Source organism: Paenibacillus lentus, assembly GCF_042714055.1.
Classification (GTDB): domain Bacteria; phylum Bacillota; class Bacilli; order Paenibacillales; family Paenibacillaceae; genus Fontibacillus; species Fontibacillus lentus_A.
In genome coordinates this window covers 748,721-806,391 of sequence record NZ_JBHGVC010000001.1, presented here as the reverse complement: position 1 = coordinate 806,391, position 57,671 = coordinate 748,721, and the positions used below count along the sequence as shown (strand labels likewise).

The 57,671-nt window shown below is 48.2% G+C and carries 42 protein-coding genes (1 of these 42 cut by a window edge); 34 read left to right on the top strand and 8 right to left on the bottom strand.

Going from position 1 to position 57,671, the window contains the following annotated elements; translation table 11 throughout:
* From ACE3MQ_RS03485 to ACE3MQ_RS03465, 5 genes are all read left to right on the top strand, one after another.
* Positions 1-1,071, top strand: the 3' portion of a protein-coding gene (locus tag ACE3MQ_RS03485; RefSeq protein WP_379390626.1) for an ABC transporter substrate-binding protein. The gene continues 294 nt to the left of window position 1, outside the view; the window shows 1,071 of its 1,365 coding nt (coding positions 295-1,365); its start codon lies beyond the left edge, outside the window; it ends in the stop codon at positions 1,069-1,071.
* Between the two features lie 117 nt (positions 1,072-1,188).
* Positions 1,189-2,964, top strand: coding sequence for a sensor histidine kinase (locus ACE3MQ_RS03480; RefSeq protein WP_379390624.1), 1,776 nt, complete (start codon positions 1,189-1,191; stop codon positions 2,962-2,964).
* On the top strand, positions 2,939-4,564 hold the full coding sequence (locus ACE3MQ_RS03475; RefSeq protein ID WP_379390622.1) for a response regulator transcription factor: 1,626 nt from the start codon (positions 2,939-2,941) through the stop codon (positions 4,562-4,564). The genes ACE3MQ_RS03480 and ACE3MQ_RS03475 overlap by 26 nt, the downstream gene beginning before the upstream one ends.
* The gene (locus tag ACE3MQ_RS03470) at positions 4,561-6,168 is read left to right on the top strand and encodes a glycoside hydrolase family 43 protein (protein WP_379390620.1); all 1,608 of its coding nucleotides are present in this window, start codon (positions 4,561-4,563) and stop codon (positions 6,166-6,168) included. The genes ACE3MQ_RS03475 and ACE3MQ_RS03470 overlap by 4 nt, the downstream gene beginning before the upstream one ends.
* A 35-nt stretch (positions 6,169-6,203) precedes the next feature.
* The gene (locus ACE3MQ_RS03465; protein WP_379390618.1) at positions 6,204-8,498 is read left to right on the top strand and encodes a glycoside hydrolase family 95 protein; all 2,295 of its coding nucleotides are present in this window, start codon (positions 6,204-6,206) and stop codon (positions 8,496-8,498) included.
* 147 nt (positions 8,499-8,645) lie between these two features.
* Here ACE3MQ_RS03465 and ACE3MQ_RS03460 read toward each other — a convergent pair whose 3' ends face one another.
* Complete coding sequence (locus ACE3MQ_RS03460) at positions 8,646-9,047, bottom strand: RidA family protein (protein ID WP_379390733.1); 402 nt, start codon at positions 9,045-9,047, stop codon at positions 8,646-8,648.
* A gap of 515 nt (positions 9,048-9,562) precedes the next feature.
* Between ACE3MQ_RS03460 and ACE3MQ_RS03455 the strand changes: the two genes are divergently transcribed.
* From ACE3MQ_RS03455 to ACE3MQ_RS03410, 10 genes are all read left to right on the top strand, one after another.
* Positions 9,563-10,951, top strand: coding sequence for an ABC transporter substrate-binding protein (locus tag ACE3MQ_RS03455; protein ID WP_379390616.1), 1,389 nt, complete (start codon positions 9,563-9,565; stop codon positions 10,949-10,951).
* A gap of 108 nt (positions 10,952-11,059) precedes the next feature.
* Positions 11,060-12,838: a sensor histidine kinase gene (locus tag ACE3MQ_RS03450; protein ID WP_379390614.1), complete on the top strand. Its 1,779-nt coding sequence runs from the start codon at positions 11,060-11,062 to the stop codon at positions 12,836-12,838.
* 100 nt (positions 12,839-12,938) lie between these two features.
* Positions 12,939-13,862 (top strand): carbohydrate ABC transporter permease, encoded by a 924-nt coding sequence (locus tag ACE3MQ_RS03445; RefSeq protein WP_379390731.1) that lies wholly within the window; start codon positions 12,939-12,941, stop codon positions 13,860-13,862.
* Between the two features lie 16 nt (positions 13,863-13,878).
* Entirely contained in the window at positions 13,879-14,709 is an 831-nt protein-coding gene (locus ACE3MQ_RS03440) for a carbohydrate ABC transporter permease (RefSeq protein ID WP_379390612.1), read from the top strand.
* 28 nt (positions 14,710-14,737) lie between these two features.
* Positions 14,738-16,318 (top strand): response regulator transcription factor, encoded by a 1,581-nt coding sequence (locus ACE3MQ_RS03435; RefSeq protein ID WP_379390610.1) that lies wholly within the window; start codon positions 14,738-14,740, stop codon positions 16,316-16,318.
* A gap of 18 nt (positions 16,319-16,336) precedes the next feature.
* Positions 16,337-18,490, top strand: a complete 2,154-nt coding sequence (locus ACE3MQ_RS03430) for an alginate lyase family protein (RefSeq protein ID WP_379390608.1) — start codon at positions 16,337-16,339, stop codon at positions 18,488-18,490.
* A gap of 25 nt (positions 18,491-18,515) precedes the next feature.
* On the top strand, positions 18,516-19,649 hold the full coding sequence (locus ACE3MQ_RS03425) for a glycoside hydrolase family 88 protein (protein ID WP_379390606.1): 1,134 nt from the start codon (positions 18,516-18,518) through the stop codon (positions 19,647-19,649).
* A 16-nt stretch (positions 19,650-19,665) separates the two neighbouring features.
* On the top strand, positions 19,666-20,994 hold the full coding sequence (locus tag ACE3MQ_RS03420) for an alpha-L-fucosidase (RefSeq protein WP_379390604.1): 1,329 nt from the start codon (positions 19,666-19,668) through the stop codon (positions 20,992-20,994).
* 210 nt (positions 20,995-21,204) lie between these two features.
* On the top strand, positions 21,205-22,167 hold the full coding sequence (locus ACE3MQ_RS03415) for a hypothetical protein (protein WP_379390602.1): 963 nt from the start codon (positions 21,205-21,207) through the stop codon (positions 22,165-22,167).
* Positions 22,168-22,319: 152 nt separating this feature from the next.
* Positions 22,320-26,309 (top strand): X2-like carbohydrate binding domain-containing protein, encoded by a 3,990-nt coding sequence (locus ACE3MQ_RS03410; protein ID WP_379390600.1) that lies wholly within the window; start codon positions 22,320-22,322, stop codon positions 26,307-26,309.
* Positions 26,310-26,653: 344 nt separating this feature from the next.
* Here ACE3MQ_RS03410 and ACE3MQ_RS03405 read toward each other — a convergent pair whose 3' ends face one another.
* Together ACE3MQ_RS03405 and ACE3MQ_RS03400 are read right to left on the bottom strand one after the other, a co-directional pair.
* Positions 26,654-27,406: an RluA family pseudouridine synthase gene (locus ACE3MQ_RS03405; RefSeq protein WP_379390598.1), complete on the bottom strand. Its 753-nt coding sequence runs from the start codon at positions 27,404-27,406 to the stop codon at positions 26,654-26,656.
* 3 nt (positions 27,407-27,409) lie between these two features.
* Positions 27,410-28,273 (bottom strand): class I SAM-dependent methyltransferase, encoded by an 864-nt coding sequence (locus tag ACE3MQ_RS03400; RefSeq protein WP_379390596.1) that lies wholly within the window; start codon positions 28,271-28,273, stop codon positions 27,410-27,412.
* Between the two features lie 548 nt (positions 28,274-28,821).
* Between ACE3MQ_RS03400 and ACE3MQ_RS03395 the strand changes: the two genes are divergently transcribed.
* From ACE3MQ_RS03395 to ACE3MQ_RS03355, 9 genes are all read left to right on the top strand, one after another.
* The gene (locus ACE3MQ_RS03395) at positions 28,822-29,835 is read left to right on the top strand and encodes a LacI family DNA-binding transcriptional regulator (RefSeq protein ID WP_379390594.1); all 1,014 of its coding nucleotides are present in this window, start codon (positions 28,822-28,824) and stop codon (positions 29,833-29,835) included.
* Between the two features lie 217 nt (positions 29,836-30,052).
* Entirely contained in the window at positions 30,053-31,381 is a 1,329-nt protein-coding gene (locus ACE3MQ_RS03390) for an ABC transporter substrate-binding protein (RefSeq protein WP_379390592.1), read from the top strand.
* 147 nt (positions 31,382-31,528) lie between these two features.
* Complete coding sequence (locus tag ACE3MQ_RS03385; protein ID WP_379390589.1) at positions 31,529-32,386, top strand: carbohydrate ABC transporter permease; 858 nt, start codon at positions 31,529-31,531, stop codon at positions 32,384-32,386.
* Positions 32,387-32,400: 14 nt separating this feature from the next.
* On the top strand, positions 32,401-33,225 hold the full coding sequence (locus ACE3MQ_RS03380; RefSeq protein WP_379390587.1) for a carbohydrate ABC transporter permease: 825 nt from the start codon (positions 32,401-32,403) through the stop codon (positions 33,223-33,225).
* Between the two features lie 51 nt (positions 33,226-33,276).
* Positions 33,277-34,290 (top strand): sialidase family protein, encoded by a 1,014-nt coding sequence (locus ACE3MQ_RS03375; protein WP_379390585.1) that lies wholly within the window; start codon positions 33,277-33,279, stop codon positions 34,288-34,290.
* 107 nt (positions 34,291-34,397) lie between these two features.
* Positions 34,398-35,333 carry a dihydrodipicolinate synthase family protein gene (locus ACE3MQ_RS03370; RefSeq protein ID WP_379390583.1) on the top strand — a complete coding sequence of 312 codons (936 nt, stop codon included), beginning with the start codon at positions 34,398-34,400 and terminating at the stop codon, positions 35,331-35,333.
* Between the two features lie 23 nt (positions 35,334-35,356).
* Positions 35,357-37,150, top strand: a complete 1,794-nt coding sequence (locus tag ACE3MQ_RS03365) for an L-fucose isomerase (RefSeq protein WP_379390581.1) — start codon at positions 35,357-35,359, stop codon at positions 37,148-37,150.
* A 43-nt stretch (positions 37,151-37,193) separates the two neighbouring features.
* Complete coding sequence (locus ACE3MQ_RS03360) at positions 37,194-38,873, top strand: ribulokinase (RefSeq protein ID WP_379390579.1); 1,680 nt, start codon at positions 37,194-37,196, stop codon at positions 38,871-38,873.
* A gap of 68 nt (positions 38,874-38,941) precedes the next feature.
* A complete protein-coding gene (locus ACE3MQ_RS03355) occupies positions 38,942-39,442 on the top strand; it encodes a NanQ anomerase/TabA/YiaL family protein (protein WP_379390577.1) in 501 nt (166 codons plus the stop codon).
* A gap of 102 nt (positions 39,443-39,544) precedes the next feature.
* On the opposite strand, the gene ACE3MQ_RS03350 is transcribed toward ACE3MQ_RS03355, so the two are convergent.
* A complete protein-coding gene (locus ACE3MQ_RS03350) occupies positions 39,545-40,417 on the bottom strand; it encodes a GNAT family N-acetyltransferase (protein ID WP_379390575.1) in 873 nt (290 codons plus the stop codon).
* 133 nt (positions 40,418-40,550) lie between these two features.
* Between ACE3MQ_RS03350 and ACE3MQ_RS03345 the strand changes: the two genes are divergently transcribed.
* From ACE3MQ_RS03345 to ACE3MQ_RS03335, 3 genes are all read left to right on the top strand, one after another.
* Positions 40,551-41,357 carry an ABC transporter ATP-binding protein gene (locus tag ACE3MQ_RS03345; RefSeq protein WP_379390573.1) on the top strand — a complete coding sequence of 269 codons (807 nt, stop codon included), beginning with the start codon at positions 40,551-40,553 and terminating at the stop codon, positions 41,355-41,357.
* A gap of 114 nt (positions 41,358-41,471) precedes the next feature.
* On the top strand, positions 41,472-42,314 hold the full coding sequence (locus ACE3MQ_RS03340; protein ID WP_379390571.1) for a prohibitin family protein: 843 nt from the start codon (positions 41,472-41,474) through the stop codon (positions 42,312-42,314).
* Positions 42,315-42,528: 214 nt separating this feature from the next.
* Positions 42,529-43,959 (top strand): M14 family zinc carboxypeptidase, encoded by a 1,431-nt coding sequence (locus ACE3MQ_RS03335; protein WP_379390569.1) that lies wholly within the window; start codon positions 42,529-42,531, stop codon positions 43,957-43,959.
* A 31-nt stretch (positions 43,960-43,990) separates the two neighbouring features.
* Here ACE3MQ_RS03335 and ACE3MQ_RS03330 read toward each other — a convergent pair whose 3' ends face one another.
* Genes ACE3MQ_RS03330 through ACE3MQ_RS03315 form a run of 4 tightly spaced genes read right to left on the bottom strand, consistent with a single transcriptional unit; the run spans position 43,991 to position 48,141 of the window.
* Entirely contained in the window at positions 43,991-45,088 is a 1,098-nt protein-coding gene (locus ACE3MQ_RS03330; protein ID WP_379390567.1) for a GerAB/ArcD/ProY family transporter, read from the bottom strand.
* A 31-nt stretch (positions 45,089-45,119) separates the two neighbouring features.
* A complete protein-coding gene (locus ACE3MQ_RS03325) occupies positions 45,120-45,335 on the bottom strand; it encodes a hypothetical protein (RefSeq protein WP_379390565.1) in 216 nt (71 codons plus the stop codon).
* Positions 45,332-46,534 carry a Ger(x)C family spore germination protein gene (locus ACE3MQ_RS03320; protein ID WP_379390563.1) on the bottom strand — a complete coding sequence of 401 codons (1,203 nt, stop codon included), beginning with the start codon at positions 46,532-46,534 and terminating at the stop codon, positions 45,332-45,334. The genes ACE3MQ_RS03325 and ACE3MQ_RS03320 overlap by 4 nt, the downstream gene beginning before the upstream one ends.
* A gap of 2 nt (positions 46,535-46,536) precedes the next feature.
* Entirely contained in the window at positions 46,537-48,141 is a 1,605-nt protein-coding gene (locus ACE3MQ_RS03315) for a spore germination protein (RefSeq protein WP_379390561.1), read from the bottom strand.
* 163 nt (positions 48,142-48,304) lie between these two features.
* Here ACE3MQ_RS03315 and ACE3MQ_RS03310 point away from each other — a divergent pair, with 163 nt between their 5' ends.
* The 7 genes from ACE3MQ_RS03310 to ACE3MQ_RS03280 all read left to right on the top strand — a co-directional run bounded on the left by ACE3MQ_RS03310 (position 48,305) and on the right by ACE3MQ_RS03280 (position 57,621).
* Positions 48,305-48,706: a VOC family protein gene (locus ACE3MQ_RS03310; protein ID WP_379390559.1), complete on the top strand. Its 402-nt coding sequence runs from the start codon at positions 48,305-48,307 to the stop codon at positions 48,704-48,706.
* Between the two features lie 168 nt (positions 48,707-48,874).
* Positions 48,875-49,702 carry a sensor histidine kinase gene (locus ACE3MQ_RS03305; RefSeq protein ID WP_379390557.1) on the top strand — a complete coding sequence of 276 codons (828 nt, stop codon included), beginning with the start codon at positions 48,875-48,877 and terminating at the stop codon, positions 49,700-49,702.
* Positions 49,703-50,115: 413 nt separating this feature from the next.
* Positions 50,116-51,636 carry an ABC transporter substrate-binding protein gene (locus ACE3MQ_RS03300; RefSeq protein ID WP_379390555.1) on the top strand — a complete coding sequence of 507 codons (1,521 nt, stop codon included), beginning with the start codon at positions 50,116-50,118 and terminating at the stop codon, positions 51,634-51,636.
* Between the two features lie 96 nt (positions 51,637-51,732).
* Positions 51,733-52,710 (top strand): iron-hydroxamate ABC transporter substrate-binding protein, encoded by a 978-nt coding sequence (locus ACE3MQ_RS03295; protein WP_379390553.1) that lies wholly within the window; start codon positions 51,733-51,735, stop codon positions 52,708-52,710.
* Between the two features lie 30 nt (positions 52,711-52,740).
* Positions 52,741-54,732 (top strand): AraC family transcriptional regulator, encoded by a 1,992-nt coding sequence (locus ACE3MQ_RS03290; RefSeq protein ID WP_379390551.1) that lies wholly within the window; start codon positions 52,741-52,743, stop codon positions 54,730-54,732.
* Between the two features lie 74 nt (positions 54,733-54,806).
* On the top strand, positions 54,807-56,522 hold the full coding sequence (locus ACE3MQ_RS03285; RefSeq protein ID WP_379390549.1) for an ABC transporter ATP-binding protein: 1,716 nt from the start codon (positions 54,807-54,809) through the stop codon (positions 56,520-56,522).
* Positions 56,523-56,580: 58 nt separating this feature from the next.
* Complete coding sequence (locus tag ACE3MQ_RS03280) at positions 56,581-57,621, top strand: NAD(P)/FAD-dependent oxidoreductase (RefSeq protein ID WP_379390546.1); 1,041 nt, start codon at positions 56,581-56,583, stop codon at positions 57,619-57,621.
* Positions 57,622-57,671 lie beyond the last annotated feature (50 nt).

The window sequence follows — 57,671 nt, the reverse complement described above, 5'->3', positions numbered from 1 at the left end:
CTGGATGTTCTGTCGGCAGCTGGCGAAGAGGTGGATCTGGTTCTGATGAATAATGAAGGATACGTCCTGGAGCGCGCTGGCAATGGCATGCTGTATCCGCTGGATGAATTCTATCAAGCAAACCATATTGATCCGGAGAAGGAGTTTTACCGCAACCCTACATATAAAGGGGAGTACTTCGGTACGATGACAGATGCGAGCTTCTGGTATGTGGCCATCAACGAGAATCATTTGAAGGAAGCAGGCCTGGATCTGCCTAACTATGACTGGACGTGGGACGAATTCCGCGATTACGCTAAAAAGCTGGCAGACAGCAAGGAAGGACGATACGGCGCTTATTTCCACACCTTTGGTGAATATGCCAACATTATTGCCTATACGGATTTTAAGAATCCGCAGTTGAAAGAGGATGGCACCCTGCTGTTTGATGATCCAAGCTTTAATTATTGGTTTAACCTGCGCCGAGCTATGGAAGTAGAGGATAAATCGGTTAGACCGCTGGCCGATGTACTGGCATCCAAGCAAAGCTGGGCCACTGACTTTATGAACGGCACGACAAGCATGATGCCGATCGCGAGCTATTCGTTGGATGAAGCCTTCTTGAATACGGAGAGCTATCCGCGCGATTTCAAAATTACGTTTGCTCCGCTTCCTCGTTCTTCGGCCGAGGTCGAGCAGGGACTCACGAGCATTGGCGGCAGCTTTCTGACCATTCAAAAGAATTCGAAGCATAAGGAAGCCGCGTTTGAGTTCATCCGTTTTGCTACCATGGAGCAAGCCGAAGTGTCAGGCCGAATTCCCGGTTGGAAAAATGCAGACGGCAAAGGCGTACTGGAGAAGCTGGTTGGCGACAAGTCCGATATCATTGATTTGACGGCGTTGTCCAATACGCTGTTTAACGAGTACGTCCGGACGGCGGGAACTTCGGAGGTCAGCGTATCCTATCAGCAGCAATTGAAGAAGGTAGCGGAGGCCGGAATCAACAAGTTTTTACTCGATAACAGCACATTTGATGAAGCTTTGGCTTATATGATGAGCGAAGGCCAGAAAATTATCGACGCGAACAAATAGAACGCGAATAAATAGAAATAAAACGATAGGGAGATCGGGTTGTATACGGTTTCCCTGTTTCTTTTCCCTGATGTGGTGTACGATCAAGTAAAAGCTAGACTGCTGGGGGAATGACATTTGAAGTGGATATACAGAGGTTCATTTTATCGAAGAATACAGGCGGCGCTGCTGCTGTTTCTCGTTATTCCATTGCTGTGCATATCGGGTTTTTCGTATATAGCCAACAGGCAGGCCAATGAAACGAACGTCCGTACCGGAATGAGGGGCATCATCGGCATATTGGCAAATGATATTTCGAAAACGGCGAATGATGTGATGTTTACTGCAAATCAGTTCACGCAATCGCAAAATAACGGCATATTGGACAATCTCAGAAAGCTGGAGCATTTGCAGAGCTTTGATAATTTTCAGCACTACCAGGCTTATACCTTCCTGAACGACAGTGCGGCGCTCCATATCGGCAAATTATCGCTGGTTCATGTTAGTGCATTCTATATCAATCAAGAGAATTATCCGATTATCGGTTCCATTAAAAGAGAGGAAATCGCTAGGCTGCAGACGGATGAGCGGTTTCGGCATATGACGGAGACGGAAGCTGCCTCCGGTATTGCGCAGTGGTTCAGAGCAGATAAAGCTGACGGGTACGCAGGGGTGTTCGGTGAACCCTACTATTATTTCAGCAAGAAATCTATTTACGATCCGTTACGCCATGAAGTGCTTGGCACACTGTTTATCGGCATTCCCGAGTCCTACTTCAGCCAGTTGTTCGAGCAATCCGGCGGAGGCATTATTTCGTTGTATAACGAGGATTCCCAGTTGATTGCCGGGGTAGAAGAGAGCCCGCCACGGTTCGATGCGGTCGTTGCTAAAGATTGGATTCGGGAGACGGTGGATGTCCCTGGAACACCATGGAAGCTGACCTATGATTTGCCGAAAAATATGATCAGCGGGGAGCTGACCCAGCGTTACTCCTATTTACTGATGGCTGTGCTCATCGTCATGTTTGTATTTTTGTTTATGTCGATCGTGTTTGCCAAAGGGCTGAATCGTCCCATCCGCAAATTAATGGGGATCGTTAAGCAGTATGGGGAAGGTAACACTCTAATCCGCTATGCCGTGAATGGCCAGGATGAAATTTCTGTGCTTGGACGTTCCATTAACAATATGCTTGATAACATCAACTCATTGATTAAAAAGGTGGAAACCGAACAGGAAGAAAAGCGGACAATTGAGCTGTATGCGCTGTATTCCCAAATTCAACCGCATTTTCTGTTCAATACGCTGAACTCGATAAAATGCAATTTAGCATTGGAGGGCGACCGTCTGCACAGCCAAACAATCGATTCCCTCATGAGCTTGCTCCGTGCGCATCTTCGGGTCAACGAGCCTTTGCCGCTGGAGGACGAGTGCAAGCTGTTGGCCCAATACGTATCGATTATGCGAATGAGGAATCGTCTTGATATTGGATTTACGGTCGATTTGCCGGAGCAATTTCGTGAGATCAAGGTTCCCAGGCTGCTTCTTCAACCACTGGTGGAGAACAGCATCGTTCATGGAATGAAGCGTGTTATCACCAATCCGCAGATTTGCATTAAAGTGCATGAAAGTGAGGAAGGAATAACGATTCACGTTATGGACAATGGCAAAGGAATCGGCGAGGAGGAAGCAGCGGCGCTGAATGAGCAGTTGAATAGCAAAACTGAGGTGCAGGGAGATAAAGGGGTTGGGCTGTTCAACGTGATGCGGCGTCTCAAGCTGAGCTATGGACAGCAAGCGAGGTTTGCCGTTGGCCCGAACGTGCCCGAAGGCTTTGTGTGCACGCTGGTTATCCCTGCGGCAGCCGAATACTCAGGAAAGGAAATGCAATATGCCGAGAATAATGCTTGTGGATGACGATGTGCCGGTAGTGGAATATTTGCGAAAGCTTGTCCCTTGGGAAGAGCTGCATTTGGACGTATGTGCTGCGGCTTATTCCGCCGAGGAAGCCCGGGAGTTATTTCAAACGTCCAAGCCGGATATCCTGCTGACGGATATCGGCCTGCCGGACGGCAGCGGGATTGAGCTTGCCCGCCAATTTCGGGTATGGAGCCCGGGGCTTCGGGTCATTTTCCTCACCTGCCACGAGGAATTTCAATACATCAAGGAGGCGCTGCGGATTGACGCGGACGATTATATCGTCAAGGATGAGCTCAGCCTGGATAATATTCGAGAGAGCATCGGCAAGGCGATGGCGCGCATGAAATCCTCGCAGCAGGAATTGGAGAGCATGGCCTATAAAAGCGAGATTGAGCGAAACAAGGATATTTTGGTGCAGCGTTTTTTCCACGACCTGCTTCACGCCTGTGATCCCGAAGCTGTGCTGCTTCAAGGTAACGGGCTCGGGATTGAGTGGAGCAAGCCGTGCTTCTCGGCAGCGCTATGCCATCTTGACCGCGGCTCCTTATTCGAAGCCTACAACAGGGAGCATCTTGAGCTTGTTCAGTATGCGGCCTACAATATCGCAACCGAGCTTGCTGGGAGAAACGGCATAACACCGATTCTTGCTAACGATTCAAGGCTGTGGGTTGTTGCGAATACGGAGGATCGTCGTACGGCTCAGGCTGTTTTGGGCGATTATTTGCCGCGCTTGCGGAGCAAGCTGAATGAATTTCTGCGAACCGATTGTTATTTTATTATGGATGACGGGGCGGTTTCGCTGAAGCAGCTTAGATCCTTGGTGGATCGAATTAAGCAGCATATTTCGGAGCAATATTATGCAGCTTGCTCGCTGGTTCGCATGCAAGGCGGCTCGCTGCCGGAAGGTACGGGTTCAATTGGCGATTGGGAGACTGCAGCTCAAGAGGATGCGGAGACACATATCAAGAAATGGGCAGCCGCCTTATGCGATTCCAATCGATCCCAAGCTCAGATTTACTTAGGGGCGCTGGAAAAGCTGCTGGAGCAGCATAGGCCAAATCCTTGCAAAGCACAGGAGCTGTTCATACGGATGCTGCAGAAGGCGGTGTACAGGTTGAACAAGCAGCTCGAGGAACCGCTTCAACAGGATATGAAGCTGACTTTCCGATTGAGTGAAGCCATTCGAATGATTCGCTGGTTTACGGACAAGCTGCTCGAGCAGTCGAAAATGACAGATGAGGACAGCCACGCCTATAACCCGGATATGAAGATCATTAATGCGTATATTCATCAGCATATTCATAAAATCATTACGTCGATCGACATTGCCAGGCATTTGCATTTAAATCCAAGCTACTTTTCACGTTATTTCAAAAAGATATCCGGCATCAATTTTACCGATCATGTGCATCTGATCAAAATGGAGGAGGCCAAGCGGCTTCTGGCCCAAAATAACGAAACGGCAGAGAACACGGCTTTTATGCTGGGATATTCGGATCGTGCTTATTTCTCTAAAGTATTCAAAAAATATACAAGCATGAGTCCGAGCGAATTCAAGCAGCAACATAAACTATTGGAAACGGGGCGAATCAGATGAAGAACATTCAAGGCAACCAACTATGGGGCCCATGGACGGCTGACCAAGGGGACGGTTACTACCGTAATCCGGTGCTGCATGCCGATTATTCCGATCCGGACGTCATTCGTGTGGGCGAGGATTTTTATTTGACGGCGTCGAGCTTTGGTCATATCCCCGGCTTGCCGATTTTGCATTCCAGGGATCTCGTCAACTGGCGGCTGATTAATCATGCTCTGCCAAGAATGCCATTGCCCAATTATGATATTCCTCAGCATGGCAATGGCGTGTGGGCGCCCAGCTTGCGCTACCATAGCGGAAAGTATTGGATATTTTATGGCGATCCCGATGTAGGGATATTCATGACGACAGCAGCAGATCCGGCGGGAGGATGGTCAGAGCTGCATTTAGTGCAGGAAGGGAAAGGGCTGATCGATGCTTGCCCGTTCTGGGATGACGATGGACAAGCATATCTGGTTCATGCTTATGCGAGAAGCCGCAGCGGAATCAAGCACCGGCTAAGGGTTTGCCGCATGGCTCCTGATGGCAGCCGGCTGCTGGATGACGGGGTCATCATCATTGATGATCCAGAGCGTCAGCCGACGATTGAAGGGCCGAAAATGTATAAGCGGGGCGGCTATTACTATATTTTCGCCCCAGCTGGCGGCGTGGAGGAAGGCTGGCAGACGGTGCTGCGCTCCAGGAGCCCGCTCGGGCCGTACGAGGTGAAGATTGTCATGCAGCAGGGAACGACGCCGATTAACGGCCCGCATCAGGGCGGATGGGTCGAATTAGCCTCCGGAGAGTCGTGGTTTATGCATTTTCAGCATAAGGATGCTTATGGCAGGATCGTTCACTTGCAGCCGATGATATGGCAGGATGGTTGGCCCTTGATCGGTGAAGATATCGATGGTGACGGCATCGGTGAGCCGGTGCTGAAATGGCCGAAGCCGAATGTCGGAGCCGAACATCCTATTGAAGCGCCCGCTGCTTCGGACGATTTCGACGGAGAGCGGCTTGGATTGCAATGGCAGTGGCAGGCGAACCCGCAGGCGGATTGGTATTCGCTTAAGGATCGCCCGGGTTATCTGCGGCTGTTCGCGCAGTCCGCAGCTTCTCCGAAGAGTACATTGTTCCAAGCGCCGCATTTACTGCTGCAAAAATTTCCGGCCTATGCTTTTTCGGCAGCAACGCTGCTGGATGCCGGGAATCTTCAACCGGGAAGCCGCGCCGGTCTACTTATATTCGGTTATCATTATGCTGGTCTGGTTGTTCATCGAAGTACTGACGGAGAAACTTACTGGTTGCAAGTCATAGAGGGAGATGCTGAAGGTGAACGGGTAGTTTGCCAGAGAACCTTCACCGGGAGGGAGGTCACTCTGCGAGTCGATGTGGCTCCCGAAGCGTGGTGCAGATTTAGATATAGCTTGGATGGGGCCAGCATTGATGGCAATGCCATTGAGGGTGTCGTCAATAGCATGGAGCATGAGCCTTTTCAAGCGACGGTTAGCCAATGGGTCGGCGCCAAGCTAGGTTTGTTTGCTCAAGCAGCGCAGGGCTCGCAGGGGGGATACGCAGATTTCGAAAGCTTCTATGTGGAGGAAGGCTCCTATCCGAATATGTAATGCAATATAGATGAGGCGAAATGGAGTGAGTGATATTGGCGCAGGAGATGCAGGATAAGCTGTGGTACCGCCAGTCTGCCAGCAGCTGGAATGAGGCGCTGCCGCTGGGAAATGGGAGATTAGGCGCGATGGTGTTCGGGAGGGTCGAATCGGAGCTCATCCAATTGAATGAAGATTCATTGTGGTATGGCGGGCCGAGAGATCGGCATAATCCAGCTGCGGCGGCTTATTTGCCGGAGATTCGAAAATTAGTGTTCTCAGGCAAGGCCCGGGAGGCTGAGCAGCTGGCGAAACTGGCGATGACGGCAATTCCGGAAACCCAGCGCCACTATTTGCCGCTAGGGGACTTGTTATTAAACTTTTCGGGTCAGCAGGAGGGACAGCAGGAGGGATACCGGCGTGAGCTTGATCTAGCGAAGGCCGAGGTGAATGTGGATTACGCCTATAAGGGCATTCATTACCGACGCGAGCTGCTGATAAGTCATCCGGATCAAGTGCTCGTCGTCAGGCTGCTGGCGGATTGCCCTGGTTCCTTATCCTTGACGACCAGGTTCAACAGGGCCAAAGGGCGTTATGTGGAAGGGGTCAGGAGCAGCGGCCCGGATCTGCTCGTGATGGGAGGCAGCGCAGGCGGAGAAAATGGCGTGACTTACTGCACGGTATTGAAATGCACGGCGGAAGGCGGTCAAGTCCGGGCGATCGGCGATCATCTCGTAATCGAGCAGGCCGATGAGGTCGTATTTTATCTTTCAGCTGCGACCAGCTTTAGATACGTCGAGCCGGAGGCGTACTGTCTCCAGACGGTGGAAGCTGCCGCGAAGAAAGGATATGCCGCCATTAAGCATAGCCATGAAACCGATTATGCCCGGTTGTATGATCGAGTCCGCTTTAGGCTTGGCCCCAAGGATCATGAAGCGGAGGAGTTGGATACCTCGACGCGGCTGGAGAGGCTGCGAAAAGGAACAGGGGATCATGAACTGTATCGGCTGTACTTTAATTTTGGCCGCTATTTGCTCATTTCATCAAGCCGTCCGGGCTCCTTGCCGGCCAATTTGCAGGGGATATGGAATGATCAATTCTTGCCGAGGTGGGACAGCAAATATACGATCAATATCAATCTGCAAATGAACTATTGGCCTGCCGAGATATGCAACCTGTCCGAGCTGCACGAGCCTTTGTTCGAATTGATCGAGCGCGTTAAGGTGAATGGCCGTCACACCGCGCAAATCATGTATGGCTGCCGGGGAGCCTGCGCTCATCATAACACGGATATCTGGGCGGATACGGCTCCGCAGGACGTCTGGCTGCCGGCAACGTATTGGCCATTGGGCTTGGCCTGGTTATCCCTACATTTATGGGAGCATTTCGAGTTTACTGGCGACATGGCATTTCTTGAGGCGCATTACGAAACGATGAAGGAAGCGGCGCTCTTCGTTCAGGATTATCTCGTGGAAAGTCCAGAGGGCGCTTTAGTGACTTGTCCGTCAATCTCTCCAGAAAATACTTACGTGCAGCAAAATGGAGAGACGGGTGTGTTCACCTACGGCCCGGCGATGGATAATCAGATTATCCGCGCCTTGTTCAGCGCATGCATAGAGGCAGCTGGCATTTTACGCCTCGATGCAATGTGGCGCGAAGAGCTGTCCCTGGTCTTGGAGCGCTTGCCTGGGATGCAGATCTCTAAACACGGCGGAATTCAAGAATGGATTCATGATTTCGAGGAGGCTGAACCGGGCCATCGACATATTTCCCATCTGTTCGCGCTTCATCCGGGCCGCGAAATAACCCCGGACGCAACGCCGGAGTTAGCGGCCGCAGCGCGGAAGACGCTTGAGCGGCGACTCTCTCATGGAGGCGGACACACCGGCTGGAGCAGAGCTTGGATCATCAACTTCTGGGCAAGGCTCTGGGACGGCGAGCAGGCCGAGAAGCATCTGCATGCCTTGCTGGCGCATTCAACGCTGCCTAATTTATTTGATACGCACCCGCCGTTCCAGATCGACGGCAATTTTGGCGGTATTGCGGGCATTGCCGAAATGCTGTTGCAAAGCCATAATGACGAGCTGCATTTGCTGCCGGCGCTGCCGCCATCCTGGAAGGAAGGGGAGATCACCGGACTGCGGGCACGCGGCGGTTACACGGTGGATATCCGCTGGTCAAATCAGTGCTTGAATGAGGCGGTCATCCGCGCGAATCACAGCGGGGTGTGCCGCTTGACCGTGCAGGCTTCCCATGCAGGAGCTGCGCTGCGCTGCAAATGGCCGATAGAGCCAGGAGGGACTTATCGTATTACTTGCGATACGGGAAGGCTTGAAGTTCATTCTTTGTAAATACTTGATCACAGTAAAGAACCTGAGATGCTACACTCAGGTTCTTTTTTGGGGACGATCAGCATGAGCGTTATCAGAAGCGAAAGGGCTGAAGAGTGTTTGCTTTCACGTTATTTGGAGCTTAGTTCACCTTTTTGGATACACCGATCAACCGGCAGCCCAAACATCTAATTCTATTTTTAACTCAGGTAAACCTAATCCGTTAATATATGCAATTGTCATTGAAGGGGGTGTAGTACCGAATACTCTATTCCATATTTCATCGAAATGATCCCAATCAATTTCTTCCGTAGCCCAAATATTGATTTTAATAACATGATCCGGAGTTAACTTCTGAGAAGCAAGGATTTCAACAATATTATTCATTGTATTTGTCACTTGTTCATTGAAATCTGCAGGAATATGATTATCTTGATCGATACCAATTTGACCAGAGAATACATAGAGTTCGGCATCCCTGCTTATTTTTGTTACATGACTATAGTTTCCAACAGGTTTCGTAACATTTTCTGGGTTATATCTTTTAACTATGTTTTTATTTGAGTTCATCATTTGTAAATTCTCCTTTTAAATATTTTCTCGCTGTTTTTGAAATTCCTTCTAATTTTGGACAGACTTATCCTATCAAAAATCAATTCTAGAAGAAAACAGCAGTAGAATACCCGATGCCGGTAGATAAATGTTTAATCGATCTTTTCTTCATCCGGTATTCCCTCCTTCATATTTAAAAGTGAAATAATATACAAGCAATACAATAGAAGTATAGCATGAAACTAAATCAACAAGGAAATATTTACGATTTCAGCTTCATTTGACTATTGTTGAAGGTCTTTGAGCTTTTGAAATCCGACTTATTATGTTTTAACAATATTGAATGATAGCGATATTTATTATTCTATAACTTACTTATGGATAGAAGCTTAAATGGGGGGAGGGAATGGATGGGCAGATAGCAGACATATCAAAATAATGCACGAACATATCGAAATATTGCACGCAATGTAAGCGCTTTTCCTACTAGAATCTTAGTCGAAGGTACTTAATGATAGGTAGGGGGATGCGAAATGAAAAGATTCAAAATGTTATTGATCAGCTTCCTTGCGCTTGCATTGGTTGCGGGATGCGGCTCAAGCGGGGGAAATGCGCCGGCGAACGATCAGGCATCAGGCAATACGGATGGCAATCAGGCCGCAACTCAGCCGAAAGAGGAAGACAAGAAGCAGGATAAGGTTACGATCAAATACTACACTTGGTACAATGGTTCGCAATTTGAGGATATACAGAAGATTGTCGATAACTTTGAGAAGGAGAACCCCAATATCCATGTAGAACCGATACAGCTTGTAGATAACGCAAACAGCACCGACTTCTACAAGAAATTGGATATTATGAGCGCTGCGGACGATCCGATCGACGTCATTCAATTCTCTCATGTCGACTTTATTATTGAGCGGGCGGCACGAGGCGTCCTGGCTCCGATCGACGATTATATGAAGAACAATAACCTTGATCCTGCTAACGACTTCTACGTTAATCCGGTCTATCAGGGTAAAGTCTACGGTCTTCAGGATATGGCCAGCCCTTGGTTGGTTATTATCAACAAACAGGCGCTGGATGAAGCGAATCTTCCGATTCCAGAATGGGGCTGGACCTGGGATGATTTCCGCGATTATGCGAAAAAATTGAATAAGGGCGAGGGAGCGGACAAACAATTCGGAGCTTATTTCCATACTTGGGGAGAGTATGTGGGCTTCCCGGCATATTCCGAAAAACCGCATCCGTATCTGTCCCAAGATCAGCAGCCGATTTTCGACGACGAATCCTACAAGCAATTTTTCGAGCTGCGCCGCGCTATGGAGAAGGAAGACAAATCGGTCAAGCCGTTCTCTGAGATCGTTGGTGCCAAGCTTCATTACGCGTCAGAATTTTTCAGCGGAAAAGCAGCTATGGTGCCTACAGCAACATTTATTGTAGGAATGATCAAGGATCAAGAGAAATATCCACATGATTTCCAGACTGTCTTTGCGCCTCTGCCTCGTTCGTCCGACAGCGCGGAAATCGGATCTTCTTATATCGGCGGGGACTACCTATCCGTGGGCACTTCTTCCAAGCACAAAGAAGAAGCCTATAAATTCATTGAATATGTAGCTCTACAGACCGATGTCATTCGAGATTTCCCAGGCTACAAGAAAACGGATGCCAGCAAAGTAATCCAAGCTCTGGTCGGCCCGGACGCTGCGTTGATCGAGGAGGAATCCTTGAAAGCGACAGTCTTTGACAGCAGAGCGAAAACGGTCTACGACGCGAACTGGACAACCGATTATGCAGGGCAGATGAAGAAGGTTATCGAGGACGGTTTCAGCGCTTATATGCTGGATAACCTCACGTTTGAAGCCGCACAGAAGCAAATGATGGAAGATGCCAATAAAATCATCAGCCAAGCGAAAAAATGAATAGATTGACCGATTGATAGATTGGTATAGTGAGAAGGCGGCCGCCAAGGCGGCCTTTTCAGGCTTTCGGTTGAATCGGAACTGAGATCGGAGTGAGGCGAAAGGCGCATGTACAAACTTTTTAAACGATCATTCTATATGCGGAATCAGCTAACTTTGTTAATATTTATCCTGCTTCCGCTGTCCATTGTTTCATTCATGGCCTTTTTCCTGATTAAGGATGTTGTCATCGACAAGGTACAAAGCTCGCGTCAGAATGTAGTCAATGTGATGGCCGGAGACATGGAAAAGAGTGTGGAGGACATCATATACGCTTCGAATTTATTCAGATATAACGCGCTGTATGATGATTTGCAGGCGTTCAAGAATGTGAACCAGATTGCTTCTTCGGAGGATTATAAGAGATACGGACGGATTTCCGAAATGCTGGACCTGGCCTTCTCCAAGACTTCCGGTTTGAAAGCGTTTGTATTCTATGTAAACAAAGCCCAGTTCCAGATCGGAACTGCTGGTGCTGATTATGATGCCAATAACAGGATCGAAGCGATATCATCGAAATGGATTACCGAACAATGGAAGAAAGAAACGAATCCGGAGCGGATTTATTGGTTTAACGTGCCTGCTGGGCAAGGAGAATTGTACGATATTGATGAATCTAATTATCTTTTTGTGAAGGTGATCAAAGAACATAATGGCAATGATTACTTGGGGGTGCTGTATGTAGCGGTTTCCCACAGGTACTTTCATCAACTGTTCGAAGGTATTGGAGCGGGGCAGATCGGCTTGTATGAAGCGGACGGGAACCCGATTCTCTTATACCCGCAGCAATCAGAGCTTGAATCCGTCTCTGAAGTTATCGAATTGCAGTCATTTGTTTCGAGGACAGGCTGGAAAGTGGAGCATCGGTTTTCACCTAAGGAAATTACGGACGAGATAGCGAATATATTTTTTCTGTACGGGCTAGTGCTGAGCGTGGCGATTCTTATTTTTATCGCTCTTTCCATTGTCTTGGCGAAACGGATTCATCGACCGTTATTCAAGCTGCAGAGGATTGCGGAGCAATTTGGAGGCGGGAATCGGCTCGTTCGATTTCCTGTAACAAGCGCCGACGAGTTCGGGGTCCTGGGTAACGCCTTTAACAAAATGCTGGATCAGATCAATCAGTTGATCTCCGATGTCGAGCAGGAGCAGGAGGAGAAGCGGATTATTGAACTGCAGGCTCTGTTCTCCCAAATCCGGCCTCATTTCTTGATAAACACGTTGAATTCTATCAAGTGCGAATTGCTGCTTGCGGGAGATTCTATCCGCGGCCGACAGATTGAGGCTTTAATGAGTCTCTTGAGAGCATATATGCGGGTCAACGATATGAGTACATTAAGGCAGGAGTGTAAGCTGCTCCAGGATTATATCGATATCATGAAGGTCAGAAGCCGTTTGCGGCTTTACCTCATCGTAGAGCTTCCGGAAAATCTGGAGTCATTCGAAGTTCCCCGCCTTGTTCTGCAGCCTCTAGTGGAGAACGCGATCGTACATGGTTTTGCAAATCCGCCCGATTATGCAGAGATTGAGGTTCAAATCAGCGAGACGGAGTCAGGGGTGGTCATACAGGTGAAAGATAACGGGATCGGCATGGAAGAAGCACAGATCGACCGGCTGAGGACAATGCTTAGGGAGGAAACGTATGCCCAGGAAAATCGCGGAGTCGGGTTGTTAAATACTCTCAGGCGCTTGCGTTTAACTTACGGACCTAATGCAACAATAGACATGCTGCGAAATGAGGATGCCGTAACCACTTTTATCATGTTTATTCCCACACCGGAAGAGAGCAGCCGACAACGGGCGCAGGCCGAATATATTGATGCCAATGATGATAAATGTTCAAGGTAACAATCTTTCACATACTAGTATAAATCGTTTCCGCCGGTTTTCCCGTAATCCATTATCATACTCTCATAGATACATATAGATTGAGGTGAGTGAGATGGCAATGGTTTCGACGAAAACAGATGTTGAGAAAGGCAGGAAGGTTTTTTGGACAAACTCCCGCAAGGAATCGTTAGTCGGATTTTTGTTTGTTGTCCCGGAGATTACGGGCATCCTGTTGTTCGGCGTTTTTTCGTTACTTTTTTCGCTTTATTTAAGCTTTACAGAGTGGAACCTGGTTGGAGGATTCGATGCGATTCATTGGATCGGTCTCGATAACTACAAAGCGATTCTCTCTGATGCGAAGTTTCTCAAAGCATTGAAGAACAATCTGCTTTATTCGGTCATTCTCGTTCCGGTAAGCATGCTGCTTGGATTGGTTCTGGCTGCAGTAATCAATTCGAGGGTATATCTGAAGGAACTGTTCAAGGTGGTCTTCTTTATCCCGTATATTGCTACAACCGTAGCAGTTGCAACCGTGTTCAGCATATTATTCCACCCTACACAAGGCGCAATCAACAACATCTTGATGACATTAGGGATGAGCGAGCCTCCGGGGTGGCTGGGCAGCACAAATTATGCTCTTTGGGCGATTATTATTATCGCGGTGTGGCAGGTTCTCGGCTACAATATGATCATTTATCTGGCTGGACTAACGAACATTCCGGATGAGTTGTACGAAGCGGCGGATATTGACGGTGCCGGATCTTTACAGAAATTTTTCAAGATAACCGTACCTTTGCTCGGACCGACAACCTTCTTCTTAAGTATTACCGGGATAGTCTCTTCCTTCAAGGTGTTCGATCTGATCGCTTTTCTGACTTCCGGGGGTCCGAATAACGCGACCAACGTATTGGTTTATTACCTCTACGAGGAAGGCTTCCAAAATTTCCGCATGGGCTACGCTTCTGCATTGTCAATGGTGCTGTTTATGATTATCGCTATTATTTCGATAATTACATCACGTATGCAGAAGAACGAGTTCTAGGGGGGGGGGACAACCGATGAAAAAATTGCGTTTAAGTAAATTAATAACTACTGTCATAGTCGGCTTTCTCTCCTTATTGTTCATTTCTCCATTGGTTTGGATGTTATCTGCAGCTGCCAAATATGAAGTAGATGTGATGAAATTTCCAATCGAATGGATTCCGACCAAGTGGAATCTGATCGAGAATTTTAAAACCGTTTGGCTCGGCAATGTGCCGTTCGGCTTGTACTATTTGAACTCGCTGAAACTCGCGATCCTAATGACATTGCTGACACTGCTTTTCTCATCCATGGCCGGATATTCGTTCGCCAAATTGAATTTTCCATTTAAAAATGGGCTGTTCGTACTCGTGCTCTCGTTCTTTCTCATTCCGCAGGAATCGACCTTAGTTCCAAGATATATCCTTATAAAGTGGTTCGGACTTTATGATACGCACTTCGCACTGATCCTGATGGGAGCATGTTCGATCCCGCTGACGTTTCTGGCTCGTCAATTTATTAAGGATATTCATACAGAGTATATCGAAGCGGCGAAGATTGATGGTGCGGGGCATTTGCGAATTTATTGGCAGATCATTCTGCCGATGGCCAAACCGATCTTGGCTACTGTAGGCATTTTGAAGTTTCTCTGGACATGGAATGATTACCAGAACCCGTTGATCTTCCTGATCAGTAAAAGCAACTATACCGTTACGCTTGGAATACAGTCATTTGCTTCACAATACGGTACAAGCTATGCGGTGATTATGATGGCTGCCTTATCGACGATTTTGCCTATTCTTATCGTTTTCGTGCTTCTTCAGAAGCAAGTGATTAATGGAATTGCTATGGGAGGAGTCAAAGGATAGACTGACTGCAGATGTGGAGGGATGCTGCATGATATATCGGATGATGCTGGTTGACGATGACGTTCCTATGTTGAGTTACTTGGAACAACTGCTGCCATGGGATGAGCTCGGTTTGAGAATAACCTCTTCTGCCTGCTCTAGTGTTCAGGCTTTGCGTCTGTTTAAAGAGAAGGATCCGCAATTGGTTATTACGGATATAGGTCTCCCCCAGATGGATGGGGTTGAACTGGCTATGGAGATGAAGAAAATCAATCCGGATGTCCGGATTATCTTCCTCACTTGTCACGAGGATTTCTCTTACGCCCGCAAGGCGGTACAGATCAGCGCGGACGATTATTTGATCAAGGATGAACTCACTTCTGGCAAATTGAAAGAAAGCGTTCTCAAGGCGGTATCGCATCTGGACGAAATGACCAGCCGCCTGGAGCAATTATCGGATCGGATAGAGATTCAACGGCATAAGAACTTGCTTAAACAGTCATTCATGAAGCAGATTTTGTCTGGAGACGACTCCGATTCGGTGAAGCAATTGGGCTTAAGAATAGGGACGGTATGGAAAAAAAACGACTTTCTGATGGCGCTTGGCATATTCGATTACGCTTCATTCGCGGCGCGCTACAGCTTCAAGGATCTTCCGCTGATCCGGTTCGCTCTTTATAATATTGCGGAAAATTTGGCTTTGGGTATAGACGGAATGTCAGTGTTTCAAGACGAAGAAGGAACGATTCTGCTGATCTATAATTACGAGAAAAATCTTGCTGTAAATGCGTGTGAAAGATTCGGTCGATATATAGATCAAGTTCATAGAGCGGTTCAGCAGTATATCCAGGTTCGAATACGGGTTGTCGTCAGCAATCCGTTCCAAGGCGTTAAATCGATCGGTTCGATTCATTCCCGCCTGAAGCAGTATGATTCAGACCTGTATTACGATTCGGTCTCCTCAGCTGTCATGCAGGATTGGAAGCCGACCGAATGGCTGAGAACACCACATATGACGACAGGCGTAAGAGCGTCATTCGTAGCTGCTGCGAGAGAAGGGAACCCGCAGCTGATCCTGGAGTTATTCGATAAATCCTTGGTAGAAATGAAGGAAAGCCGGGTATCCCCCTCCAGGGGGCGTTCTGAATGCTCGCAAATGATTCGTATGATTGAATTTGAGCTCGGTTATCAGGGAGAATCAGAGTCCTTTCATTACTATTTCTTGCATACTGGGAGAATCGAAGAGACGCTGAAACTGATCCATATGCGGATAGAGCATGTCATGGGGCCGACGGCAAATTCTGCTATGATGTTCTCGAAAACGCCCAGACTGAAAGTCATTGAAGAATATGTGATAGAGCACATATCGGAGAATATTACAACCGTTACGATGGCTAGTCACCTGTTTCTGAATCCGAACTACTTCTCCCGGTACTTTAAGAAATTAAGCGGCATGAATTTCACGGATTATGTACATAGTCTGAAGATGGATATAGCAGCCCAGATGATCAAGAACGATGCAGGCAAGATCGAAGTGATCTCCATGAAATTGGGTTATTCCGATCGAACTTACTTCTCGAAGGTGTTCAAAAAGTATAACGGAGTGACTCCAAGCGAATATAGGCATTAAGACGGGAAGGGAACTTGAATGAATTTGTCGTGTTTGAATTGGGATTGGATAGATCTGGATTTTCCAGGAATGGAAAAGGTTAAAGAGTCGTTAGAAAATCAATCTTATGCTGAAACGGCGGAGGCTTTACGGGAGTATTTTCTCCGGCGGAATAAACCGGTCTGGTTTTTGGGCCTAGAAGAAAGGCTTTCAACGTTGAATGATGTCCGGCAGCATTATAGGGATGACATCGAGAGAGAGATTCGGATAGCGGACGAGATCGTTGACCGGACATTTCTGTTCCGCTACCCCTGGGATATGGAGCGTACTCAAGTCCCTGTTCGATTCAAGGATCGGATTGACTGGGAATTCATTCCGGATCACGATCCGGAGTGGGTATATATGCTCAATCGTCATCGTTACTGGATCGCTCTTGGCCAAGCTTATTGGTTCACAGGGAAGGACAAATACGCGAGGACGTTCGCGGAACAACTCGAGGATTGGATTGACCGGAATCCTCTTACGCCGCAATCCATGCAGACAACCTGGCGGACGATCGATGCAGGGATTCGCTTGGAAAATTGGCTAAAAGCGCTTTCATATCTGATGGACAGTCCTTATATTACTCCGCGCTTGTTCGCCAAGCTGCTTGCTTCCTTGCACCAGCATGGAGCATATATTTCTGCTCATATGGACGGCTGGCGGCGCATCAGCAATTGGGGCGTATTGGAGAATCACGGCCTATTCGAACTCGCTGTGTTTGCCCCAATGTTTAAGGAAGCGGCTCATTGGCGAGAGCTCAGTCTGAGCCGAATGAAGGAGATGGCGCTTATTCAAGTGGCGCCAGATGGCATGCACTGGGAGCAATCGCCCATGTATCATCATGAGGTGCTGCATAGCTTTATGGAGGTACTTGGCTTGGCTCGATGCAACGGAATTGAGCTTGATCCAGTTTTCGCCCGGACGGTTCGTCGTATGGCCTACGCCAGCCTCTATATGGCCAAACCGAATCATCATCAGCCGATGCAGGGAGACAGCGACGACAATGATGTTCGGGATATGCTGACGAAGGCCGCGTATCTTCTGGGGGATGGCGTTTTGAAGTTCGGAGCCTTCGAGCGGTTTGATTTTGATACCTTTATGCAGTTTGGTGTCGCCGGGGCAGAACATTATCGGCGCATCGAGCTGATTGAACCAACGTATCGCTCTTACCCGTTCGATCGATCCGGCAATTATGTTATGCGTTCGGGCTGGGGGGAGCAGGACCTATACTTGTTTTTCGACTGCGCTCCGATGGGGGGCGGTCATGGGCACGCAGATCTTCTGCATATTGATATACATGCCTATGGTCGGGATTTGCTGACCGATTCAGGCAGATACAATTACAGCGATTACTATCCGCTTCGCAATCAATTGAAATCATGTGAGAGCCATAATACAACGATCGTGGACGATATTCCTTTCACCGAATGCACAGCCAGCTGGACGTTCTCAAATATGGCCCGGCCAGTGCATCCGGTATGGATTACAGACGAGCAGTTCGACTATGTGGAGGGCAGCCATGACGGTTATGAGCAGCTGGAGGATCCTGTTCGTCCGGTTCGGCGGATTTTGTTTCTCAAGCCGCATTTCTGGCTTCTAGCTGACAGCTTTTATTGCCGTGAAGCTCATACGTTCTCCCAATATTTCCACTTCTCTCCGGGAGAGGTCTCTCTCAATCCGGCGACGCTGGAGTGCAGAACGGTTTCGAAGGACGAGGCGAATATTCGTATTATCCCTGTGACGGATACAACTGAAGAGCTCAAAGCCAGATTGAGGGACGGAATGATCTCATACGAGTATAACCTGGCTGAATCGAACCAGTATGTAGAATATCGCTTGGAGTCGAGTGGATTTGCATCGATGTTTCAGCTGCTTGTTCCGCAGAAGGCAGGGGATTTATTTAAAGCGATTGAAACAAGCCGGGTTCAGGTATTAACCTACAACGGAGACCTCGTTTCTGATCATGTGGCCGAAGCGGTTTCCATCGAATTCCTGCAGACGGGAGAGCGGCATATCATCGTTTTATGTCACAAGAAGCCGTCCATGCATATCGAGGCCTATATCGTGGATGGTGTTCAATGCTACGGTGAAGTGGTATGGATCCGCAGGCGCCAAGGAGAACTGCAAGCGGAAATTATGGTTGTCAAATAAATGATAAGAAGAGGGGATAGGACGGATGTGGAATAAAGCGATTGGGGATGCAGTAGAGAAAACTCGAGCCAATATTGCTCGATTCGGAGATCAGTTTCCTCATGTCGGGATCAATGGCGGTGGTTATACTCAAAATTTGAACCCGAACAATGAGTGGACGAATGGATTTTGGACGGGAATCAATTGGCTCTGCTATGAATACACGCATGACGAGGTTTTTCGCCATGCTGCGATCAAACAAATCGAAAGCTTCCGCCATCGTTTGCAGCAGCATATTTCTCTAGATCATCATGACATCGGCTTCCTATTTTCGCTGTCTACCAAGGCTCAATGGATTCTCGAGAAGGATGAAGAGGCGAAGAGGCTGACGCTCAGCGCTGCGGATAAATTGATGAAGCGTTGGCGTGAACCGTCGCAGCTGATCCAGGCTTGGGGGAAGGAAGGCGATGAGGTAGAAGGAGGCCGCATTATTATAGACTGTCTGCTGAATCTTCCCTTGCTCTATTGGGCTTCGGATGTAACCGGAGACGACCGCTATCGCGAGAGGGCAATGATCCATGCGGAGAAGAGCAGAAGGTATCTGATCCGAGGCGACGATTCCTCGTATCATACGTTCTCCTTCGATCAGTTTACGGGGGTTCCCGTCGGTGGTTCAACCCATCAAGGCTTTCACAACGGATCGACATGGACTCGCGGACAAGCATGGGGCGTGTATGGCTTTGCTTTATCGTACCGTTATACCGGAATTAAGCTGTTCTTGGAAACATCCAAACGGCTGGCTCGCTATTTTCTGGAGCACCTGCCGGAGGATCATGTCGCTTACTGGGACCTGAATGCGCCAGTCGATGCCGGTACGCCGCGCGATAGTTCCGCTTCCGCTATCGTCTGTGCGGGGTTGCATGAGCTGCTGAGTCATCTGGAAACGAACGACCCGGAACGGGACTATTTCCAGCAATGGATGGTGCGCTCTATGGAGTCTCTGGTAAAGCGGTATTCAACGATCGGCGATCCGGATGCGGAAGGGTTTCTCCGGCATGGCTCGTACAGCGTTCGTCATGGGCATTCGCCGGACGACTTCGTAATATGGGGAGATTATTATTACCTTGAGGCTTTGATGCGTCTTGAATGGGGAGTTTCTGGATACTGGTATGAAAGATAAATGAAGGGGTGCTCGTATGAATAGAAGTATTGTTGAGCAAAGAACGGAACGTACCCAATGGTTCTTACACGACCGATTTGGGATGTTCATTCATTGGGGACTGTATGCGATTCCGGCAAGAGACGAATGGGTAAGAAGCCAGGAAAAAATGTCGTTGGAAGATTATCAGGTTTTTTTCGATGAATTTAATCCAGATCGTTATGACCCGCGAGCTTGGGCGAGGCTGGCCAAGCAGGCCGGGATGAAATACGCGGTGATGACGGCGAAGCATCATGACGGCTTTTGTTTGTTTGACAGCCAGCTCACCGATTACAAGTCGACGAATACGCAAGCGAAGCGGGATCTTGTTCGAGAATTTCTGGATGCTTTTCGCGCTGAAGGATTGAAGGTAGGATTATATTACTCTTTGCTTGACTGGTATCATCCCGATTATCCGGCTTATGGGGATCTCCATCATCCTATGCGCGACAATCCCGAGTTCGAGCGGAATCCGGCCACTTTTGACCGATACCTGGATTATATGCATGGGCAAGTTCGGGAGCTTCTCACTGATTATGGCAAGCTGGATATTATGTGGTTCGATTTCTCTTACGAACACTTGCAAGGGGAAGCTTGGCGTGCTAATGAATTAATGGAGATGATTCGCTCACTGCAGCCGCAGATTATCGTGGACAATCGATTGGAAGCCAGCGGTTCGATCGGGGGAAGCATATACTCCAATGATCCCAGCTTCTACTCCGGGGATTTTGCTTCACCGGAACAGATCATTCCGCCCAAAGGGGTTGTGAATGAAGCAGGTGAGTCCATACCATGGGAAGCATGTATTACGTTGAACAATCATTGGAGTTATTCCTCAAGCGATCGCATGTATAAAACAGCAAGAATGATCATTCGCAAGCTGGTGGAGTGTGTCAGTAAAAACGGCAATCTGCTACTGAATGTGGGGCCGAATGCCAGAGGGGAAATTCCGGACGAGTCGATAGCTATACTGGAGGAAATCGGTTCATGGATGCGGCGCAATTCGGACAGTGTATACGGATGCGGCGAAGCAGGGATAGAAAAGCCGGAGTGGGGACGTTATACGAAGAGAGGCGATAAGTTGTACGCCCATTTGTTTGAAGAAAATGTAGGTGCGATCAATTTGCTAGGATTAGCCGGACGGATCAAAAAAGCTCGCCTGCTGGCGGACGGCTCCGAGGTGTTGATCGGGCGTCCATGGAACACGGCGTTGTATCCGGATGATGCGTTTCTTTCCTTATCCCGTCCTGAACACCATACATTTCCGCTTCCTGATGAAATAGATACGGTAATTGAATTGACCTTAGCGGAAGAGGAATTAGACTGATAGGAGAATGTTCGAAATCATAACGGCTCATCCGCCAGACGGCGGGTGGGCCGTTCGTCTGTTTGAAAACACAGCTGATCAGTGCGGTGATATATTCTCGTACAAAAATTGCACGGAATAGTAGATTTTGTACACGTCCCTGAAGAAACGATTCTCTATTATAGTATTAAAACAAAACGCCTGCATTAAGCCTTCTGGGGGTGCATTTTTTTGTCTAAACGCTTGTTTATCCATAGCAAAACTAAGAGAGTTGCATTGGTTTCTATTGTTGCAGTCGTTGCCATAAGCTTTATTTTCGTAGTTTTCTCACTAATAAAACCGGTTAGTGGATCGCCTCAAGGTAGTGACTTGATTGTCATTGATGGATTTGGGGTATCCGAACAGGAGTTTCTACTATTCTTATATGATGAACGAGCATTAACCGCCAACACTTTTTTTCAGAAATATGGAGCAGATGCGGACTCTGAATTTTGGGATCGCAAATATGATGGGCAAACTCCCTTGGAATATGCCCGCAGCAGCGCGCTCGAAAAGCTGCAGACAGCCAAAATGGAGGCTATCATTGCCGTGGAACATGGGCTGATCGACAAGGATATCCGCTTTTCCTCCATCATGAATGAACGGGAAATTACGAATGCCGAGCGTGAACGCATGCTGAAGGATGGCGAGGTGTTTCACGGTTTGTCTTCCTTTGATGAGTATCAATACTATAACTATATCAGAAACAATGTTTGGTCTGAGCTCGTTAAGTGGTATTTGGATAAAACGAAGGTGACGGATGAAGAGTTATATTCTGTTTATGAACAGAACAAAGATATGTTTACGCTGGGTATTGAACTTAAATATATGATGCTGCGGCAGGACGGCTCTACTGAAATGTTGACTCAGACGGAGAATGATATCCCAAAGGGAGATATGGAAGCGCTTAATATATGGTATGAATTGAACAAGCTGGAGGCGGGTCAGCAGCTGAGTAAAGTTGAATACAAAGGCGAGCTCGTCGATGTATTGCTGATGTCTAGAAAGGAAATGGGGTATAAGCCTTATTCGCAGGTTAAACAACTATTGCTGCAAATAAATGCGGAGAATCAGCTTCAGTTGATGGTGAAGGAACGCATTGAAAACGCAAATATACAGATCGACCGGCAGAAATTTAACTCTATCCGTTTTTAAGCCTCATCTATTTTTTAATCAGCCTAAAATCAAGTATCTACTCAGCAATTTTTGGAAGATTGAAAGGGGGGAGGTGAAAAGGGCATATTACGAATCTTAGGTCTTAAATTCATGAAGTTTCGGAGAAGCATTCTAGTTTGAGGAGGGAAAGTATGTATCTTTTTAGACAGTTCAAAAAGATTGTATCGCTTGTTCTAATCTTCTCACTTATAGGAGCAAACTTGGCCCAAGCTAATGTTCAACCTGGTAATTCGGAGGAGGGGCTGCTTACTCTGGAAGCTAGCTTGGACCAGCCTGAAGGTATCGGGGAGGAGGAAGGCGGACGGATCGTTGTAAATGCGAACGAGGAGAACTATTCCATTTATCCTGAAAGCGCTGTCTATAGTCATGGATCAGCACAGGGTCTGATTGTGAATGTGTCGCCGGATCTAGAGGATTTAACGGAGGTAAAGTTGAATGGCGAGTCTGTCAGCAGCGAAAATTACACCGTTAATACGTCCGAAAATACGGTTCTGATTTCAAATCACTATTTGGATAGTTTGTCGCCGGGAAGCTATATGCTTGAATTGAGCTTCGGGAATGCTGGACGTGAATTGAAGCTAACGATAGGCAGCGAGCTGAATGCGGTGACAGGCCTTGCATGGTCTGGCGCCAAGGCGATTTGGGAGGAGATGCCTGATGCTGCAAGCTATGTAGTTGAATTGTATAAAAACACAACATCATTGGGTTTGGAAGCCTCTTTGACTAACCAATATGATTGGGATAGCCTGATCAGCCAACATGGCCCTGGTGATTACGCATTCAAGGTTAAGGGCGTAACGGCTGATAATCGGCATACCCCGGATTCCGCATTAAGCGATTCCAAAGGCTTCGGTCAATCTATTGCGCAACAACTCTCCGTTAATGATCTGGCGCTGAGCTTTGATTCAACCGTGTTGAGCAAGGGATCCAGCGACAGGCTGTTCGTTGATGGCGGATTTGATTACGTTATTGATGATGTCGCCTTTAGTTTAAACGATGAAGATAAAGCTAAGGTTGATGTGGACCGGGACGGGAATATTCAAGTCAAGCCGTCCTATCATCCGGTTGAGTCAGAAGATGACCAGGTTACTGTATACGCGACGGTCTCTTATTATGAGGGCAGCGACATCCTCTTCATGGATAATTTTGAGGGCGACAAGAAGTTTACTGTAGGGGCTCCGGGTTCCTATAGTCATTCCGCTGTGAGGCCGCACTATGGGCGTAACGCCGCTACCGCTGTGTCCGGAACTACAGGGCCTGCCAGAGCGCTGGTGAATTCAAGAGCGGACAATCCGGTTCATGGAACGGTAACGGCTTGGTTCTATGATCATGGCGGTATGGATCAACAGATTAAACTGGCGTTCAGCGTCCAAAATGTCGCTAATAACAACAGTACTAGCAATTATTATGCGCTAGGCGTTGTACAGGATCTAAGCGATATAAACAGACAAGGTTTTTATATTTGGCGTGCGGGCAGCGCATGGAATCCTACAGACGGTTCGACCAGCAATAAAATTGAGCGTTCCGCGGGATGGCATAAATTCGAGTGGATCGTCAACAGTGACGGTATGACCGCTAAAATTGACGGGCAAACAGCGTATAAAACTACTGCGGTCAAGGACATCGGCGCCCTTGTGCTGATGACTAACTGGAATGCTAACGGCGCTAACGGCGGAAATATCGAAAATCGTTACTTTGTTGACGATGTCTCTGTCGTTTCTCAGTCAGCGACTCTGAAAACCGCAACGATTTCCACTCAGATCAAGTTGGCTGGCAAACAATATAAAGTAACGCCCGCAGCTGTTGAATTTGACCTGGAGAACAAGGAAAATATCACCCTGCGCGTGACGCCAGATCTGGCCGACCTGACAGGGGTACTGTACAATGGCCAGAGACTTATCGAAGATGTCGATTATAGTTTGATAGACACCACGAGTATGCTGCTGCTGAAGAACGGCTTCTTAAGCTCGCTTCCTGTGGGTCAAGCAGATGTCAAGCTTGAATTTGAAGGCGGGAAGACCCTGGACGTTATGGTCGACATTGTGAATCATGAACCGAGAGCGTATTATGTTTCAAACCAAACCGGGAATGATGCCAATGACGGCTTGACGCCAGAGACTGCCTGGAAATCTTTGGACAAAATAAATCAGACCAGATTCAATCCTGGGGATCAAATCTTCCTAGATGCCGAGTCGATTTGGAACGGTCAACTGAAGCTGCGAGGCTCCGGCACGGAGGACAAGGTGATTAAGCTTGGCAAATATAATGACGGAGGTCAAAAGTACAAGAGACCTGTCATTAATGGCGGCGGTACGATAAGCAAGGATCCGTACTATATTTTTGATACTAATCCGGTAGAAAAACGTTTAGCCTCTGGCGCGGTTGAACTCGTGAACGAGGAATATTGGGAAATTAACGGGCTTGAAGTGACAAACCTTGGTTCCCAATGGGAAATAGGGCGCAACGGCATTATGATTATGAATAATTATGCTGAGACGCTTGAGGAGCGTACTCCCGAGAATTTTATGGCCAGCAAAAAAAGCCATGTATACGTGACCAATTCTTATGTACATGATGTCAATGCCCTTCATCAATCCTACGGTGGTGCCAAGGTGGCTGGCGGTATTATATTTTACGGCTACATCGACGATATTCTGGCCGAGGGCAATACCGCAATCCGTTGTGACAACGAAGGTATTCGAAATACAGGTTTCCACCCGGATGGTTGGACTAAGAGCGGATATCCCGCCATTATGAAGGTGCGTTATTTCAACAATTACATGGCTAATGGCTCTGGAGATGCGATGGTTCTTTCCAACGCTCTTGAGGGTGAAGTCCGATACAACTATATTACTGGTTTTGGAAAAACGTATTTAACTGACGCAAAGCCGAACGGGGAAGGTCCGAACATCACCGATGGGGTTGGCAAATATATCAGTGTAGCCAATTATGCCGCACTGTGGTTCATGGGCGTCAAGGATTCCGTGATGGAGTTTAACGAAGTGGTGGATAACCCGTACAATTGCGCCGATGGCGAAGCGTTTGACATCGATAGCTTCAATGACGGGGCAGTTTATCAATATAACTATAGTCGAAACAATTATGGCGGCTTCATGTTGTTCATGCCAGGGTCGAAGAACAGCATTGTGCGTTACAACATTAGCATTGACGATGGCAGTCCACAAGAAGGATCTGCGGCATCCTCGCATTTGTTTTATTATGCGGTTGGCGGCAGCTCAAATGGCGCCGATTATCCGATTATTCACAACAATATATTCAAGCTTGGCGCAAATACGACGCGAATATTCGGTACAGGCAGCACAGGTTCGATCTGGAGCCATTTTTATAACAATATTTTGTACGGCAAGGATACGATCAGTGTTTTCGACATAGGTTCAAAGAGCGTCATGACGCACGGCAGCTTCGACTACAATATCATTTATCCGCAAACCCTGATCGATCGAAGCAAATTTGCTTCAGGTGTATATGGATCGCATAATATTTATGCGAACCCGATAACTATACTGGCAAATATAGAGCAGTCTTTAGATATTGACGTCATTCCTAAAGAGGCCATTCCGACCAATGGAACCATTGTTGAGAACGGAGATAAGAATACAGTTCTGTTCAACTCGAGAAATACTGGGATCGGTAAAGCGATTGCCGGCTCAGAATTTGACGTATCCAAGCTTGCAGGCTTCAAGCTCAAGTCAGCGGATCAAAATATTGCGGTAGGCGCTGGATTTCGGGCAGATCAAACTCTTGAAGGACGGCGGGATCTAAGCGAAATTTTCCCTTTAACACGCGACTTCTTTGGAAACGCCATTCGACCTAATGATGTGCTTGATATCGGTGTGCATCAAATTGGGAATGAAGGCCTGAAAGCGGTTGAGTTTAAAACGGGTCAGGGAGGAAGCTATATTCAGCATCAGGTTATACCTGTCGGTGGTCTTGCAGCCAAACCGTCAACGGATCCAACGAGGGACGGATATAAATTTGGTGGCTGGTATGCAGACGAAAGCTATACGACAGTGTGGAATTTTGAAACCCGCACGGTCTCCGATAATACGGTTCTTTATGCAAAATGGATTTCGTCTACGGATGAGTCTTCTGCCGACTAGGTGGCAGCGGGTAAAGAAGCTCTCGAAATAGGGGTGCCGTCGGTGACACTCCCGATACGGTAAGCAGTAATCTAACCTTGCCGAAGTCAGGCTAGGCATAAGGATCCTCGATGATTTCGAGGGGAAGAGTTAGAAATGAACTAAGTTGAATGAGAGTGGGCAGAGCTGGATATCTGACCCGCTCTTTTTTGTACAAGCAATCTAACAGCAAAGCAAATTCTTGGTCTTATTTCAACGGTGAATAGGACTTTTAGGAACCGCCGTATCGGATCCACATAAAATATGGTGTGAGTATACGGGGGCTGCTCGCCCCCTATTACTCGCTTGTCTCTGGATTGATATAACTAGAATTGCCGTGCCAGCTCTTGGTAGGTTTTCCGGTTCCACAGGCTCCACGGCGCCTCGTCCGGCGGGAGAGAGATCAGCCGCACCAGCTCCTTGGTCACCGGATGCGGAAAGCCGACATACAGCGACCACAAAGCGATCTGTTGGCCCGGCTTGTTGAAGGCCTGTCCATACTTCTGGTCGCCGTAAAGCGGGCAGCCGATATGGCTGAGCTGCACCCGGATTTGATGGGGGCGCCCTGTGAGCAAGGTTACCTTAACCAGGGCGAGGCTGTCGCCTGGGGCTGTGCCGATGACCTCATAATCGAGAATGGCCTCTTTGCCGCCGGGGGTACCCTTGGCAACGACGGAGACGGTGTTCGTGCGCTCATTTTTCAAAAGCGTGTTTGTAAGGCGCCCCTGCCGCTTCGCAGGCATGCCGTGCACAATCGCAAGGTAGGTTTTATCGAAGTTGCGGCTGCGGACGGCCTCGGATAGGCGGGAGGCGGCTTTCGACGTTTTCGCAAAGATCATCGCTCCGCCTACAGGCCGATCCAGCCGATGGACGAGTCCCAAATATACATTGCCCGGCTTCTCATACCTCGTCTTAATATCCTCCTTCAGCAAGGACAGCAGGTCGGGGTCGCCGCTCGCGTCGCCTTGTGTAGGGAGGTTGACCGGCTTGACGATCCCCAGGAGATGATTATCCTCGTATAAAATTTCGAAGTCCGATTCTGCTGCCGTCCGGCCTTCCTTGAAGCTATTCGTAGTCATGGATTATTCCTCCCAGCGGCCGAGGATCCCGCAAGGAAGGTTCAGTCCGGAATTCGTTATCGGCAGACCGATTTCGCCTGCGGAAATGCTGCCCCCATACCGATTCTGTACCGTCATCGACAAGATGTTTTGCAGCACGGTTGGAGATATGCCCGTCGTATAAGAGTTGATCAGGAAGAAGAGAGGCTTGTCCGATAGAATGGACAGGCATGACTCCACGAACGGATATAAGCTGCTCTCCAGCTTCCACATTTCACCGCCTGGTCCCCGTCCGTAGGAAGGCGGATCCATAATGATCGCATCGTAGCGGTTACCGCGCCGCTGTTCACGCTGGACAAATTTGAATACATCGTCCGTAATGTAACGGATCGGCCGATCGCTAAGTCCGGATAAGGCGGCGTTCTCCTTGGCCCATTGGACCATCCCTTTAGCGGCATCGACGTGAACGACGGACGCGCCAGCGGAAGCCGCAGCAACAGTAGCGCCGCCCGTGTAAGCGAAGAGGTTCAGCACCTGGATCTTGCGGCCTGCGCCTGATATTTTGTCCATCATCCAGCTCCAGTTCGCCGCTTGCTCCGGGAATAGGCCCGTATGCTTGAAGCTCGTAGGGCGAATATAAAACTTTAGCTGCTCGTACGATATCGTCCAGCGCTCGGGGATTTGCTTCTTCATCTCCCACTGCCCGCCGCCTGAGGAGCTGCGATGGTAATGGCCGTGCACATTTCTCCATTGCTGGGATTCGTGATGAATCGGCCAAATGATTTGCGGATCGGGTCGGCGCAGAATGATGTCTCCCCAGCGCTCCAGCTTTTCCCCGCTTCCCGTATCAATGATTTCGTAATCTTTCCAGTTGTTCGCTACATGCATCAGTTAATCCATCCTTCCAAATATCCTCTAGAGGCAACCTATCAATGAAAACGGCAAGCCGCTTCATATGGCGTAAATTACGCTTGCAAACCTTCGGATGTTATTGTACCTCATTATTCCACCTCCATGCTACCAATTGTAGAAATGGCGTGCTCTAGAGACCCGGAAAAAATAAATTTTAAAAAAAATGAAATTCCCTGTTGACGTGTAAGCGCTTTTAAAATACAATAAAAACGTATTAGCAAAACGTTTTAGCAAAACGTATTAGCAAGGTGGGCAGGAGAACGGTGAGGAGCATAAGCGATTGGATTTAGGCATCTTGTCCACTATCGCTGTGTTACTCCAAGCGTTATTACATTCAGCTAGACAGGGCTGATTTTGAGAGCCAGAGGCTTTAGTCTGCAAGGTTGCAATGCAACTATGATTCACAGGCGGAAGCAAGACGTGTTCGCGAATGTGTGTTAATGAATTGATCTTATCTCGCCTAAACATATACAATGGATTAGGATATTTTGCCAATATGATGAAAGTTATGAGGTGTTATTAGCATGGCAAGCATTAAGGAAATAGCCCAACTTGCAAAAGTATCGCAGGGCACGGCCTCCATGGTATTGAATGGCAAAGGGGATAAGTACCGGATATCCGCCGCAACGCAAGCGAAAATATTAGAAGCTGCCAGAGAGCTTAATTATCAGCCGAATATTTCGGCCAGGCGGCTACGTAGTGGGGGAGAAACGGTGCTGCCGATCATTGCCTTGTTCTGGACGCTTGATACGCGGACGGCACTTGTTGGCCGTTACCTGAAAGGCTTTCAACACGCTCTGAACGAGCTGGAGGATGAATATGAGCTATTGATCCAGCCATACGTCGGCACCAAATTGCATGAGGTGAGAAGCTTAGTAACGGGAACGCGGTTCAATGGAGCGATCATTGCCAACTCCACCGAGGAGGATGACGAGTTTCTCGAGCAGGCCGATTTAAACGTCCCGATCGTGCTGCACCAACGTGAATCAAGCAAATATTCATCGGTTAACGTCGATAGCCGGAAGAGCGGCGAGATGGTGGCAGAGAGATTATATAGGAGAAATCACAAGAAGGTGGGACTGATCGTTCCGGACGTTTCCTCCAAAGCAATCATGCTGCGCAGGGAAGGATTTCAGGATAAAGCGGCTGAGCTCGGCCTGGAAATCGAAGAGGAGCATCTCATGTATGAAGACTTCTCGGAGCAGGGCGGATATGAAGCGGTGATGAGAATGAAGGAGCAGTCAGGCTCGCTGCCTACCGGTGTATTTGCGATCAGTGATCAGATGGCCGTAGGCGCGCTGAAGGCGTTGAATGAAATCGATGTCAAAGTGCCAGAGGACATGGAAATCATTGGGTATGATAACGATGAAGTTACCAATTATACTATACCTACACTATCTACAGTTCATCTGCCGGTAGAAGAGATGGCGAAAGAGAGTCTGAGAATGCTGACGGATATGATGCTGTACAAAACCAATGTCAAGGTTCATAAAATGTTCGAGACGCACATCGTAACCCGTAAATCCTGCGGGGAGTAAGTCGGCCAGAAGCTGAAGGCATCGCAGCTTTGTTTCATAGCTAATCGGGAGGAAGCGGTGATAGTTTTCTCCCTGGTTAGATGAAATACAAAAATACACCATCATTCACGACCTGAAAGGGGGTGAGCGTTAAATCTGGAACCTATAAAAGAAAGCGCTTACATTATTTTGGCAGGTTTGGCAATCAGATTTAATTAATCCTTAGAGGGGGATAAACATGAGAACAAAGAGATGGCTTGCAAGTTTCCTTACTGTAATGCTGTTAGCTTTACCGTTGGCAGGTTGTGCTGCCGACCCAAAACCGCAATCAGCGAATTCACCGGCATCAGCGAATGACGGCGGCAGTGGCAAGGTTGTCAACATCGATTTTTGGGGCGGTTGGACAGGGCCTGACCTCAATACGATGGAAGGACTAGTTAACAAGTTCAATCAGGAACAAAGCGGCATTCATGTTGAATTCACTTCCTTGCAGTGGACTCCGCTGTTCACTAAATTTTTGACGGAAATGAAAGGCGGTAATCCGCCGGATGTATTGGTCATGCATCCATTTGAGCTGGGACAGTTTGTGGAAATGGGCGTCCTGGACAGCGAGCCGATTGCCGACGTCGGCATGGAGTCGGGGAATTACTCCTCCTTTGCCTGGGGCGGTACGTTCTATAAAGGGGAGCAATATGCGGTTCCGCTAGACGTTCACATGCATGGATTGTATTACAACAAAGAGCTTTACAATGAAGCAGGGATCACTCAGCCTCCTTTGACAGGCGACGAGCTGATTGCAACAGCCCAGAAGCTGACGATTGACAACAAAGGCAAACGTGCCGACGAGGAAGGCTTTGACGAGAACAATATCGTGCAGTACGGGCTTGGCTTCTCCATGAACCACCATGTATTCTATCAAATCTATGCTTTATTGAATCAGCAGGATCATAATCCGTTCACGGAAGATATGAAAGCGGTTGAATTGGACGAGGACAAGATGGCTAATGCCATTGCTTTCCTGCAAGATCTTGTATTTAAATACAAAGTCGTGCCTAAAGGCGAGAAATCCCCGGTTGATGATTTCATGGGCGGCAAAGTAGCAATGTTCGTTGACGGGCCATGGCAAATGCCGAAGCTGGAGGAATCCAACATCCAGTGGGGAAGCGCACCTTATCCTAAAGTGTTCGACAAACCAGCCGCTTGGGGAGCTGCTGAAATACTTACCTTCCCGATCAAGAAAAATAGTGATCCCGAAAAAGCCAAAGCGGCGATCGAATTCGTCAAATGGCTGGACAGCAACTCCGGCGAATGGGCTAAATCCGGCCAGCTTCCATCAAGCAATGTCGGTATGCAAACGGCCCAAAGCATGGAAGGCAGAGAAGCATTCATAAACAGCCTGGATAGCAGCGTTCTGCTTCCATCTCATCCGAAAGCAGCGCAAGTTTTCTCTAGTACGGCGCCTAGCCCGATTCTGACTGCTGCTCAGGATGCTATTTTGAACAATAAAGATCCTCATGACATTGCCAAGCAATTGAAGAAGGACATGGACAGTCTGCTTCAGGAATAGATCATTTGCTGCATCGCAATTGAAATGGGCACGAAACAACTCGATACGGCATGGCATCAAGGATGACGTTGGCCTTGTCGTATCGGGCTCATGTACCACTCTATATGAAAGTAATATAACCATAGTGGTAGAAAGGTTGACAACTTCATGAAATCACAAGGAAAAGTCGCGGCTCTTTTCTTGCTGCCTTATTTACTCGTATTCCTTGTTTTTCGCTTTGGACCGAGTGTGGCAGGGCTGTTCATCGGCTTTATGAAATGGAATATCGTTGGCGATGCCGAGTTTGCCGGGCTGGCCAACTTCAAGAAGCTGTTTAATGATCCAATCTTTTGGGTCTCGCTGAAAAATACGCTGCTGTTTCTCGTATTGACGCTGCCTCCGCTGATCGTATTCAGTCTATTGATGGCGGTACTGTTGAACCAGAAGCTGCGCTTCCGCAATGCCGTAAGAACGATCTCGATCATTCCTTACGTATTGATCCCGGCTGTCGTCGGTATTATTTGGAATTGGCTTTACGACAACAACTTCGGCATTCTCAATTACTACTTGAAGCTGATTGGCCTCGGGCCGATCGAATGGCTGACCAGTGAAAAATGGGCGCTGTTCTCGATCGCTCTTGTCACCGTATGGTCGTACCTTGGCTACAACATGATTCTGTATCTTGCCGGTCTGCAGGATATTTCGGCGGACTTATACGAGGCGGCCAAAATTGACGGAGCCACAGGCGCTCAGGCGTTCATGAGAATTACCTTGCCTATGCTGAAGCCGATTACCTCAATGGTGATCACGCTGACCCTCGTAAATACGATTCAAATTTTCGACCAAATTTTCGTCATGACGAACGGCGGACCGGGAACGGCTACGCTCACATTGGTGCAATATTTATACGGAACCGCATTCCAGAACTACAATCTCGGCTACGGCTCTGTACTCGGTATTGCGACATTGGTCATTTTGATCGTTTTTGTGCAAATTCAATCCAGATTGCTGAAGCTGGATGACTAGGGGAGGCTCACGGCATGAAAATAAAAAACACTTTGATCTACATTGTCATGGCGTTCATCGGTGTCATATTTCTGTTTCCCTTGCTGTGGTCTGTCGTTTCCTCGCTAAAGCCGGAAGCGGAGATTATGAATTACCCGCCGAAATGGATCGCCGACTTCACGTTCATCAATTATAAATCCGTACTGGCTCAGTATCCGTACACCGGCTGGATGATGAACAGCTTAATTATTACTGTACTGTCCACGTTATTCGTGCTAGTGCTGACTACGCCGGCGGCTTATGCCTTTGGACGGCTCAACTTCAAGGGGAAGAAGGTTATTTTTACGCTGATCGTCTCCATGCTGCTTATCCCGATTCAGGCGTATATCGTTCCTTTATTCCTGCTCGTTTCCGAATTGAAGCTGCTGAATACATTTGCGGCGCTGATTCTGGTAGCTGGAGCGAACGTCATCAGCGTGTATATTTTGACCAGCTTCTTCAAAGGAATTCCGAATGAACTGGAGGAAGCCGCGAGAATCGATGGCTGTAAGGATTTCGGGATATTCTGGAAGGTGATGCTGCCTTTAACGAAGCCTGCCGTGTCTACAGTAACGATCCTGATGTTCATCTCGAACTGGAACAACTTCCTGTGGCCGATGATCGCGATTCGCGCGAATGCCCTAAAGCCATTGACGGTAGGGATCGCGCAGTTTATGGGTGGAGCGAATTCAACCGCCCAATTCCAATACGGCACATCGCTGGCCGCTGCCTGTATGGCAATCATACCGTCCGTGATCGTGTTCTTGTCTTTGCAGCGCTACTTCGTGGAAGGGATCACGAATTCAGGTATTAAGGGTTGATGTACCGGGCCGCGAGTTGGCAAGTTGAAATCTCAGGGGGGAATTATCGGCATGTTTAATGAGATAACGAATGAACTAGTAATGGGTGAGGACAAACCTTTTGCGAGTTGTCATGCTTCACATCTAGCTGTCCTGCCTGGCGGAGACATATTGACCGTGTGGTTTGCAGGCAGCAGGGAAGGTGCGGATGACAGCGCGATCTGGTGCTCACGCCGGACAAAAGGGAAATGGTCGCAGCCGGTGCAAATTGCCGCAGGAGTGGAGGAACCATGCTGGAATCCGGTACTTATGAATTTACCGGGAGGCGAGCTGCTGCTATTTTACAAAATCGGACGCCTGATCAAGGAATGGCGAACGCTTTATCAAATTTCCAAGGATGAGGGAAAAACCTGGTCGGAGGCAAGTGAGCTGGTTCCCGGAGATCGGGGCGGCAGAGGCCCGGTTCGCAATAAGGTGGTTGTCCTGTCGGATGGAACCTGGATCGCTCCGGCTTCGGTCGAGGACGGAATTTGGACGTCGTTCGCAGATCGCTCGCAGGATCAGGGCATAACCTGGCAGCGGAGCGAGGACATTGGCATCGCCGGAATTAATCGGAGTGACATCCAAGCGGTAAGAAGCGATATTCCGGTGTCGGAGCAGTCTTTTTATGGCCGAGGGGTCATTCAGCCCTCCGTTTGGGAGTCCCAGCCAGGCCAGGTTCATATGCTGATGAGAAGCTCGGAAGGCTTCATTCATCGCAGCGATTCGCAGGATGGCGGCGTCCATTGGAGCGCGGCTTATCCGACGACCGTCCCGAATAATAACAGCGGTATGGATGTGGTTCGTATGGATGACGGCACCCTGGTGCTCTGCTGCAACCCGGTCGGGATTAATTGGGGCCCGCGCACACCGCTTGTATTGCTGGCGTCCTCGGATAATGGGCTGACCTGGACCGAGGAGGTCGTGCTGGAAGACGGCGAGGGGGAATTCTCGTATCCGGCGATTATAGCACATGGAGATCATATCTACCTGACCTATACATGGAACAGAGCCAATATCGCCTATAGAAAGTACAGTAGAAGCTGAAAATCATCCAGGTGATCGCGATCCGATTTTTGAGCATTTTGTTGAGGCGACAGGCATGGGATAGGAATTAATTGTTGTTATTGACTACATTCGTGGAGGGAACATAGATGTTGAATCAACCGAAATCACATATTTCGGACGGTGTGTGGCCGACGATGGTCACGCCGTTCAAAGAGAACGGAGAAATCGACTTTATTGCCCAGGAACGGGCGATCGAGTGGTATATCCGGCAGGGCGTAGACGGCCTGTTCGCAGTTTGCCAATCGAGTGAAATGTTTCACTTAAGCTTGGAGGAAAGAGTGAAGCTGGCCTCCTTTATTAAGGAAAAAGCAGCCGGGCGAGTGCCCGTTATCGCATCAGGCCACATTTCTGACGGCTTCGAAAACCAGGTTGAGGAACTGAAGGCTATGGCCGCAACAGGGGTCGATGCGCTCGTACTGATCACGAACCGATTGGCCCTAGAAAATGAGCCGGATGAGGTATGGAAGGATAATCTGGAGAAGCTGCTCGGCCAATTGCCGGAGGATATTCCGCTAAGCTTCTACGAGTGCCCTCATCCCTATAAAAGAATCATTTCCCCAGAGCTGCTCCAATGGTGCGCAGGCACGGGCAGATTCCACTTTTTGAAAGATACTAGCTGTGATACGGACAATATTCGGCAGAAGCTGGAGGCCGTGCAAGACAGCTCTTTGAAAATATATAACGCCAACACAGCGACGCTGCTGGAGACGCTTCGGCTTGGCATTGCGGGGTACAGCGGTGTAATGGCGAACTTCCATCCCGACTTATATGTTTGGCTGCTGAGAAATTGGGAGAACGAGCCGAAAAGGGCGGAAACACTCATTAATTTTCTCAGTATGACCTCTCTTATTGAGAGACAATTATACCCGGTAAACGCCAAGTACTATTTAATGCTGGAAGGCGTTTTTGATAACTATCACTGCCGGGTGAAGAACCATCAAGATTTCACGGCAACGAACCGATTGGAAATTCGTCAGCTGCATCAAATGTCCAAGCAGTTATCAGAGCAATTCACTTTATAAGGACTTGGTAAGGAGGATTATTCATGAGTACACCGATGATAGTAAACCGACTGGAAGGGGATATGCCTAAAATAGGCATTCGTCCGGTCATAGACGGACGGCGCGGCGGAATCCGCGAATCGCTGGAGGAGCCGACGATGAATTTGGCGCTGGCCTGCGCCCGTTTTCTCTCAGAAAATCTCCGTCATGCCAACGGATTGCCAGTAGAATGCGTGGTGGCGGATACGACGATCGGCGGAGTGCGGGAAGCGGCCAGCACGGCTGAGAAATTCCGCCGGGAAGGGGTTGGCGTAACGATAACGGTAACCCCATCCTGGTGCTACCCGCTAGAGACGATCGATACGGATCCATGGATGCCAAAGGCGATTTGGGGCTTTAACGGAACGGAGCGTCCAGGAGCAGTCTATTTGGCGGCCGCGCTTGCAGCCCACAATCAGAAAGGATTGCCTACGTTCAGCATCTATGGACGGGATGTGCAGGATATTGGCGATGATACGATTCCGGAGGATGTACAGGCCAAGTTGCTGAACTTCGCCAAGGCAGGACTAGCTGTAGCGACGATTCGCGGGAAATCCTATTTATCGATGGGGACGGTGTCGATGGGGATTGCCGGCTGCATCGTGGATGAAGGGTTCTTTCAGAATTATCTCGGCATGCGCAATGAGTACGTCGATATGACTGAGTTTATCCGGCGAATGGAACGGGGCATTTACGACAAGGAAGAATATGAGCGCGCATTGGCCTGGACGAAGGAGAATTGCAGAGAAGGGGAAGATATTAACCCGCCGGAGCGCCAAAGATCGGCTAAGCAGAAGGCGGAGGATTGGGAGACGGTGGTCAAAATGGCGCTGATCGCCCGCGACCTGATGGTCGGCAATCCAAAGCTTGCGGAGATGGGATACGGGGAAGAAGCCGAAGGGCGCAACGCCATTGCCGCTGGATTTCAGGGACAACGAGCGTGGACGGATCATTTGCCGACCGGCGACTTTATGGAGGCGATCCTCAGCAGCTCCTTTGATTGGAACGGGATTCGCGAGCCGTTTATGCTGGCTACGGAGAATGACAATTTGAACGCGGTTACGATGCTGCTGGGCCATCAATTGACGAACGCTGCGCAAATCTTTGCCGACGTGCGCACATATTGGAGCCCAGAGGCCGTCGAGCGGGTAACCGGGAAAAAGCTGGAGGGACGCGCAGCAGGCGGAGTGATCCATCTCATTAATTCCGGCCCGGCTTCTTTGGATGGTACAGGCCAGCAGGCGGTGAACGGTCAGCCGGCCATGAAGCCGTTCTGGGAAATCAGTGACGAGGAAGCTCAGAAGTGTCTTGATGCGGTATCCTGGTGCTCTGCGAAGGATTTTTTCCCGTCCGGCGGTTTTTCAACGGATTTCACGACACGTGGCGGCATGCCGCTGACGATGGCCCGGATCAACCTGATCCATGGCATCGGCCCGGTGCTGCAAATTGCCGAGGGATATTCCGTGGAATTGCCGAAGGATGTGCATGACGCGCTTGATCGCCGATCTGATCCGACATGGCCGACGACTTGGTTTGTGCCGAGATTGACCGGCACGGGAGCTTTTAAGGATGTATACGCCGTAATGAATCATTGGGGCTCCAACCACTGTGCTGTCAGTTATGGTCATATCGGCTCTCAGCTGATTACGCTTGCTTCTATGCTGCGTATCCCGGTAAATATGCATAACGTAGCCGAGGAGGATATTTTCCGGCCAAGCGTTTGGTCAGCCTTCGGTGCTGATGATCCGACCGGGGCGGATTACCGGGCATGTGCTGTCTTTGGGCCTCTATATAAGTAATTTGCCGGCAAGGAGAGGAGAGAAGCGAGGGAGGAGCATGGATATGGACGCACGCTATGTACTCGGAATTGATTATGGCACTGAGTCGGGGCGGGTTGTGCTTGTGGATGTGAGTGATGGACGGGAGGTAGCCTGGCATGTGACGCCTTATCCTCACGGCGTTATGGATGTGGAGCTTGCGGAAACCGGAGTCAAGCTGGGCGCGGAGTGGGCGCTGCAGCATCCTGCGGATTACGTGGAGGTGCTAAGACAATCCGTACCCGAGGTTTTGAAGATTTCCGGTGTCCAGCCGGAACGGATTATCGGCATCGGCGTTGACTTTACTTCCAGCACGATACTTCCCGTTGATCAGGATGGGAACCCGTTATGCTATGCCGAGCAGTTCCGTCATGAACCGCATGCTTACGTGAAGCTCTGGAAGCATCATGCCGCCCAGCACGAGGCCGACCTTATCAATGAGCTTGCGGCTGCACGGGCAGAAAGCTTTCTCGGAAGGTACGGCGGCAAGGTGTCCTCGGAATGGATGACGGCCAAAGCTCTGCAAGTGCTCCGGGAGCGCCCGGATATTTATGATGCTGCAGATCGCTTCGTCGAGGCTGCGGACTGGATCGTATTTGTCATGACTGGGGTTTTGAAGCGCAATAGCGGCTGCGCGGGCTATAAATCGCTTTGGCATCGGAGAGAGGGATACCCGTCCGCGGATTTTTATCGGAATTTGGATTCGCGCTTTGCCGCATTTGCCGAGACGAAGCTGCGGGGAGATATTGTGCTGCTGAGTGAGTCGGCAGGCGTGCTCACGGAAGAGGCGGCAGGCATGATGGGCCTGCGCCCAGGCATCGCCGTCGCTCCGGGCATTATTGACGCCCATGCGGCAGTCCCGGGAGCTGGAGCGACTGCACCTGGGGATATGGTGCTGTCGATGGGAACCTCGTTATGCCATTTGCTGCTGAGCGAACGGGAAATTCAAGTGGAAGGCATTTGCGGCATCGTGGAGGATGGCATTATTCCCGGGCTGTATGCTTATGAAGCCGGGCAGCCGGCTGTAGGGGATATGTTCGGCTGGTATGTGAAACAGGGAGTACCCGCTTATGTGGAACGACAGGCTGAGCAGGCGGGCGTATCGCTTCATGAATGGCTGGAAGCCAGAGCGGCTGAGCTGCTGCCGGGTGAGAGCGGATTGATCGCGCTCGATTGGTGGAACGGAAATCGCTCCAATCTGGTCAATTCCGAGCTTAGCGGCATGATTGTCGGACTTACACTGCAAACAAGACCGGAGGAAATTTACCGGGCTCTGCTGGAGGCTGCGGCATTTGGCACTCGTCATATTATCGAGGTGTTCGAAGCTGCCGGGGTAGAGGTGAAGGAGCTATACGCCTGCGGCGGATTGCCGCAGAAGAACAAGCTGCTGATGCAGCTATATGCGGATATTACCGGACGGGAGATTAAAATTGCCGCCTCGGCGCAGACTCCGGCATTAGGCGCAGCGATGTTTGGCGCGGTAGCAGCCGGTTCCTCGCTCGGCGGCTATGACACGATCGAGGAAGCGGCAAAACGCATGACTCATCTCCAGGAGGAAAGCTACTCGCCGAATTCAGGTCATCAAGCGATTTACGATGAGCTATACAAGGAGTATCGCCTTTTGCATGATTATTTTGGGCGGGGCAGTAATGAAGTCATGCCGCGATTAAAGCAGCTGCAAAAAAAGGCCGTTAAGAGCTTTTAAGCTTCAAGACAATGCGGCAGCAATCCAGAGATTGAACCGTAATTCATGAAAAGAAGGAAGGAACATCCATGATACTGGGTGATATCAGAAACCTGGATCAAGAGAAGCATTTATACCCTTCCGCTGTGCGAAGAGGGCTGGATTATATTAAGCTGCATCAGCTAGAGGATGCTCCACCCGGTAAATATGAGCTGGAAAGTGGAAAGATGTTTGCCATTGTCCAGGAATATATCACGCAGCCGATTAGCGGCCAGCAGTACGAATCTCACTACAGTTATATCGACATTCAGTATTTGGTGAGCGGTACGGAACGGATCGGCTGGAAAAGATACAATGACCGCCTCAAGATTAGCTTCAATCGCTTATCCGAGGACGATATACAATTTTATGAAGACAACAGCAGCCTAATGGGGGTAGGACATGGAGAGGGCAGTGACTTGATTATGGAGCCGGGATTGTTCGCTGTGTTCTTCCCAACGGATCTGCATCGCCCCTGCGGTCACGTGCATCAAGAGAGCCGCATTCGCAAGATCGTCATAAAAATTCATCGAAGTCTCGTCGGGTTGTAGTTCAATCCGCTCTTGCAATAACCAAAAATGAACGGCGCTTGCGAAGCCTTGGCTTCGTTTGGCAGTCGTTCATTTTATTTCATAGGCTTCCTAATCCATTCCTTATGATGGCTGTGCCTTTTGTATCTTTTGTACCTTGTAATAATCCTGTACCTCTTGCATAACGAACCCGGCATTCTCATAAAGCTTGCGAGCATTCGGGTTATCCAGCGCCACCTCCAGCCAGATGTCATGACCGAGTTGTCGCTCTCTATCAATGACTTGCCGCAGGGTGCTTGCGCCGATTCCCTGACCGCGATAAGCGGCAAAGATGGCAAATCCATAAATCCAGCTCTCCCCTTGCAGGCGAGACACTCTGATTTTACCCGCGGGAAGCCCGTCACGCTCAATAATGTCATAGGAGGACTGATGCTCCTCCGTAATTTCATCAAGTAAACGAGCGGCATCCTCTGGCTGCAAGCCAAATCCTTCAACATCCAGACGGATCAGTGTCTCTCTGTCGGCCACCGAGCCGGACGCCTGCCGCAATGTCACAGGATTACTGCTGCTGTGCTTGTCTGCCGTAAGATGGTCTATGGATGAATCGTACTTCATCTGGTATTCCGTGAAAGCGTAGGAGCAGGGCATGGTTTTAAGAAATTGTACGCCGCTGTCAGAGGCCGCAGGCGTGTTCAGCAATATTTCTTCGCAGTCCTTCAATTTATCGCTTTTCAGCGTTTGAGAAAGAAGGGAGGTAAAGTGGCCTTGCCTTCTGTAATCGGGGTGCACCATGCCGCACAGCTCTATTTTCCCGCCAAAATCGTAGACGCCCAGAAAGGCAATCAGCTTTCCGTCCCTATGAATAAAAGCGTCCTGCGGATCGCTCTCCTTTCGGCTGCGCAAGGTGTCCCAGTTCAGCTTTAGGGAGAATCCGCCAAGCTCCTCACAAAGGCGCTGCAGTTCGGCGACATCTTCCCATTTTCTATTATTTATCATCTTTGTTTCACCATCCAGAGAAATTAATATGTACGCCCTAACTTGACAAGTCTATTACAGCGAGTTAGCTTTGTAAATATTATACTATAGTGTTTGGAAGGTCGGAAGTCAGTTAAGCTAGGGAGGCGTTTAGATGAATGGAATGAACCGATCCGACGATAAGAATCAAGTTATCGAGATGCACGATGTATCATGGCGTCGAGATGGGAAAATTGTGCTTGAGGGGATAGATTGGCAGGTGGCGGAGGGAGAAAATTGGGCTTTGTTCGGGTTGAACGGCTCTGGCAAGACAACCCTGTTGAACATGATCAATGGTTATATCTGGCCTACAACAGGCACCATTTCCGTCCTCGGGCATAAATATGGTGAAGTGGACGTTAGGGAAATGCGTAAATCGATCGGCTGGGTAAGCTCATCCTTACAGCAAAGACTGCATGGGAGCGAGAAGGTGCAGGATTTGGTCGTGAGCGGCAAGTTTGCCTCGATCGGTCTTTATGAGAAGCCTGCCAGCGAGGATTTTGATCGAGCCGAAATGCTTATGCATCAGCTAAGATGCGGACACCTGCTGGATCGCACGTATCAGTCCTGCTCCCAGGGCGAGCAGCAGAAGCTGCTGATTGCCCGGGCGTTGATGGCGCAGCCGAAGCTGCTTATTCTGGACGAGGCTGCGAATGGCCTGGATTTCATCTCGAAGGAAGGGCTGCTGGATAGCATTCAGGAGCTGGCGCTGGAGCCGGAAGCTCCTCATATGATTTATGTGACCCACCATACTGAAGAAATCGTACCTGTCTTTGCGAAGACGCTGCTTCTTCGGCGCGGCGAAGTATTTATGCAGGGAAACACCTCAGATATGTTTAGTGGAGAAATCCTTTCCGATTTCTTTGAAATGCCGGTGGATGTAAGCTGGAGAAATGAACGTGCCTGGTTATCCAAAAAATAAAAAATAACAGTAATATTTCCGTTTATATGTTACCTTTTGCATTGTGCTGCGTATTACAAAGAAACGGCGCCGAGTTACCCGGCGAGCGATATACACATGTGGAGGGGATCTTAAATGGAAGCAGTACCTAACAATAAACCGAGGAAAAATACGGGATACCGGGGAGTAATCGCTGTCGTTGTGATCGTGTTACTGGCCTTCGTCGGCATGAATAGCGTGACACAGGTGCAATATGGCCATGTTGGATTGTATAAAACATTCGGGAAGCTGAACGATAATATTTTGGCACCCGGCATTCATTTGAAGATTCCTTTTATTCAGACCGTGATTCAAGTAAACACCCAGGTAACTAAAACGGAGACCGATACGACCGCGTCCTCCAAAGATCTGCAGCCTGTATCCACTCATGTCGTCGTTAACTATTCCGTGAATAAAGAGTCGGCCTACAATTTGATGAACAACGTCGGCGGGGCGTATGATTCGGTTATTATTAATCCAGCGGTGCAAGAAGTCGTGAAGGAAGTTACCGCGCGTTATCCCGCTGAGGATTTGATTGCAAAGCGTGACGTCGTAGCTGGGGAAATCAGTGAGCATTTGACGACAAGAATGGCGAAATATGATTTGATCGTAAATGAAATCAACATCGTTAATTTCAAATTCTCCGAAGCGTTTGATACCTCAATCGAAGCGAAGCAGGTAGCACAACAGCAGGCGCTGAAAGCAGAGAATGATTTGAAGCGGATCGAAATTGAAGCGAAGCAAAAAATCGCACAGGCTCAAGCTGAGGCAGAGTCCCTGAAGCTGAAGAAGCAGGAGGTTACACCAGAGCTCGTGCAATTGAAGCAAATCGAAGTGCAGGAGAAGGCGCTGGAAAAATGGGACGGACGTCTTCCGTCCGTGACTGGTGGAGCAACTCCGTTCATCGACATTCAGTCTTTTACGAATCAACAGCAATAAATAGCAATAAATAGGAATGACAATGCGTTACTAAACCGTCAAGCTTCGGCTTGGCGGTTTTTCTTGCTGGATGAAGGCGGCGGGTTTGATTGACGGGCCGCCATGTCGAAACGTAGCGAAAAACAATAAAAAATGTATTGCCAGATTGCTAGATTTCTTATATCCTCCGTAATAGGTCTAAAGAATGATATTACATTATGCGGGGGAAAGTTAGATGAACAGTCACAGCAGCAACAGCAGAAAGTTTTGGCTTCCAGTCGTTATAGTATTTCTATCAGTTATTATGCTTAGTTCTTTCGCTAGCGCGAGCAGTGGCGGCATCGTGCGAAGCGATGCAGTGATGAGTTATGAGAAGATGACCTCGTACATTGCCGAGCTGGCGGAACTTTATCCGGAAATCATAGAATATCAGTCTATTGGCAAGACGCCTTATGGCCGAGAGATTTGGGCGGTGAAACTGGGCCAGGGCGAAGCAACCATTTTTATTAACGGATCGCATCATGCTAGGGAATGGCTGACCACGACGTTAAATATGCAAATGATCGGGCATTATGCCCAGGCGTACCGGGCAGGCACGACCATCGAGGGGTACAATGTCAGGAAAGTGCTCAATGAAACGACAATCTGGTTCGTGCCCATGGTTAATCCGGACGGAGTTACGCTTCAGCAGTCTGGCCTCAAGGCTTTTCCAGAGAAATCAAGGCATGCTCTGCTTCAAATGAATAAGGGCAGCAAAGACTTTAAACGCTGGAAAGCCAATGCGCAGGGCATAGATTTGAACCGCCAATATCCTGCGGGATGGAATACGATACATAATAATGCATCAGGGCCGAACTGGATGAACTACAAAGGGACAAAGCCGCTGCAAACGATGGAAAATCAAAGTCTAGTAGATTTTACCTACTCGATCAATCCGGAAATAGCGGTATCCTATCATTCAGCAGGAAGAATTCTATATTGGAACTATATGACGGATCCGGCTAATTTGGCCCGGGATCGAAAGCTCGCCAATACTTTTGCCGCTATGACGGGGTATAGCTTGGTTCAGCCTGCGAGCAACCCTTCCGGGGGAGGATATACAGATTGGTTCATCAGCACATTTGGCCGTCCCGCCTTTACGCCAGAGATCGGAATCAAGACAGGGGAATCGCATTTGCCGCTTTCTGCATTTGCCGAAGAATGGAGGCGCAACAAGGGAGTCGGCCTGTGGCTCGCAGATGAAGGATATCGGCTGTGGCTGAGCAGTAATCGAAACCGGGCGGAGGAGCCTGTGGAAGAGAGCGATTTCGTGATTACAGAGAATCGGGATGTATATAGCGAGCCCCATTTTCTGTCTAAGGTGAAGGGACAAGTAAGTCCACAAACGTTACAAGCAATTGCGAAAGTGGGTCATTGGTACAAGATTCAAGCCAGTGACGGAATGGGCTGGATCTATGAGCCCTATCCGCTGCTCGGTACCGAAACCGAAATTAACGAGAGTCTTGAGCTTAAGCAGGTAACCGTATTTTATGAAAAGCCGTTGGATCGGACGACGGAGCAGGGCAGACTCGCGCCGATGACTGTGCAGGCAAGCAAGAAATGGGGGGATTGGTATTTGGTGTTGACGCCGATCGGAGAATACTGGATTGAATGGGACAACGAATAACGTTGAATTATGCGAAGAAAACAAGGAATGCCTAGGCATTCCTTGTTCTGTTTTTACGGGACTTGATGCTGTTCGCAATCCAGTAAATCGTTGGAATGACAAACTCCGTGAAGAGGAGAAGCGGCGGTAACCCCTGTATAAGCAGATGATTCAATTCGACCTGGGAGCGGACGAGGATCAGCGACAGAATGCAGGAGAATGAGGTGAATGGAAGGGCCAGCGATTTGTGATCCGGTAATTTCAGCAGCAGGGATATGCAATAGACGGCGATAAATACCATAAAAGAGATTTTAATAAAAAGGCTCGTAAGCCACAATACGATCAAGATAGGATCTAAGGTTTCAACGAATGAACCTATCCGCAAGGAGCGAACGAGATCCAGATCGGGATAGGTTAGGTTGGCTGCCAAATCCGGGCCGAGGATCATCAAAACCGGCAGTAAATGGGAAAGTATAATGATAATCGAAGAGATCGCTGTAATCGCAATCGTTTTATATACTTTCTTTGGCGATTTGATATATGGCATGATTAGGAAGAGGAAAGCAAATTCACCGAAGATGCTGCAGCTGCTATATATGCCTATGCCAACATCCCTGAGGTTTAATTGGTTAAAAAAGGCCGGCAACATTTCTATTTGTATCGCTTGTGATACCATAAAAGGGACGGTGATAAAAGCCAGCGTACTAATAAGGAAAATACCTAAAGAGGCTCTGAATATCGTAGTGATCCCTGATCGGACTCCATAATTGACACAGATTCCGAATAGCAGCGCTACTACCCACGACGGTGTTCCGGGCAAGTACACTTGAATGAGAAAGTCTTCGAGCTCTCGAAGGTTGGTCGAGGCAAGCAATAGATTGATTATAGCTACTATACCGATAAAAATCGTATGGGGTACTTTTCCTACAATGCTGCCTCCATATTGAATGATCGATTGATCGGGACGGAACGAGGTGACTTTGTACGCGGGGTAAATCAAAAGGATGCTTAACAATCCTCCTGCCACTACGCTGACGGGTGTGGAAAAATGGCTCTTCCGGATGTACAGGCCCATCATGAAAGCAAGTGTCACCGTAAATATATATAGACTATACATCGCGAATATTTGCAGGTGAGTTACTTTTTGCATATCTGATCCCTCCCGTCATGGATGAACTTCCTTACAGCCATATGCCTAAAAAGTGGTAGAGCCCGTCCAAAGCTACTTCTAGATTAAAGCTGTCCTTTACCAAATATTGAGCTTCCAGTATGATGAGCAAAATACCATTAACGGTTACGAGCCTCCACAGCTTGGTTGTTGTTCCATTATGGCGCTTGCGCCAATCTGCCCATCCGAACCAAGTAATGAGAATAAAAATCAAGGCAATGATCATCATCTGGTATCCCTCGATTCTTCTGTTTTGATCGTTTGATAAGCTTCACCGGTTCGCAGCAGCTTCATATCTACTAAGGATTCAATTTCTAGCTCCTTGGCATAGAACTCATTCCAGTCGGACTTAACTCCTCGCCAGACGGCAGGGTATTTCCAGCTTAAATAATCCTTCAAATGGAACACGTCGGCTCGAGCTTTGCGGGTCGAGTTGATTAATTGCATAATCCGGTCTTGAATTTCCCGACCCAGTGTCTTTTGCAGAAGAATAAGCTGATCTTCGTTTCTAAGATCCAGATTGGAATCGGAGGTTAATACTGATGCGGTACCTTTGGTATGCAATCGAAAATAGGGTACATTATTTTTGATTTTTGCTTTAAACCTCGTATTGACGTGCTGTACATTGAAAGTGATATCCTTACCATCGGTAGGCGATTTTATGCTGATCGTGATATCCCTGATATTGGATTCGACCAATAAGGCGGATCTCATTTCTTTCTTATTTAGTATGGGGCTGATCATCCGCCCCCTTTTTAAAATAGCGGCACCATCAACGCCAAGCCACTTTTCGGTACGTTCTCTTTTGGCCAAAATGGCAGGCTGCTTACTAAAGCTCAGCATAGGTACGAGGATATCCCCGGACTCGTATCTTGCACGGAGAATATCCCTCAGCGTGGTATCAATCGTTTGCTTTTGGTCAACATAAGCTCTTAGTATAACGGGAATAAAACGTTCAAACGTTGTCGGCGTCTCAATGAGATCCAGCACTTTCCCCGGGAATATAAATACGTTGGCACTGATATGGAAGGCGAGATGTCTGCTGATGAAATCGAGCACGGGGTCGATCCCATGCTGCACCAGTTTATGGCCAAGCACAATGATTCGGGTTTGCCCAAAGGTAATATCCCTGGATAGATCGCTCTGAATGTCCTGTAAAGCCTGCGCTAGGTTTTTTCCCGTCTTCGTTACATAGGCAAAAGGATCCTTGTTAGCTTGGCCTGATCCTCCAACATCACCGGGAATCATCCGGTTGGCCAACGGAAAACCGAGCGTTAGCTCAAATTGTCCATTATCGTTCATATCAATCATCATCAGATTGACAAATGCCCGTTCGTTCAGCTCTACGGGTGACCAGCAGCCGCTGATGTTTAAAAGGACGATGGCAGATAGAATGAGAAGAAATGGTCTATTCCTCAGCGTCTTCAAGCTCACTCCTCCTTTTGCTTTTCCCAGCCGCGCGCATTATTCTTCTGGCGCTTCTTGTTATGCGTTGAGAGTATAGGGCGGTTCTGCATCGCCCACCAAGGCGCACGGAATATCGTATCGTTCAAATCCGCTTTGACTAGCGGGGTGAACGGAGACAAGTAAGGCAGCCCGAAAGATTTGAGATTAAGCAAATGAATATAGAGAATGATTAATCCGCAGGTGATTCCGAACAGCCCCAAAATGGAGGCCAAGGCCATAATCGGAAAGCGGAGCAGCCGTATAGACAGCCCAAGATCAAAGTGGGGGATAATAAAAGAGGCAATCCCGGTCAGCGAGACAATGATGACCATGGCTGCCGAGACAATCCCCGCCTGCACCGCTGCGGTGCCGATAATAAGCGCTCCAATAATCGATACAGCCTGGCCGATCGACTTGGGAATGCGTATCGAAGCTTCCCGCAGAGCTTCGAATGCAAGCTCCATGATAAAGGCTTCGACAAAGGCGGGAAAGGGCACGATTTCTCTAGCAGCAGCGATGGTCATTAATAATTTGTAAGGAATCATTTCTGGATGAAAAGTCGTAATTGCAATGTATAAAGATGGCAGCAGCAGGGAGACGATGAGAAACAGGTAGCGAATCCAGCGAATCCACGTTGCCGCGATGTAACGCTGATAATAATCTTCCGCGGTTTGCATCAGCATAGCCAAAGTGACCGGAACCATAATCGCAGAGGGGCTGCCGTCCACGATGATGGCTACACGCCCTTCAAGCAGTGAAGCGCTGACGATGTCGGGCCGCTCTGTGTATTCCACTTGCGGAAAAGGGGAGAAGGGGGAGTCTTCGATCGTTTCCTCTAAGGTCGAGGAGCCTACGATACCGTCGATTTCCAGATAGGAAAGCCTTCTTTTGAGTTCCCGGACAAGCTCAGGTTTGCAGACGCCTTTGATATAAGCAATGATGATTCTTGTATTCGTTTCCGTGCCCATCGTAATTTCTTCTGTCTTAAAATTTTTGCTCTTTAATCTTCTGCGCACCATGGTCATATTCGTGTCGAGACTCTCGATAAAGGCTTCCCTTGGTCCGCGAATAACCGATTCATTCGGGGCTTCTTCGATAGCTCTGGTAGAGAACGAGGAGGCGGAAGGAAAAGTCATCATCCTAGATTCTCCATCAATGATTAACGCTATTCCTGAACTGAGGACGGTAGAAATGGCTTGGTTGACATCTGTGATGATTTGAATCTCGGATACGGATATCGCTTTTTCCTCGAACAGAAAGGGAACCAGATCACCGTCCTTGGATTGGTTATAATTCAGTAGGCCGCGGATGATGACATCTTGTATCGTCGTCTGGTCGGCCATGCCTCTTAGATAAACTAATGTGCAGGCTTTTCCAGTGCCGATTGAAAATTGGCGATATACGACATCAGAGCAATTTTCAAGCTGCTGCTTGATCCAGGGTAAACGCCATTCGAGCTGTTCTTGTTCAGTGATTGGAGGGCGATTGTCAAGGGAAGACGGGCTGTTGGCGGATGACGCATTTTTCGATTTTTGAATATTTGCCGTATTTTTAGGCGGTTTGCGTAATATTCTTCTCCACAATGGCATCTCGCTTACTCCTCCTTTCGAATCTGCAGGTAATATAAACATTTACTTAACCCTGATTTTTTATTCCAGAATAGCCTGTTATTATAATTAGAGAAGAAAGCGGCAAGAATGCATGACAGATTTAATGGAAAGTCATGAATGATATAAAAAAGGAGCGGTTATGATGGAGAATTCAGCAGGGCAAAAAATTACGACCTTCCTAATGTTCAGCGGACAGGCCGAGGAGGCAATCAACCATTACATTTCCTTATTCGAGCAATCCGAAATCAAGAGCATATTCCATAATGACCAGGGAGGCGTGCTCCATGCGGTGTTTACCTTGAAGGGGCAGACGTTTATGGCGATCGACAGCATCGTAAAGCATGATTTCACCATGACTCCGGCAATCTCTCTTTTCGTTGAATGCGAAACGGAGGATGAGATTGAAAGGTTGTATGAGCAGCTGTCTGCAGGCGGAAAAATACTTATGCCGTTGGCCGCTTCTCCTGTTGCGGTGAAATTTGGCTGGGTCGAGGATAAATACGGGGTATCCTGGCAGCTGAATCTGCCGAAGGGGCAAACTTAAAATGACGATGTAAGGGACGGGGCAGAATCAAGTATTCGCATCGTCCCTTTTTTATTGCTGATGAGCACACTATTTTTACAACCGGACATTGTTCGCAAGAGCATTTTCCATTAAAGTAAGGATAGCTGGCAGCAGCAATGTCATCTCATCTGGAGGCTGTATATGCGGATGTCGTATAAACAAATCAAATGGCTGATTCTTATTATTCCTACTATAACAATTGGACTGTGGGAGTATATTCGCCATGAATATTTACTTTCCTATATCTCGATGGAGCTTGGAAATTGGCTAACTCCAGTCATCGTATTTTTGGTGTCCATTCTTTTGTTGACCCAGCTATTTAGAAAAATGGAGCTTATTCAGAAGGAATTAAATGAAGCTAAAGCGCTTAAAGCGGCATTGGAGGAGCGTGAAAGATTAGCTAGGGAGATCCATGACGGCATAGCCCAGTCTTTGTTCCTTCTGAATACGCAGGTGAATAAAATAGAGAAGGCGCAGGTTACCGACAAAATCACGTTCGAGAAATTGAAAAAAAATATTTATCGCATGAATACCGATGTAAGACAAGCGATCGCGAATTTGCGTTATCCAGCGACTCCCGATTCCATATCCTGGATGCAAGGCATCAGCAGCCTGATGGAGGAGCTCAAGAGGGAGTCCGATTTGAAGTTCCAACTTAGCTGGGATATCCCGGAGGAGCAGCTTTCGGTACGGGACAAGATCGAGCTGCTTGCGCTGATTCGCGAGTCGCTCTTTAACATTCGCAAGCATGCGAATGCGACCGAGGTTCGAATTGAAGGCCATTTTGCGGGCGAGGGGTGGCAATGTCTCATCATGGATAATGGAGTTGGATTTGATCGTAAGGAACAATTCAGCAGTGACCGATATGGAATTAAAATGATGCAGGATCGTGCGGCAATCATGAATTGGTATTTCGATATTGAAAGAGTCGCCATGCAAACGATCGTTATGATTCGCAAGGAGAAAACCATGTAAAGCGTGGAATTATCCCAATTTCTTCAGCTACAATACGAAAATGACCTACAGTATTTAGAATTATCGTTGCGAATGATAATTATTATCAATTATACTTAGGAGACAGTTAAAGTATGGGTAGTCCGAAGAGAGGGAATAAAGCGGTGAACATAAATGATCAAAGATGGCTTTGGACTTTGGTTTATGTTTTTATAATGACATTTATTCCCTCGACAAACAGCTCGACTTCATCGTGGATAGCTTGCTGAAAACGGTAAAGTAAAGCATCTATTATAATCTTACGAAATATGAATGGCTGATTTGCCCGCGTTTCATGCAGAAAGGTGTATGCTATGAACTCTATCTCTATAGGAATAACACGAGGTGCTCATTCTTTCCATATTCCTGTGCATATGACCAGATTGGAAGATAACGTGGACGTGGCCCTAATCCATGCAGAAATGGCGTTCCTCCCTAGCATTCTCGTTATTACTGGTGGAAAAGGAAGGCTCAGGCTGAATGAACGGCAGTATACAGTATCACGGGGAAGTGTTGTATTTGCGCACTTTCCCGTAGTGCTGGACATTGACGCGGAATCACTGCGCCAATTACAAGGAATTCTAATTACATACCGCAGTGTAACTCCAGATGGCTCAGAGCCATGGATTATGAAGCATGATGAACCCCTTCAGAATTGTGCGCCGAGTATTCTCGGGTTAGCAATAGAGCTTGAGAATGTCTGGAAACAGCCAAGGAGAAGGGAGCCGTTCCGCGCTCAACAGTTGTTTACTCAGCTTCTAGCAGCTCTATATGACGAATTGTCAGTCACTTTTCATACGGCAAACGATTGGATAGAACAAGTTCTTGATTATATGGAGAGACACTATTATGAAGATCTGACACGTGAAAAAATAGCTGGACAGGCGGGGATAAGCCCGGAGCATTTCTCGCGTGTGTTTCGCAAGCATACGGGACATACCTTTAGTGCTTATCTGACCCTGCTGCGTATTCGCGCTGCTCAGCAGCGGCTGCTATCATGCACGCCAAAGCTAGATAGTCTCGCACATGAAGTTGGGTATAGGGAAGGAACATATTTAAGCCGCAAGTTCAAACAGTTGGTTGGTTTGTCCCCGACTGCTTATCAGCGTAAGCATAAACGTTTCGTTGCGCTAAACGCAAATCATACGGCCTGTCTGCTAGTCCTGGGACACACGCCGGAGCTGGGCGTATATACGGATTGGCTGGAGAGTGTCAACGACGTTAGTGAAAAGCACAAGATAGATGTCTATGGGAAATCGCTTTCTTCGCTCTATGAAACCGTCGCGATTGCTCAGCCTGACGTTATTATCAATTATGAGGCAGCACGGTTAAATAAAAATCTGCTTTCGCTAGCCCCTGTTTTGGGGTTGCCCTTTACAAATATGAACTGGCGCGAGCAATTCAGCCTTATTGCCGACATTGCCAATCGGTCTAAGGTAGCAGAGAAGTGGCTTGCCGATTATGATGAGCAAATATATTCATTGAATCAACAGCTTGACCGAATATGTCCAGCTCGAGGAACAGCGATCGTATGGGAAATCGGGGAGAACTCAGCATACTGTTATAACAGCAGCTATGGTAGAGGCTGCCAAATTTTGTATGGAGATATCCGTTTTTATCCTCCTATACAATTGATCGAGCAAGGGATTGATAGCCTGGGCTATATTGAAGCAGAGATTGAGGAGATACCTTCTTATGCTGCTGATTATATTTTCATTACCGCGATGCCGACCTATTCTAAAGCCAAAAAGCGCATGAGCAGGCTGTTTACATCAGAGAAGTGGCGCAATCTGGAGGCTGTTAAAAATAAGCGTGTGTACCTGATCGATAAGTCAGAAATGTTCTTCGGTTATGATCCGTTATCGACCCAGGCCCAGCTCCGAGAGTTAATGAGAGTCCTATTATCACAAAAGTGAATGCTTGCAGATCATGATAGTGCATTGTATTTTAGAGCGCTACATTGTAAAGTTTCACTGAGAATGATAATCATTAACATACTAGGGGGATAAAAATTGCATTCACAACATTACTACAACTACAAAAGGTTAGGCATCGTTGCTCCTTTATTACTGCTTCTTACTCTAATTGTATCAGCTTGCGGCACGTCTGGATCAAGCAAGAACTCGAATCAAAGTCAAAATAACCATCAAAATGAGCCGCAGAATGAGACGAGAACAATTACAACCATAAATGGAGACGTTGAAATTCCCGTTCATCCACAGCGTATTGTCGCTGATCAATATTTAGGCAGTTTTATTGCACTTGATATTATTCCTGTAGGAGTTCCTTCGTTATATTGGAATAATCCTTATGTCGTCGATTCTCTAGATAGCGTAGAGGATCTTGGAGACTTGACTAGTTCGTTAGAGAAGATGGTTGACCTTAAGCCGGATCTGATCGTGAGCGGTTTAAAAGCTGACGACAACCGGTACGAACAGCTATCCAAAATCGCACCTACGGTAAATATTCCTTTTGGAGAGCTGAAGAATGCGCATGAAGAGTTGACCTACTTCGGCAAGCTGCTTGGTAAAGAAAAGGAAGCAGAAGCCTGGCTGGCTAATTACGATCGCCGTATTACAGCTGCAAGGGAAAGTGTAGAAAAAGTAGTGCCTGCCGGGTCGACATTTTCGATTATTGAGGTGTATGGCAAGTCGATTTATGTATACGGAGATAACTTTGGAAGAGGCGGACAGGCCGTGTATCAAGCATTGGGCCTCAAGCCACCGGCCTCGATCGCAGAGGAAATTCTAGAGAAGCAGTGGGTGGAACTGTCGAAGGAGGTATTGCCGCAATATGCCGGAGACTATATCATCTTGACGACGAATGACCGCACTCTGGAGGATATTCAAGCCGACCCGATCTGGTCTACGCTGGATGCGGTCAAAAATAATCGCGTATATGTCTGGAAAGAAGAGCGTTCCTGGTACTTCGATCCGATTGCCGTTCTATCGCAAACCGAGGAGCTTGCCGCTTGGCTAACTGGACAATAGCCGTCGAATAGGATGGAGTAGAACGATGATATGAAATTAAATGATCATATTCTGTTGTGGAATCATGTGTTTATTAAGGTGATGGATGTCCGCCATACGGTGATGGAAAAGGGAGACGAAGTGCAGTCCTATCAGCTGCCCGCCAGTACATTCCTTTTTACAGTGCGCGGCAGTGCCCGTGTGAGGCTGGATAACAGCCTGCATCTAGCACAACGTTTTCATTTGTTTCATGGCGGGAAAGGGATGAACCTGAATATTCTGGCTGAGGATGAGCTGGAATATTATATGATTTTGTACACGGCCATACTATCCCTGCCCTGCCGTCAGGAGATCGTACAGCTGATTGAGGAAGAAAATCCGTTCCAATATCAATATGCCTTTGCTCCAAGCTATCCGTTAATCCTTTTCGAAACAATCGAAAGGCTGGATAGAGACTGGCGTTCGTCTACAGCATTGGGAAAATTACAGGTAAAAGCGCTATTCTATCAATTCGTCTATGAGCTGCTGCGGCAATTGCATCATCAGGAGATTGAACCGATCAAGCCTGATCGAGCCGCATTGGCTGCTCGTTATATCCGCGAGAATTTTCAAGAGCCGCTTACACTGGATTCCATTGCGCAAACACTGGAATGCAGCTCAGCGCATCTGTCCAGGCTGTTCAAGAGCCGTATGAAGACAAGTCCGATTCATTACCTTGGACAGGTACGGGCGGACAGAACGATGGAGCTGTTAATGCGGACAGACGCAAATTTACAGGAAATTGCCGAACGCGTTGGATTTCCGGACGCTCATTCGCTAAGCCGTAGCTTCAAGAAATATACGGGAATATCTCCTGCACGCTTTAGAAAGAAGCAGCTGCGCAATAGCAGCTGGCAAGATCGCCATCGGGAATTGCCCTTATCGATGCAAAGAAATGCCCTTTTGCAAAATAATTCAGACCTTTATACTGATATTGAGAATCATTTTCAATATCAAATGGGGAGAGAATTATTTATGCAAAAAAGAACTAGAATCGCGGCTATAACCATGTTGATGTGTTTGTCCTTATTGGTGGCAGCTTGCTCAAGCCCGGCAGGTACTAATGGCAATTCGCAAGCTCCGGCGAATAACGTAGAAACGCAAGCAAATTCCGGTAATTCCAATGGAGGACAGGAAACAATGGCGCAAGCCAAGACGAGAATCGTATCGACTCTGAAAGGCGATGTGGAAGTTCCGGCAGAGCCTCAGCGGGTGGCATCTGATCAATATATGGGGCCATTACTAAAGCTCGGGATTATTCCTGTAGGTGTGAGAGACGGGATGCTAGACGAAGCCTGGATCGAGAAAGCGGGTATTTCTGAGGATATCTTGGCGAATATCGAAAGCTTAGGCGCATTTCCGATGAATCCGGAAAAATTGATTCTTTTGGAGCCGGATTTAATTATAGGTTCCATAGAAGACAATATCGAGCAATATGAAAAAGTCGGAACTACCGTATTTTTGCCGTACTGGGAAGGTGAATCTACGACAGGGCCGATTGAGAAGTTCAGAAGAATCAGTGAAATCTTCGGCAAGCAGCAGGAAGCGGAGCAGTGGATTACAGAGTATGAGCAGAAAGTGGAAGAGGCTAGGAAGCAAATTGATGGCATCATCAAAGACGGCGAGACGGTCTCTATAGTTCAAGTAGGTTCAAAAGCAATATTTGTGCTTGCTGCAAAGGGTGGAAATTATGGCAGCGGGACGATTTACGAAATGCTGCAATTGCCGCCTACAGAGAAGGCAGCGCAAATGACCAATGGATTTGAGAATGTTTCTTTGGAAGTATTGCCAGAGTATCTCGGTGATCACGTGTTTGTCTATGTAAATTCCAAAGAGGACGCGGAGGAAGTATTAAATAGTGCCGTATGGAAAGGCAGTCCCGCTGTGAAGAAGGGTCAGGTTTATATGTATGGCGAGTTTGACGATGAATTTGTGATGGAAGACCCGTATTCGCTGGAGCTTCAGCTTGAAACTATCGTAAATATTTTATTGGAAAATAGATAGTAGCAAGGTAAGAAGACCGTAGGCGAAGCTTGCCTACGGTTTTTTTAGATGTATGTAAATAGAGGAGGAGTTTCATGCTTCGTCGTTTTTTCGCTTATTACCGTCCGTATAAGGCTTTATTTATTCTTGATTTTACATGCGCGATTATTGCCGCCTTACTGGAGCTGGCCTTTCCAGTCGCCGTCAATCGGGTGGTAGACGATCTGCTGCCGAGCGGTCAGTGGAAATGGATCCTATATGCCTGCCTTGGCTTGCTGGGCATCTACGTGATTAGCGCAGCCTTGCATTATGTAGTGACCTACTGGGGACATAAATTGGGGATCAATATCGAATCGGACATGCGCAAGAAGCTGTTTGACCGGGTACAGAAGCTGTCGTTTCGGTTTTTCGACAATAACAAGACAGGGCATCTCGTATCCCGAATGACGAATGACTTGATGGATATTGGCGAGATTGCCCATCACGGCCCGGAGGATTTATTCATTGCTATCATGACGCTGAGCGGCGCATTCGGAATTATGCTCGGAATTAACTGGCAGTTAGCAGTGCTGACGTTCATTATCGTGCCGCTTATGATTTATTTATCTCTGTATTTCAGCCGTAAAATGTCGGCGGCATTCAAACGCATGTTCTCAGACATTGCCGATTATAACGCACGAGTGGAGAACAATATCAGTGGAATCCGTGTTGTTCAAGCGTTTGCTAACGAGAAGCATGAAATCGCCCGTTTCGCGGAGAACAACAACCGTTTTCGGCTGACGAAGCTGATCGCTTACCGGATTATGGCCTGGAACTCATCGCTCAGCTTTATTTTGATGAAATTTGTATCTTTGTTTGTACTTGTGTCCGGGACATGGTTTGTTATTCAGAATCGAATGACTTATGGGGAGTTTATCGCTTTTGTCATGCTGTCCAACGTGTTTTTGGGGCCGATCAAACAAATCAATTCCGTGATCGAGACGTATCCCAAAGGAATTGCCGGGTTCAAGAGATATCTAGAGCTGCTGGAAATGGAGCCGGATGTGGACGATGCGCCTGATGCCCGGCATGTGCAGCAGGTACGGGGGGATATTCATTTTAATGACGTTACCTTTGGCTATGAGGACAAGGAGAAGGTGCTTCAGCAAATCAATTTATCGATTAACGCTGGGGAGACGGTAGCCCTCGTTGGTCCGTCCGGTGCGGGTAAGACGACGTTATGCTCGCTGCTTCCGCGCTTTTACGATGTCGACGAAGGCTCAATTACGATTGATGGTCTCGATATCCGCAAAATGACGTTGGAATCCCTGCGTTCACACATCGGTATTGTGCAGCAGGACGTATTTCTGTTTGACGGCAGTATCCGGGAGAACATCGCTTATGGCAAGCTGGACGCATCGGAAGAGGAGATTTGGCAAGCGGCCAGAAGGGCACAGCTGGAGGAGCTCATTCACTCCCAGCCAGAGGGACTCGATACGTTAATCGGTGAGCGGGGCGTGAAGCTGTCGGGTGGCCAAAAACAGCGGCTGTCCATCGCGCGAATGTTCTTGAAAAATCCGCCGATTCTCATCTTAGACGAGGCAACATCGGCACTCGACACCGAGACGGAAGCGGCTATTCAGCTGGCGCTCACGGAGCTGTCAGAGGGTCGTACGACGCTTGTCATTGCACACCGGCTTGCGACGATCAAGAATGCAGATCGTATTATCGTCGTTGCGGAGCAGGGAATTGCCGAGCAGGGCAAACATGAAGAACTGATTGCTGCCGAAGGGGTGTACAGCCGCTTGCATCGGGCGCAGTTCGGAGCCTGACTTCGGAAATACAGATACGATTTTAACGATATAATTTATAGAAATTGGGAGGATCACGATGAACGAACAATTGGAACTATATGATGTGACGATTATTGGCGGGGGCCCAGCAGGGTTATACACAGCTTTCTATAGTGGAATGCGGGAATTGAAGACGAAAATTATTGAAGCCCAGGATCAATTGGGTGGGCGGATGCTGGCGTATCCTGAGAAAATTATATGGGATGTCGGCGGTGTGACGCCGATTCGCTGCGAGAAGCTGATTGAGCAGTTGATTGAGCAAGCGAATACGTTTGAGCCGACGATTGTGCTCGGGGAACATATTACGAAGTATGAACGGCTCGAGGACGGAACATTTATTCTGACCGCTGCCAGTGGCGAGCAGCATCATACGAGAACTGTGATTATGGCCATCGGCTACGGCATTCGCAAAATGGCGAAGCTGGAAATCGAAGGAGCAGATCGCTATGAGGTAACAAATCTGCATTACACGGTGCAGGAGATGGAGGCGTTCCGCGGAAAACGAGTGCTGATCTCCGGGGGCGGTGATTCAGCGGTGGACTGGGCGAACGAACTGGAGCCCATTGCGGCGAGTGTAACGGTCGTGCATCGACGCGACAGCTTCGGCGGACATGAGAGAAATGTATCTAGAATGAAGGAGTCCTCGGTTCAGGTGCGGACGCCATACCAAATTGATGCACTCCATAGCAGCGACGGGACTACCATCGAGAGGGTGACGATTGCTCATGTGGAATCACAGAATCAAGAGCAGATCGAAGTCGATGCGGTCATCGTGAATCATGGGATGAAGAGCGACTTTGGCCCGATACGCGATTGGGGTCTGGATATGGGAGAGTGGCATGCACATGTAAATGAGCGGATGGCAACGAACATTCCTGGTATTTTTGGCGCGGGCGATTTCGTGTCTTATGGCAGCAAAGTCTACCTTATAGCCGGAACGTTCACGGACGCTGTGCTTGCGCTCAACAGCGCTAAGCTGTATTTGGATCCAGAAGCGTATGAAGTAGCGTACGTATCTTCCCATAATGATCGGTTTAAGGAGAAAAATCGGGCGTTGGGCCTTGCTGCGGATGAATAAAACAATCTATTCAGCAGTGTATTCTCCAGTGGCGGGCTAATTGTATAAAA

Bases quoted from the DNA above. Each gene is read 5' to 3' on its own strand.
- ACE3MQ_RS03475 (WP_379390622.1), top strand. From the start codon at position 2,939: ATGCCGAGAATAATGCTTGTGGATGACGATGTGCCGGTAGTGGAATAT.
- ACE3MQ_RS03470 (WP_379390620.1), top strand. From the start codon at position 4,561: ATGAAGAACATTCAAGGCAACCAACTATGGGGCCCATGGACGGCTGAC.
- ACE3MQ_RS03460 (WP_379390733.1), bottom strand. From the start codon at position 9,047: ATGAACTCAAATAAAAACATAGTTAAAAGATATAACCCAGAAAATGTT.
- ACE3MQ_RS03455 (WP_379390616.1), top strand. From the start codon at position 9,563: ATGAAAAGATTCAAAATGTTATTGATCAGCTTCCTTGCGCTTGCATTG.
- ACE3MQ_RS03450 (WP_379390614.1), top strand. From the start codon at position 11,060: ATGTACAAACTTTTTAAACGATCATTCTATATGCGGAATCAGCTAACT.
- ACE3MQ_RS03445 (WP_379390731.1), top strand. From the start codon at position 12,939: ATGGTTTCGACGAAAACAGATGTTGAGAAAGGCAGGAAGGTTTTTTGG.
- ACE3MQ_RS03440 (WP_379390612.1), top strand. From the start codon at position 13,879: ATGAAAAAATTGCGTTTAAGTAAATTAATAACTACTGTCATAGTCGGC.
- ACE3MQ_RS03435 (WP_379390610.1), top strand. From the start codon at position 14,738: ATGATATATCGGATGATGCTGGTTGACGATGACGTTCCTATGTTGAGT.
- ACE3MQ_RS03430 (WP_379390608.1), top strand. From the start codon at position 16,337: ATGAATTTGTCGTGTTTGAATTGGGATTGGATAGATCTGGATTTTCCA.
- ACE3MQ_RS03425 (WP_379390606.1), top strand. From the start codon at position 18,516: ATGTGGAATAAAGCGATTGGGGATGCAGTAGAGAAAACTCGAGCCAAT.
- ACE3MQ_RS03420 (WP_379390604.1), top strand. From the start codon at position 19,666: ATGAATAGAAGTATTGTTGAGCAAAGAACGGAACGTACCCAATGGTTC.
- ACE3MQ_RS03410 (WP_379390600.1), top strand. From the start codon at position 22,320: ATGTATCTTTTTAGACAGTTCAAAAAGATTGTATCGCTTGTTCTAATC.
- ACE3MQ_RS03405 (WP_379390598.1), bottom strand. From the start codon at position 27,406: ATGACTACGAATAGCTTCAAGGAAGGCCGGACGGCAGCAGAATCGGAC.
- ACE3MQ_RS03400 (WP_379390596.1), bottom strand. From the start codon at position 28,273: ATGCATGTAGCGAACAACTGGAAAGATTACGAAATCATTGATACGGGA.
- ACE3MQ_RS03395 (WP_379390594.1), top strand. From the start codon at position 28,822: ATGGCAAGCATTAAGGAAATAGCCCAACTTGCAAAAGTATCGCAGGGC.
- ACE3MQ_RS03390 (WP_379390592.1), top strand. From the start codon at position 30,053: ATGAGAACAAAGAGATGGCTTGCAAGTTTCCTTACTGTAATGCTGTTA.
- ACE3MQ_RS03385 (WP_379390589.1), top strand. From the start codon at position 31,529: ATGAAATCACAAGGAAAAGTCGCGGCTCTTTTCTTGCTGCCTTATTTA.
- ACE3MQ_RS03380 (WP_379390587.1), top strand. From the start codon at position 32,401: ATGAAAATAAAAAACACTTTGATCTACATTGTCATGGCGTTCATCGGT.
- ACE3MQ_RS03375 (WP_379390585.1), top strand. From the start codon at position 33,277: ATGTTTAATGAGATAACGAATGAACTAGTAATGGGTGAGGACAAACCT.
- ACE3MQ_RS03370 (WP_379390583.1), top strand. From the start codon at position 34,398: ATGTTGAATCAACCGAAATCACATATTTCGGACGGTGTGTGGCCGACG.
- ACE3MQ_RS03365 (WP_379390581.1), top strand. From the start codon at position 35,357: ATGAGTACACCGATGATAGTAAACCGACTGGAAGGGGATATGCCTAAA.
- ACE3MQ_RS03360 (WP_379390579.1), top strand. From the start codon at position 37,194: ATGGACGCACGCTATGTACTCGGAATTGATTATGGCACTGAGTCGGGG.
- ACE3MQ_RS03355 (WP_379390577.1), top strand. From the start codon at position 38,942: ATGATACTGGGTGATATCAGAAACCTGGATCAAGAGAAGCATTTATAC.
- ACE3MQ_RS03350 (WP_379390575.1), bottom strand. From the start codon at position 40,417: ATGATAAATAATAGAAAATGGGAAGATGTCGCCGAACTGCAGCGCCTT.
- ACE3MQ_RS03345 (WP_379390573.1), top strand. From the start codon at position 40,551: ATGAATGGAATGAACCGATCCGACGATAAGAATCAAGTTATCGAGATG.
- ACE3MQ_RS03340 (WP_379390571.1), top strand. From the start codon at position 41,472: ATGGAAGCAGTACCTAACAATAAACCGAGGAAAAATACGGGATACCGG.
- ACE3MQ_RS03335 (WP_379390569.1), top strand. From the start codon at position 42,529: ATGAACAGTCACAGCAGCAACAGCAGAAAGTTTTGGCTTCCAGTCGTT.
- ACE3MQ_RS03330 (WP_379390567.1), bottom strand. From the start codon at position 45,088: ATGCAAAAAGTAACTCACCTGCAAATATTCGCGATGTATAGTCTATAT.
- ACE3MQ_RS03325 (WP_379390565.1), bottom strand. From the start codon at position 45,335: ATGATGATCATTGCCTTGATTTTTATTCTCATTACTTGGTTCGGATGG.
- ACE3MQ_RS03315 (WP_379390561.1), bottom strand. From the start codon at position 48,141: ATGCCATTGTGGAGAAGAATATTACGCAAACCGCCTAAAAATACGGCA.
- ACE3MQ_RS03310 (WP_379390559.1), top strand. From the start codon at position 48,305: ATGGAGAATTCAGCAGGGCAAAAAATTACGACCTTCCTAATGTTCAGC.
- ACE3MQ_RS03305 (WP_379390557.1), top strand. From the start codon at position 48,875: ATGTCGTATAAACAAATCAAATGGCTGATTCTTATTATTCCTACTATA.
- ACE3MQ_RS03290 (WP_379390551.1), top strand. From the start codon at position 52,741: ATGAAATTAAATGATCATATTCTGTTGTGGAATCATGTGTTTATTAAG.
- ACE3MQ_RS03285 (WP_379390549.1), top strand. From the start codon at position 54,807: ATGCTTCGTCGTTTTTTCGCTTATTACCGTCCGTATAAGGCTTTATTT.
- ACE3MQ_RS03280 (WP_379390546.1), top strand. From the start codon at position 56,581: ATGAACGAACAATTGGAACTATATGATGTGACGATTATTGGCGGGGGC.